The sequence below is a fragment of the Nocardia sp. NPDC059236 genome (assembly GCF_042754085.1).
GTDB lineage: Bacteria > Actinomycetota > Actinomycetes > Mycobacteriales > Mycobacteriaceae > Nocardia.
Window position 1 is genome coordinate 168,980 of record NZ_JBHZAF010000016.1, and the last position, 50,416, is coordinate 219,395.

The 50,416-nt window shown below is 68.1% G+C and carries 40 protein-coding genes, 2 tRNA genes and 2 pseudogenes (1 of these 44 only partly in view); 16 read left to right on the top strand and 28 right to left on the bottom strand.

The window, feature by feature from the left end:
* A protein-coding gene (gene dgoD, locus ACFXIV_RS34225; protein ID WP_379399853.1) for a galactonate dehydratase crosses the window boundary here: on the top strand, positions 1–380 show its end. Its footprint begins 766 nt before the window's first position; the window shows 380 of its 1,146 coding nt (coding positions 767–1,146); the start codon falls outside the window, past its left edge; its stop codon occupies positions 378–380.
* A 1-nt stretch (position 381) separates the two neighbouring features.
* Here dgoD and ACFXIV_RS34230 read toward each other — a convergent pair whose 3' ends face one another.
* Positions 382–1,299, bottom strand: coding sequence for a DUF4436 family protein (locus ACFXIV_RS34230; protein ID WP_379399852.1), 918 nt, complete (start codon positions 1,297–1,299; stop codon positions 382–384).
* 123 nt (positions 1,300–1,422) lie between these two features.
* Here ACFXIV_RS34230 and ACFXIV_RS34235 point away from each other — a divergent pair, with 123 nt between their 5' ends.
* Entirely contained in the window at positions 1,423–2,115 is a 693-nt protein-coding gene (locus tag ACFXIV_RS34235) for a TIGR00645 family protein (protein ID WP_379399851.1), read from the top strand.
* 15 nt (positions 2,116–2,130) lie between these two features.
* Here ACFXIV_RS34235 and ACFXIV_RS34240 read toward each other — a convergent pair whose 3' ends face one another.
* The 5 genes from ACFXIV_RS34240 to ACFXIV_RS34260 form a co-directional block, all read right to left on the bottom strand.
* Positions 2,131–3,027 carry a CHAD domain-containing protein gene (locus tag ACFXIV_RS34240; RefSeq protein WP_379399850.1) on the bottom strand — a complete coding sequence of 299 codons (897 nt, stop codon included), beginning with the start codon at positions 3,025–3,027 and terminating at the stop codon, positions 2,131–2,133.
* A complete protein-coding gene (pip, locus tag ACFXIV_RS34245) occupies positions 3,028–3,984 on the bottom strand; it encodes a prolyl aminopeptidase (protein WP_379399849.1) in 957 nt (318 codons plus the stop codon).
* Complete coding sequence (locus ACFXIV_RS34250) at positions 3,984–4,457, bottom strand: hypothetical protein (RefSeq protein ID WP_379399848.1); 474 nt, start codon at positions 4,455–4,457, stop codon at positions 3,984–3,986. Before ACFXIV_RS34250 ends, pip begins: the two co-directional genes overlap by 1 nt.
* A 168-nt stretch (positions 4,458–4,625) precedes the next feature.
* Complete coding sequence (gene panB, locus ACFXIV_RS34255) at positions 4,626–5,498, bottom strand: 3-methyl-2-oxobutanoate hydroxymethyltransferase (RefSeq protein ID WP_379399847.1); 873 nt, start codon at positions 5,496–5,498, stop codon at positions 4,626–4,628.
* A 183-nt stretch (positions 5,499–5,681) separates the two neighbouring features.
* Positions 5,682–6,821 (bottom strand): S1C family serine protease, encoded by a 1,140-nt coding sequence (locus tag ACFXIV_RS34260; protein ID WP_379399846.1) that lies wholly within the window; start codon positions 6,819–6,821, stop codon positions 5,682–5,684.
* A gap of 294 nt (positions 6,822–7,115) precedes the next feature.
* On the opposite strand from ACFXIV_RS34260, the gene ACFXIV_RS34265 reads away from it, so the two are divergent.
* From ACFXIV_RS34265 to ACFXIV_RS34275, 3 genes are all read left to right on the top strand, one after another.
* Positions 7,116–8,642, top strand: coding sequence for an alpha/beta hydrolase (locus tag ACFXIV_RS34265; RefSeq protein ID WP_379399845.1), 1,527 nt, complete (start codon positions 7,116–7,118; stop codon positions 8,640–8,642).
* Positions 8,643–8,715: 73 nt separating this feature from the next.
* A complete protein-coding gene (gene glnA, locus ACFXIV_RS34270; RefSeq protein ID WP_379399844.1) occupies positions 8,716–10,056 on the top strand; it encodes a type I glutamate--ammonia ligase in 1,341 nt (446 codons plus the stop codon).
* Between the two features lie 255 nt (positions 10,057–10,311).
* A complete protein-coding gene (locus ACFXIV_RS34275) occupies positions 10,312–13,326 on the top strand; it encodes a bifunctional [glutamine synthetase] adenylyltransferase/[glutamine synthetase]-adenylyl-L-tyrosine phosphorylase (RefSeq protein ID WP_379399843.1) in 3,015 nt (1,004 codons plus the stop codon).
* A gap of 132 nt (positions 13,327–13,458) precedes the next feature.
* Here the strand turns inward: ACFXIV_RS34275 and ACFXIV_RS34280 are convergent, their stop codons facing one another.
* The 5 genes from ACFXIV_RS34280 to ACFXIV_RS34300 all read right to left on the bottom strand — a co-directional run bounded on the left by ACFXIV_RS34280 (position 13,459) and on the right by ACFXIV_RS34300 (position 18,330).
* Positions 13,459–14,697, bottom strand: coding sequence for a hypothetical protein (locus tag ACFXIV_RS34280; RefSeq protein WP_379399842.1), 1,239 nt, complete (start codon positions 14,695–14,697; stop codon positions 13,459–13,461).
* A gap of 139 nt (positions 14,698–14,836) precedes the next feature.
* The gene (locus ACFXIV_RS34285) at positions 14,837–17,278 is read right to left on the bottom strand and encodes a hypothetical protein (protein ID WP_379399841.1); all 2,442 of its coding nucleotides are present in this window, start codon (positions 17,276–17,278) and stop codon (positions 14,837–14,839) included.
* Between the two features lie 27 nt (positions 17,279–17,305).
* Positions 17,306–17,377 (bottom strand) — tRNA-Arg (locus ACFXIV_RS34290).
* A gap of 1 nt (position 17,378) precedes the next feature.
* Positions 17,379–17,453, bottom strand: a tRNA-Lys gene (locus ACFXIV_RS34295).
* Positions 17,454–17,508: 55 nt separating this feature from the next.
* The gene (locus tag ACFXIV_RS34300) at positions 17,509–18,330 is read right to left on the bottom strand and encodes a class I SAM-dependent methyltransferase (protein ID WP_379399840.1); all 822 of its coding nucleotides are present in this window, start codon (positions 18,328–18,330) and stop codon (positions 17,509–17,511) included.
* A gap of 177 nt (positions 18,331–18,507) precedes the next feature.
* Between ACFXIV_RS34300 and ACFXIV_RS34305 the strand changes: the two genes are divergently transcribed.
* Positions 18,508–19,953, top strand: coding sequence for a metallopeptidase (locus tag ACFXIV_RS34305; RefSeq protein ID WP_379399839.1), 1,446 nt, complete (start codon positions 18,508–18,510; stop codon positions 19,951–19,953).
* Between the two features lie 60 nt (positions 19,954–20,013).
* Here the strand turns inward: ACFXIV_RS34305 and ACFXIV_RS34310 are convergent, their stop codons facing one another.
* The 3 genes from ACFXIV_RS34310 to ACFXIV_RS34320 form a co-directional block, all read right to left on the bottom strand.
* Positions 20,014–20,853: an alpha/beta hydrolase gene (locus ACFXIV_RS34310; protein WP_379399838.1), complete on the bottom strand. Its 840-nt coding sequence runs from the start codon at positions 20,851–20,853 to the stop codon at positions 20,014–20,016.
* Between the two features lie 156 nt (positions 20,854–21,009).
* Positions 21,010–22,374, bottom strand: coding sequence for a M20/M25/M40 family metallo-hydrolase (locus tag ACFXIV_RS34315; RefSeq protein ID WP_379399837.1), 1,365 nt, complete (start codon positions 22,372–22,374; stop codon positions 21,010–21,012).
* Between the two features lie 4 nt (positions 22,375–22,378).
* Entirely contained in the window at positions 22,379–24,031 is a 1,653-nt protein-coding gene (locus ACFXIV_RS34320; RefSeq protein ID WP_379399836.1) for a CocE/NonD family hydrolase, read from the bottom strand.
* 154 nt (positions 24,032–24,185) lie between these two features.
* Between ACFXIV_RS34320 and ACFXIV_RS34325 the strand changes: the two genes are divergently transcribed.
* Complete coding sequence (locus ACFXIV_RS34325) at positions 24,186–24,743, top strand: GyrI-like domain-containing protein (RefSeq protein ID WP_379399835.1); 558 nt, start codon at positions 24,186–24,188, stop codon at positions 24,741–24,743.
* Between the two features lie 65 nt (positions 24,744–24,808).
* Here the strand turns inward: ACFXIV_RS34325 and ACFXIV_RS34330 are convergent, their stop codons facing one another.
* Both ACFXIV_RS34330 and ACFXIV_RS34335 read right to left on the bottom strand, forming a co-directional pair.
* Positions 24,809–25,720 (bottom strand): oxygenase MpaB family protein, encoded by a 912-nt coding sequence (locus tag ACFXIV_RS34330; RefSeq protein WP_379399834.1) that lies wholly within the window; start codon positions 25,718–25,720, stop codon positions 24,809–24,811.
* 101 nt (positions 25,721–25,821) lie between these two features.
* On the bottom strand, positions 25,822–25,965 hold the full coding sequence (locus tag ACFXIV_RS34335; RefSeq protein WP_379399833.1) for a hypothetical protein: 144 nt from the start codon (positions 25,963–25,965) through the stop codon (positions 25,822–25,824).
* Between the two features lie 283 nt (positions 25,966–26,248).
* Between ACFXIV_RS34335 and ACFXIV_RS34340 the strand changes: the two genes are divergently transcribed.
* Together ACFXIV_RS34340 and ACFXIV_RS34345 are read left to right on the top strand one after the other, a co-directional pair.
* The gene (locus tag ACFXIV_RS34340; protein WP_379421380.1) at positions 26,249–26,545 is read left to right on the top strand and encodes a hypothetical protein; all 297 of its coding nucleotides are present in this window, start codon (positions 26,249–26,251) and stop codon (positions 26,543–26,545) included.
* Positions 26,533–27,840 carry a YhgE/Pip domain-containing protein gene (locus ACFXIV_RS34345; protein WP_379399832.1) on the top strand — a complete coding sequence of 436 codons (1,308 nt, stop codon included), beginning with the start codon at positions 26,533–26,535 and terminating at the stop codon, positions 27,838–27,840. The genes ACFXIV_RS34340 and ACFXIV_RS34345 overlap by 13 nt, the downstream gene beginning before the upstream one ends.
* 9 nt (positions 27,841–27,849) lie before the next feature.
* Here ACFXIV_RS34345 and ACFXIV_RS34350 read toward each other — a convergent pair.
* A pseudogene (locus ACFXIV_RS34350) lies at positions 27,850–28,533 on the bottom strand (alkaline phosphatase family protein); the annotation flags it as partial.
* Between the two features lie 348 nt (positions 28,534–28,881).
* Here ACFXIV_RS34350 and ACFXIV_RS34355 point away from each other — a divergent pair.
* The 3 genes from ACFXIV_RS34355 to ACFXIV_RS34365 all read left to right on the top strand — a co-directional run bounded on the left by ACFXIV_RS34355 (position 28,882) and on the right by ACFXIV_RS34365 (position 32,644).
* Entirely contained in the window at positions 28,882–30,432 is a 1,551-nt protein-coding gene (locus tag ACFXIV_RS34355) for a cytochrome P450 (RefSeq protein WP_379399831.1), read from the top strand.
* A 146-nt stretch (positions 30,433–30,578) separates the two neighbouring features.
* On the top strand, positions 30,579–32,411 hold the full coding sequence (locus tag ACFXIV_RS34360) for an acyl-CoA dehydrogenase (RefSeq protein ID WP_379399830.1): 1,833 nt from the start codon (positions 30,579–30,581) through the stop codon (positions 32,409–32,411).
* A 5-nt stretch (positions 32,412–32,416) separates the two neighbouring features.
* Positions 32,417–32,644, top strand: coding sequence for a hypothetical protein (locus ACFXIV_RS34365; protein WP_379399828.1), 228 nt, complete (start codon positions 32,417–32,419; stop codon positions 32,642–32,644).
* Between the two features lie 62 nt (positions 32,645–32,706).
* On the opposite strand, the gene ACFXIV_RS34370 is transcribed toward ACFXIV_RS34365, so the two are convergent.
* From ACFXIV_RS34370 to tsaA, 7 genes are all read right to left on the bottom strand, one after another.
* Positions 32,707–33,279: a TetR/AcrR family transcriptional regulator gene (locus tag ACFXIV_RS34370; RefSeq protein ID WP_379399827.1), complete on the bottom strand. Its 573-nt coding sequence runs from the start codon at positions 33,277–33,279 to the stop codon at positions 32,707–32,709.
* Positions 33,280–33,653: 374 nt separating this feature from the next.
* Entirely contained in the window at positions 33,654–34,922 is a 1,269-nt protein-coding gene (locus tag ACFXIV_RS34375) for a dihydrolipoamide acetyltransferase family protein (RefSeq protein ID WP_379399826.1), read from the bottom strand.
* A gap of 15 nt (positions 34,923–34,937) precedes the next feature.
* Entirely contained in the window at positions 34,938–35,921 is a 984-nt protein-coding gene (locus ACFXIV_RS34380) for an alpha-ketoacid dehydrogenase subunit beta (RefSeq protein WP_379399825.1), read from the bottom strand.
* Between the two features lie 19 nt (positions 35,922–35,940).
* Positions 35,941–37,065 carry a pyruvate dehydrogenase (acetyl-transferring) E1 component subunit alpha gene (gene pdhA / locus ACFXIV_RS34385; RefSeq protein WP_379399824.1) on the bottom strand — a complete coding sequence of 375 codons (1,125 nt, stop codon included), beginning with the start codon at positions 37,063–37,065 and terminating at the stop codon, positions 35,941–35,943.
* Between the two features lie 11 nt (positions 37,066–37,076).
* Positions 37,077–38,534, bottom strand: coding sequence for a dihydrolipoyl dehydrogenase (lpdA, locus tag ACFXIV_RS34390; protein WP_379399823.1), 1,458 nt, complete (start codon positions 38,532–38,534; stop codon positions 37,077–37,079).
* A gap of 179 nt (positions 38,535–38,713) precedes the next feature.
* Positions 38,714–39,916 (bottom strand): PucR family transcriptional regulator, encoded by a 1,203-nt coding sequence (locus ACFXIV_RS34395; RefSeq protein ID WP_379399822.1) that lies wholly within the window; start codon positions 39,914–39,916, stop codon positions 38,714–38,716.
* A 49-nt stretch (positions 39,917–39,965) separates the two neighbouring features.
* Positions 39,966–40,499: a tRNA (N6-threonylcarbamoyladenosine(37)-N6)-methyltransferase TrmO gene (tsaA, locus tag ACFXIV_RS34400; RefSeq protein ID WP_379399821.1), complete on the bottom strand. Its 534-nt coding sequence runs from the start codon at positions 40,497–40,499 to the stop codon at positions 39,966–39,968.
* A gap of 173 nt (positions 40,500–40,672) precedes the next feature.
* Here tsaA and ACFXIV_RS34405 point away from each other — a divergent pair, with 173 nt between their 5' ends.
* Positions 40,673–41,539, top strand: coding sequence for a sigma-70 family RNA polymerase sigma factor (locus ACFXIV_RS34405; RefSeq protein ID WP_379399820.1), 867 nt, complete (start codon positions 40,673–40,675; stop codon positions 41,537–41,539).
* A 260-nt stretch (positions 41,540–41,799) separates the two neighbouring features.
* Positions 41,800–42,255 (top strand): hypothetical protein, encoded by a 456-nt coding sequence (locus ACFXIV_RS34410; RefSeq protein ID WP_379399819.1) that lies wholly within the window; start codon positions 41,800–41,802, stop codon positions 42,253–42,255.
* A gap of 36 nt (positions 42,256–42,291) precedes the next feature.
* Here the strand turns inward: ACFXIV_RS34410 and ACFXIV_RS34415 are convergent, their stop codons facing one another.
* The 4 genes and pseudogenes from ACFXIV_RS34415 to ACFXIV_RS34430 form a co-directional block, all read right to left on the bottom strand.
* On the bottom strand, positions 42,292–43,263 hold the full coding sequence (locus tag ACFXIV_RS34415; RefSeq protein WP_379399818.1) for a hypothetical protein: 972 nt from the start codon (positions 43,261–43,263) through the stop codon (positions 42,292–42,294).
* A gap of 208 nt (positions 43,264–43,471) precedes the next feature.
* Entirely contained in the window at positions 43,472–44,311 is an 840-nt protein-coding gene (locus ACFXIV_RS34420) for a tyrosine-protein phosphatase (RefSeq protein WP_379399817.1), read from the bottom strand.
* A gap of 246 nt (positions 44,312–44,557) precedes the next feature.
* Positions 44,558–44,935 (bottom strand): SRPBCC family protein, encoded by a 378-nt coding sequence (locus ACFXIV_RS34425; protein WP_379399816.1) that lies wholly within the window; start codon positions 44,933–44,935, stop codon positions 44,558–44,560.
* Between the two features lie 310 nt (positions 44,936–45,245).
* A pseudogene (locus ACFXIV_RS34430) lies at positions 45,246–45,401 on the bottom strand (IS701 family transposase); the annotation flags it as partial.
* Between the two features lie 112 nt (positions 45,402–45,513).
* On the opposite strand from ACFXIV_RS34430, the gene ACFXIV_RS34435 reads away from it, so the two are divergent.
* Entirely contained in the window at positions 45,514–46,140 is a 627-nt protein-coding gene (locus ACFXIV_RS34435) for a TetR/AcrR family transcriptional regulator (RefSeq protein ID WP_379399815.1), read from the top strand.
* A 188-nt stretch (positions 46,141–46,328) separates the two neighbouring features.
* Positions 46,329–49,847 (top strand): carboxylic acid reductase, encoded by a 3,519-nt coding sequence (car, locus tag ACFXIV_RS34440; RefSeq protein WP_379399814.1) that lies wholly within the window; start codon positions 46,329–46,331, stop codon positions 49,845–49,847.
* The last annotated feature ends 569 nt before the right edge of the window (positions 49,848–50,416 follow it).

Here is a 50,416-nt window from a genome sequence, read left to right on the forward strand (position 1 = left end):
CGGACCTGTCCCACGCGGGCGGCATCTCCGAGGTCCGGCGCATCGCCGCAGTGGCGGAGGCCCGCGATGTCGCCCTGGCCCCGCACTGCCCGCTCGGTCCGATCGCCCTGGCCGCCTGCCTGCAGGTCGGCTTCGCCACCCCGAATCTACTCATCCAGGAGCAGAGCCTGGGCATCCACTACAACACGGGCTCAGACCTGCTCGACTATCTCATCGACCCAACGGTTTTCGACTACCGCGACGGCTACGTCGGCCTGCCGCGCGAACCCGGCCTCGGCCTCCGCATCGATGAGCGTGCCGTCGCCCGCGCCGCCGAGACCGGGCATCGCTGGCGCAATCCGATCTGGCACCGCAGGGACGGTTCGCTCGCCGAATGGTGAATCACCGCTGCGGCGTGAGCATTCGGAATTGATCGGTCGGATGCTGCGTGGCCGCTTTGTCCTCGCGTTCCTTCGCCATTTCGACGCGGTAGCCGACGATCACGGTGCCCACCAGGGCCGCCGAGATAATGCCCTCCGCGATGAAGAACGATGTGAAATCGATGATCGACCCGATCGGTGCGCCGCCCGGCACCGCATTGCGCAATGGCACCAGCGCGAAAAGCAGTGCGCCCATCATGGATACGGCCGGGAACATCAGACCGCGCTTACCGGCCAGGACGTAATAGCAGGCGATGGCCGCGGCCAGGGCCAGACCCAGCATGAGGATCATGATGAACAGGGCGAAGGTCAGCGACGGGACGGACCGGCTGGCGTGCAAGCCGAGATCGATGCCGTCGTCGGCGCCCGATTCCGGTTGCTCGCTCACCGCGAACAGCGTGTCCCCGCTGGCCACGGTAGCGGCGGTGGGCAGGCGCCGGTCGCCGCTGAACACATCGAAGGCCAGCACCGCGTCGTAGGTGTCGAACGGGTAGTCGGTGAGTGTGCCCTCCACCACGACCTTCACCTCGGCCGCGGAGATCGGTTCGCCCGCCTTGATTTTGATCGGCTCGGCCTTGAGCGCCGAGGTGTAGATGAGGGTGTCGGCGGCGAAATTGCCGTTCTTGTCCGCCAGTGCGCCACGCGGGGTCGCCAGTACCTCGACGGTCGTGGTCTGGGTGACCGGGTCGATCTTGGCGACCCAGATGCCCAGGTCCACCCGATCCCTGACCGCCGTATTGCCGAAGGGATGCGAGGCCTCCGCCCGCGTCCGGCCCACCTCGTAGGTGGACAGCGCGAGCACCAGGCCCACGATGAGCGCCGCCGCGATCGCGACCAGCCACAGCGGGCCGCGGCGTTTCTGCTGAATTCCGTGTTGCACGCGGCGAACCTATCGGCGCGCACATCAACGATCGATCAGGAAGACATCAATTCCCGAGCGGCGCCCGCGGCCGTGATCGATTACTGATCGGTGCTTGATTTCGCACGTGCTGTATTGAGTCCCATGGCTTTTCCATACCCGAACGCGAATTCCCCCGAGGCCGCCCAGCAGCGCAGTCTGGGCTATTTCATCTTCCTCAGCCGCTGGCTGCAGCTACCCCTGTACCTGGGTCTGATCGTGGCGCAGGCCGCGTACGTGTGGCAGTTCCTGCGCGAGCTGTGGGATCTGGTGCATGGGCTGTTCGCCGACGGCAATGTCGAGACCAGCATCATGCTGTCGGTGCTCGGGCTGATCGACGTGGTCATGATCTCCAACCTGCTGATCATGGTGATCGTCGGCGGCTACGAGACCTTCGTGTCGCGCCTGCGCATCGACGGGCATCCGGATCAGCCGGAGTGGCTGGCACAGGTGAACGCCAATGTGCTGAAAGTGAAGCTGGCCATGTCCATTGTCGGCATCTCCTCGATCCACCTGCTGAAGACGTTCATCTCCATCACCACCGACACCGACCCGGGCGCGCACAGTGCGCGCTACCTGTGGCCGGTGCTCATCCACCTGGCGTTCGTGGTTTCGGCGGTGCTGCTGGCCTGGATCGACCGCATCATGCCCCACGGCGCGCACCGGGACCACCACGACTCGAACGGGCACCAGCACGACTCGAACGGGCATCACCACGGTGAAACGGTGTCCGCGGTCGAGGAGGCGCATCCCGGCGGCTGGGGCCACGGTGACCCGGCGAGCATGCGCATCAACTAGCCCGCCGGGCGCTGGTCAACCGAGCGGCTGTTCGCGCAGGAACTCGATCGCGTCCGGGTACTCCTCGAGCGCCTTGGCGGCCGCCGCCTCCTCGGCATCGCAGAGCCGCTGGTAGCCGGACTCGCCGGCCTCGGAGGCGTGGGTGCGCAGAGTCTCCAGGGCCTCCACGGCGTCCCGGTGATCGCCGAGCACACCCTGCAGGCGTTTGGCCTTCCTGCCGAGCTCCTCGGCGGGCTTGCCGAGCACCTCGGTGGCGGCCTCGGCCGAGTAGCGCAATCGCTTGGCGGCCTTGCGGATATCGTGCAGACGCTCGACACGTTCCTCCCCGGACAGGCCGGCCTCCGTGCGCACCAGGCGGCGCAGTTCCCGGAAGTCGTGGCGCAGCACGCCGGTGAAGACCGGTTGGGCCGGCTCGTCGGCGTGCGAGGCGCGCAGCGGCGGGTCGGCGATCAGCCGGTGCAGGCGCTTCACCAGGCTGCGGTAGCGGCGGCTGTCGAAGGCGTCGACCGCCGCCCGGTGCGCCGCGGCGTAGAACCGGCGCTCCTCGTCGACCAGCCGCTGGCCGAAATCCTTTCGGGGAGAGGATTTCTCACCCAGCGGCACGGTCTGCTCGTCGAACGGCACCCCCGTGTCGCTGAGCAGCGCGGCGAAGCGTTCGGCCCGCACCTCGGCGTCGCGCGCCACCCCGAGCAGTCCGGCCAGCCAGCGCAATTCGTCGGTGATCTCACCGACCGGCTTGCGCCGCAGCACCCGGCGGTAGGACTTGAGGACACTGCGCAGTCGCCGGGTGGCCACCCGCATCTTGTGCACCGAATCCGGAAGGTCCTGGCGCACATCGGGTTCGGCGGTACACAGCCGGTCCACATCGGCGGCTACGGCGTCGACCAACGCGGGACCGGCTGTGGTACTCATCTACATCCTGTATTTGTCCGTGGCCTCCACCAGATGGTGGGTGATGCCAGGTTCGAGAGCGGCGTGGCCGGCGTCGGGCACCAGGTGCAATTCCGAACCGGGCCAGGCCCGATGGAGATCCCAGGCGCTGGTGGCCGGGCACACCACGTCGTGGCGGCCCTGCACGATGACGCCGGGAATGTGGGCGATGCGCCCGATGTCGCGCAGCAGCTGCCCCTCGTCGAGGAAGCCGTGATTGACGAAATAGTGGTTCTCGATGCGCGCGAAGGCCAGCGCGAAGCGCGGGTCGGCGGTTTCGGCGACCCGTTCCGGTTGGGGCAGCAGGGAACTCGTGGCACCCTCCCAGGTGGACCACGCGACGGCCGCGTCGGTGGCAAGAGCGGCATCGGGGGAGTGCAGCAGGCGGTGGTAGACCTCGATCAGGTCCTGCCCGCGTTCGGCTTCCGGCACCGGCGCCAGGAACTTCTCCCACTCATCGGGGTACACGTACCCCGCGGAGCCATTGTAGTACCAATCGATTTCCTTGCGCCGCAACAGGAATATCCCGCGCAGCACCAGTTCGGTGACCCGGTCCGGATGGGCCTGCGCATAGCTCAGCGCCAGCGTCGAACCCCAGGAGCCGCCGAACACCAGCCACTGCTCGACGCCGAGATGCGTTCGCAGCCTTTCGATATCGGCGACCAGATGCCCGGTGGTGTTGTGCTCGAGGCTCGCCCCGTCCGCGATGTGCGGCGTGGACCGGCCGCAACCCCGCTGATCGAACAGGACGATGCGGTACGCCTCGGGATCGAAGAACTGCCGGTGATACGGCGACGTGCCGCCGCCGGGGCCGCCGTGCAGGAAGACCGCCGGCTTGCCGTCCGGGTTCCCGCTCACCTCGTAGTAGAGCCGCTGGCCGTCGCCGACGTCCAGCATGCCCTGCTCATAGGGCTCGATCGGCGGGTAGAGCGTGCGCATCAGCCGGCCGCCAGGCCCGAGGCCAGATCCGGGATCTCGATCGCGGAGAGGGCCTGATCGCGCACATCCGGACAGGCCTTGGTGGTGACCTGGTCGACCAGGCCCCGATTGCTCGGCAACTGCAGCAGGAAGCCGTTCTGGGTCGCCCACTGGATCACCGTCGCGTTCAGCGAGATCTTGTCCATGGTCGGGGTCTGCACCCGCCAGTCCGACAGCTGCGGCCGAATCAGGTCGCACAGCTGCTTGGCCGCCTCATCGGAGACGGTCAGCCCCGAGCCACTGCCCGCCGACGTGGTCGGTCCGCCCGTGGTGGTCGGCTTGCCCGGCGTCGAGGAGAGCGGCGAGGAGGAGCCCTGCGGCTGCGTCGAGCCCGTCGAGGAGTTGCCCCCGCAGGCCGCGGTCAATGCGACGGTGGCCACCGCCGCGACCAGTAGCGGCGCCCGCCGAATCCAGCGACTCGTTCCACGATCCATGAACTTCCCTTTGGTCGATCCAGCTCGTTGGCTTCCGAGTCTGCCACCAAAAGTTCGCAGTGGACCGAGATGATCGGCGGCGAATAGATTCCAATAGCCGACTGCTATGAAAGAAGCGCCCCCGCGATCCTCGCGGGGGCGTTCTCGATCACTGCGCGGCCGGGCGGCTCAGTAGCTGTGCTCCGGACCCGGGAACACGCCGCGCCGCACCTCGTCGGCGTAAGTGGCTGCGGCGGTACGCAATTGACCGCCCACATCCGCGAACTGCTTGACGAACTTGGCGGTCTTGCCGCCGGTGTAGCCGACCATGTCCTGCCAGACCAGCACCTGCGCATCGCATTCCGCACCGGCGCCGATGCCGACGGTCGGAATGGTCAGCTTGCGGGTGACCTGTCCGGCCAGTTCGGCGGGCACCATCTCCATGACCACCGAGAAGGCCCCGGCCTCCTGCACGGCGATGGCGTCGGCGACCAGCTGCTCGGCCCCGTCGCCGCGGCCCTGTACCCGGAACCCGCCGAGGGTGTTGACGCTCTGCGGGGTGAACCCGATGTGGGCCATCACCGGAATACCGGCGGCGGTCAGCTTGTGGATGGTGTCGGCCACCCGCTCACCGCCCTCCAGCTTCACCGCGTGCGCGCCGCCCTCCTTCATGAAGCGGACGGCCGTGGCCAGGGCCTGCTCGGGGGAGGACTCGTAGCTGCCGAACGGCAGATCCGCCACCACCAGCGCGTGCGGCGCACCGCGCACCACGCCGCGGACCAGCGGGATGAGCTCGTCGACGGTGATCGCGACCGTGGTGTCGTAGCCGTACACCACATTGGCGGCCGAATCGCCGACCAGCAGGACCGGAATCTCGGCCTCTTCGAAGAGCCGGGCGGTGGAGTAGTCGTATGCGGTGAGCATGGACCAGCGCTCACCGGCCTGCTTCATCTGCTGCAGGTGCTGCACTCGCGTCTTCCGCCGGCGCTCCGCCTCCCCGCGCTTGGGAGTCTTCGGCGCCGCAGACCCGTACACAGGGGTTTCCGCATCGGATACGGACATCATCGTCCCTTTCGTCGTTCCTCGAGGCCCATGATCGGGTCCCCGGGTTGTTCTGACGAATGTCAGTCTGCCATTCCGGCCGCTCCCGGCATGGATGCAATTCCTCACACCACGCGCAGATAAAGAGACAGCGCGCAGAAAAAGAGGCGAGGGGGCGCCCCTCGCCTCTTCTCCCGCTACTCGCTAGCCGATCGGGCCCTTACCCAATTGGACCTGGGCCGACCGCGACTGGCCGGTCTGGTCGGTCCACTTCAGGGCGACGGTGTCGCCCGGGTGGTGCTGATCCATGGTCGAGGTGAGGTCGTTGGCCGAGGTGACCGCGTGGTCGTCGACGCCGGTGATGACGTCGCGGGCCTCGAGACCGAGCTGGTCCGCCGGGCCGCCCTGGACCACGCCCCGGATCTCCGCGCCGCCGGAGACCGAGCTGACCGAGACGCCGATGAACGCGGTGTCGCCGATGTGCACCCGGTCCGAGGCCTGGCCGGCCTCGATCTGCTTGGCCACCGACAGCGCCTTGTTGATCGGGATCGCGAAGCCCTCACCACCGCCGATGCTGAAACGGAAGCCCTTGGAGGCGGCGGTGTCCATGCCGATGACCTGTCCGGCCGCGTCGACCAGCGGGCCGCCCGAATCCCCGGGTTCGATATTGGCGGCGACCTGGATGAGCCCGGTCAGCTGCTCGGAGCTGCCGGTGGAGTCGTCGCTGGCGGTGATGGCCCGGTCCAGCGCGGTCACCTTGCCCGCGGCCGCGGTGGGCGTGCCGCGTCCACCCGCATTGCCGACGCCGGCCACCGTGTCGCCGACCGCCACCTTGTCCGAGTCGCCGAGCGGCGCGGTCTGCAGACCGGACGCACCGGTCAGTTTGATGACCGCCATGTCCTCACTGCGGTCGAAGCCGACCACGGTGGCGTCGTAGGTCCGGTCATTGCCCAGATCGGTGACCGAGATCTTGGTCGCGCCCTCGACCACGTGGTTGTTGGTGAGCACGTAGCCGTCCGAGCTGAGCACGATGCCGGTGCCAGCGCCCTCACCGTTCTGCAGCCCGAGCTCGGTGTTCACGTCCACGATGCCCGGCACCACGCCCTGCACGGCGGAGTCGAGATCGGCCGGGGGCGTGGTGAAGTCGATCGGCTGGCTCTGGGGGACGCCACCCGGCGTATGTGCGATCGGATTCCCCGGCAGCGTCGACGGCCCGCAGGCCACCAGGCCCAGGGCGGCGGCCAGCGCCACTGTCGCGGCGGCCGCGGCCCGGATGGTGCGTGAACGCGATGAACCGGATCCGGCCGCGGCGGACCGATTCGGCGAATGTGGTTGCACGGTCATGGCATCCCTCATCAGTAGAGCCCCCAGGTCACCTCCCATTAAGCATGCCGTTTCTGAGAGCGGACTGGGGACTTACCGTGTGAACGCCCACGTACTCGGTGGTTTCGGCTCCGAACCTCTACCGTTGCCGAATCCGTGCCATGCGTGACGTTTCGCACAGCGGTGGCGAACGCGATGTACACAGCGGCGACGGCCGCAATGTGAACAACGGTGGCGGTCGGAATGTAAACGGAGAGATATATGGACCGGACGAGGGGTGCGAGGGTGATTTCGGCGGGATGGCACGATCGTGGGATGGCGTTGATGCGAACCGGCCGGGTCGTGCTCCTGGTGACGGCGTTGGCGATGACCGCGGCTGCGTGCACCAGCGTGGTGGACGGCAAGCCCACCTCGAGCACACCGGTGGGGATGGATTCCTTCTACAACCAGACCCTGACCTGGGGTAGCTGTGCCGATTACAGCGAAGACGAGATGCCCAAGAACTCCGAGTGCACGCGGGTCACGGTGCCGGTCGACTACGCCAATCCCAACGGTGCGACCGCCAAGATCGCGATCTCGCGGGTCCGGGCCACCGGCAACAAGATCGGCTCGCTGCTGCTCAACCCCGGCGGTCCCGGCGTGACCGGACTGAACATGGTCACCCTCGGTGACAGCACCCAGCTGGCCGAACGGTTCGACCGGATCGGCTTCGATCCGCGTGGCATCGGCGCGTCGCAGCCCTCCATCAAGTGCATGACCGCGGCCGAGGACGACGCCCAGCGCGCCGAGCCCAACAAGGACAACTCACCCGCGGGCATCGCGGCCGCGGAGACCGAGAACAAGGACTTCGCCGGCAAGTGCGTCGAGCGCACCGGCAAGGACTTCCTGGCCCACGTCGGCACCCGGGAGGTCGTGCAGGACATGGACGTGATCCGGGCGGCGCTGGGTGATCAGAAGCTGACCTACCTGGGCTACTCCTACGGCACCCGCCTCGGTTACGCCTACGCCGAGAAGTTCCCCGACCACGTGCGCGCGCTGGTGCTCGACGGCGCGCTGGACCCCGAGCAGGATCCGGTCAAGGAGTCGGTGGCGCAGGCCGCCAGCTTCCAGAAGGCCTTCGACGCCTACGCCGTGGACTGCGCGGCCAAGGAGAAGACCAACTGCCCGCTCGGCGATGACCCGGGGCAGGCCACCAAGAAGTTCCGCTCGCTGGTGGATCCGCTGTGGGACAAGCCGGTTCCCACCCAGGACCCGCGCGGTCTGCACTACGGCGACGCCATCACCGGTGTGCAGCAGACCCTCTACTCCAACCGCCTGTGGCCCGCCCTCACCAAGGGCCTGCGTGAACTGGCCCAGGGCAGCGGCGACACGCTGCTCGCCCTCGCCGACATGTACGACGGCCGCCACGACGACGGCACCTACGACAACAGTTCCGACGCGTTCAATGCCATTCGCTGCGTCGACGACCCGGCCATTACCGACCGATCCGTCGCAGCCAAGCAGGACGCCGACTACCGCCGCGTCGCCCCCTTCCTCGACGACGGCCACGGCAGCAATGCCGCGCCGCTGGAACTGTGCGCCATCTGGCCCGTCCCGAATACCAGCGCGCCGCACAAGCTTTCGATCCAGGGACTGCCGAAGACCGTGGTGATCTCCACGACCGAGGACCCGGCCACCCCGTACCAGGCCGGCGTCAACCTGGCGCAGCAGCTCGGCGCGTCGCTGATCACCTACAAGGGCACCCGACACACCGTGTCGCTCTCCGGAGTTCAGTGCGTCGACGACCCGGTGATTTCGTATCTCGTTGATCTGAAAGAGCCTGCGGCGGGCCTCACGTGTTGAGTGGGCACGACTCGCCGCGCCTCCTGACGTTCATGTAACACGGATTTAACTCCAGGACCCTACGCTCGCGGTCATGGACCGTCAGAAGGAATTCGTGCTCCGGACGCTCGAAGAACGGGATATCCGATTCGTGCGACTGTGGTTCACCGATGTCCTGGGATATCTCAAGTCTGTCGCGATCGCGCCCGCCGAACTGGAGGGCGCTTTCGAGGAGGGCATCGGCTTCGACGGTTCGGCCATCGAGGGGTTTGCCCGGGTCTCCGAGGCCGACATGGTGGCCAAGCCGGATCCGTCCACCTTCCAGGTGCTGCCGTGGTCCACGTCGAAGGGGCACCAGCACTCGGCGCGCATGTTCTGCGATATCGCCATGCCGGACGGTTCGCCGTCCTGGGCCGATCCCCGGCACGTGCTGCGCCGCCAGCTGAACAAGGCCGCCGACCTGGGCTTCAGCTGCTACGTGCACCCCGAGATCGAGTTCTTCCTGTTGAAGCCGAACCCGCACGACGGCACCCCGCCCGTTCCGGCCGACAATGGCGGCTTCTTCGACCAGGCCGTGCACGACGAGGCCCCGAACTTCCGCCGCCACGCCATCGACTCGCTGGAATCCATGGGCATCTCCGTGGAATTCAGCCACCACGAGGGCGCGCCGGGCCAGCAGGAGATCGACCTGCGCTACGCGGACGCGCTGTCCATGGCCGACAACGTCATGACCTTCCGCTACCTGATCAAGGAAGTGGCCATCGACGAGGGCGTGCGGGCGAGCTTCATGCCCAAGCCGTTCGCCGACCACCCGGGTTCGGCCATGCACACCCACATGTCGCTGTTCGAGGGTGAGCAGAACGCCTTCGCCGACCCGGACGACCCGGACAACCTGTCGGAGACCGCGCGCGCGTTCATCGCGGGCATTCTCGAGCACGCGCACGAGATCTCCGCGGTCACCAACCAGTGGGTGAACTCCTACAAGCGCCTGATCCACGGCGGCGAGGCGCCGACGGCCGCCTCCTGGGGCCGGTCGAATCGCTCTGCGCTGGTGCGGGTTCCGATGTACACGCCGAACAAGTCGGCCTCGCGCCGCGTCGAGATCCGCAGCCCTGACAGCGCCTGCAACCCGTACCTGGCCTTCGCGGTGCTGCTGGCCGCGGGGCTGCGCGGCATCGAGAAGGGCTACACGCTGCCGCCGGAGGCCGAGGACGACGTGTGGTCGCTGACCAGCGCCGAGCGTCGGGCGATGGGCTTCCGCGAACTGCCGGCGTCGCTGGACGAGGCGCTCAAGGCCATGGAGAAGTCCGAGCTGGTCGCCGAGACGCTGGGCGAGCACGTCTTCGACTTCTTCCTGCGCAACAAGCGCCGCGAGTGGGCGGGCTACCGCGCCCAGGTGACGCCGTACGAGCTGAAGGAATACCTGGGGCTGTGACATTTTGCCCTCCGCTTCGCTGCGGGCGGTTCGCGGCCGAGGCGTAGGTCTATGGAGCCGGAACCTCGGCCTTCCCTCCTCCGCTCCGTCAGTCCAGGCCGAGGCGGGCCGCGAACTGTGGGTGGAGTGCTCTCGGGATTTTCGGGACCGGGGCGGGTGCATTCAGGAGTCGAACCGGCTGCGAGCGGGCAACGATGTCCCGTTTGAGAGGGATGGGCGGCACGTCCGATCAACGTGACATGTAATTTGAAGGGCATGGTTCGGCCACCGACTGCTCGCTCCGCTGTACCCGGTGTCGGACGGCTCGGTCTGCTCGAGCCGTCGGCCGCCAACTCTCTGCGAGAGTTGGCGTGGGACAACGTGGACAGCGTGCCACTGCTGTGGGCGCTGTCGCGGTCCCCCGACGCCGATCTGGCGCTGCTGACGCTCATCCGGCTGCGCGAGCAACTCGGGAGCGACTGGGCCGCTTTGGATTACGAGCTGCGCCGGGACCCCGCGCTGCGCGGGCGGCTGCTGGCCCTGATCGGCTCGTCGAGCGCCTTCGCCGATCATCTGGTGGCGGATCCGGGCTCCTGGCAGCTGCTGAAGCGGAAGACGCTGCCCGATCGTGCGGAGCTGCTCGCGGATCTGCTGGACGCCGTGCGCGCCACCCCGGAGACCGGGGAGAACGCCGGGCCCATGATGCACCGGGCGGGCGTGGCCGGGCCGGAGGCGATCGCCTTGCTGCGCAAGCGGTATCGCGATCAGCTCATGCTGCTGGCCGCCATCGACCTGGCCGCCACCGTGGAGAACGAACCGGTGCTGCCGTACCAGCAGGTCGGCCGGCACCTCACCGATCTGGCCGATGCGGCGCTCACCGCGGCGCTGTCGGTGGCGATCGCCCGGGTGTGCCCCGACCGGGAGACGCCGGTCCGGCTGGCCGTGATCGCCATGGGCAAATGCGGTGCGCGGGAACTGAATTACGTCTCCGATGTGGACGTCATCTTCGTCGCCGAACCGGCCGACACCTCCGCCACCCGGCTCGCCGCCGAGATGATGAGCGTGGGCAGCGCGGCCTTCTTCGAGATCGACGCGGCGCTGCGGCCGGAGGGCAAGGCCGGCGCGCTGGTGCGGACCCTGGACTCGCATATCGCCTACTACAAGCGGTGGGCGCGCACCTGGGAATTCCAGGCGCTGCTCAAGATGCGGCCCGCCACCGGCGATCTCGCACTCGGCGCCGCCTACCGCGACGCGCTGATGCCCATGGTGTGGGCGGCCTCCGAGCGACCGGACTTCGTGGCGGACGTGCAGGCCATGCGGCGGCGCGTCGAGGACCTGGTGCCCGCGGACCTGCGCGAACGCGAACTGAAACTGGGGCACGGCAGTCTGCGCGACGTCGAATTCGCTGTCCAGCTACTGCAATTGGTGCACGGCAAGGCCGACGAATCGCTGCACGTGCAGGGCACGGTGGAGGCGCTGACCGCACTGGCCGCGGGCGGCTACGTGGGCCGCGACGACGCCGCCAACCTCGCCGCCTCCTACGAATTCCTGCGGCTGCTCGAACACCGCCTGCAGCTGCAGCGACTCAAGCGCACCCACACCCTGCCCGCCCCCGAGGACGAGGAGGGCATCCGCTGGCTGGCCCGCGCCGCGCACATGCGGCCCGACGGGCGGCAGGACGCGGTCGGGGTGCTCACCAGCGAGATCAAGCGCAATGCGGTGCGGGTGCGGCGGCTGCACGCCAAACTGTTCTACCGGCCGCTGCTGGAATCGGTTGCGCGCCTGGACGCCGACAGTCTGCGACTCAGCCCCGAGGCGGCGGTGCGGCAGCTCGCCGCGCTGGGCTATGTGGCGCCGGAGAACGCGCTCGGGCATCTGAAGGCGCTGACCGGGGAGATCGGGCGCAAGGGGCGGATCCAGGCGCTGCTGCTGCCGACCCTGCTCGAATGGCTCGGTGAGACACCGAATCCCGACGCGGGCCTGCTGGCCTACCGGCGGGTGTCGGAGGGGCTCGACAACGAGATCTGGTTCCTGCGCGAACTGCGCGACGAGGGCGCCATCGCGCAGCGGCTGATGATCGTGCTCGGGTCCTCGGCGTACCTGCCGGATCTGCTGATCAATGCGCCCGAGACCATTCGCATGTACGCCGACGGGCCGGACGGGCCGCTGCTGCTGGCCACCAAGCCCTCGGATGTGGCGCGCGGAATCCTTTCCGGCGCACGGCGTTACGACGACCCGAGGCGGGCGGTCGCGACCGCGCGCTCGCTGCGCCGGCACGAGCTGGCCCGCGTGGCCTCGGCGGACGTGTTGGGCATGCTCGACGTCCCGCAGGTGTGCGAGGCGCTGTCCTCGGTGTGGATCGCCACCCTGGAGGCGGCGCTGCAGGCCGTGATCCGGGCCAGTGAGGCCGAGCTCGGCAGGCCTGCGCCCGCCGACTTCGCCGTCATCGGCATGGGCCGGCTGGGCGGGATGGAACTCGGCTACGGCTCCGACGCCGACGTGCTGTTCGTCTGCGATCCGCGGCCCGGTGAGGACGAGACCGTCGCCGTGAAATGGGCGATCAGTGTCGCCGAACAGGTGCAGCGACTGCTCGGCGCGCCGAGCACCGACCCGCCGCTCCAGGTCGATGCCGGGCTGCGGCCCGAAGGCCGCAACGGTGCGCTGGTCCGCACGCTCGCCGCCTACTCCGCCTACTACACGCAGTGGGCGCAGCCGTGGGAAGTGCAGGCCCTGCTGCGCGCCCACCAGGTCGCCGGCGACCGCGCACTCGGAATCCGCTTCCTGCGCACCATGGATCCCATTCGCTACCCCGAGGGCGGCATGTCCCCCGAGGGCGTCCGCGAGATCCGCCGCATCAAGGCCCGCGTCGACGCCGAACGCTTGCCGCGCGGCGCCAACCCCGCCACCCACACCAAACTGGGCCGTGGCGGCCTCGCCGACATCGAATGGACCGTTCAGCTCCTGCAGCTCCTGCACGCCCACGAGGTCCCCGAACTCCACAACACCTCCACCCTCGAATCCCTCGACGCCATCGAGCGCGCCGAGCTGATCGACTCCGCCGACGCCGCCCTCCTCCGGGACGCCTGGCTCACCGCCACCAAGGCCCGCAACGCCCTCGTCCTGGTCCGCGGCAAACCCGCCGACCAACTCCCCGGCCCCGGCACCCTCCTCTCCGCCGTAGCCCGGGTCGCCGGCTGGCCCAACGACGACGGCAGCGAATTCCTCGACCACTACATGCGCGTCACCCGCCGCGCCAAAACGGTCGTGGAACGCGTCTTCGGCGGCGAGTAGGAGCCCCGCCGGCAGCACGAATCCTCCTCACGCTCTGCCTGTTTCGACGTTGCAGCCAGTCGCCGCCAGTAGGCGCACATCGACAGTGGCAACGCTCCATCGCTGGCTCGCGGCGATCGTTCGGCCGAGGGATCAGCCTGGGCCGTCGATGTCGGGTTGCATGAGATCGTTTCGGGCTGCAGGGAATTCGGCGCCGATCGTGGGTGGGACGTGGGGGAGGGGGGTGCCGAGGAGTTCGTCCTGGCGGTCGCGGATGAGCCAGGGCGGGGTGCGGTGGGATGAATCCGGGTCGGTGGTGGGGCGGCCGGCGGGGGCGAACATGCCGGAAGGTGCTGAGCCGGGCGGGGTGGTGAGGTTGGGGGAGTTGGGCTGTCTCGGCTGGGTGAGGGGTTCGGGGCTGGGCGGGCCGGGGAAGCTGCGACCCGGATCGGGGGTAGTAGGGGTGGGGCCGGGGGAGAGCGGGATGGCCGGGTGGCCGGGGGTCGGGGTGAACGGGGAAGTGGGTGGGGTGGTGGTGGCGGGCTCGGTTTCGGGATCGGTCTGATGTGGGGCGGTCGAGGGCTGATCGCCGGCGGTTCGGCGGTCGGGACTCCGGTATGCCGGATCTTGCGCATCGGCTTCTGTCCCGGAGCCCGGAAGGTGTTGGGTATCGCCCGGATTGGTTGCGACGGCTGTGGTGCCGGGAGGCTGAGGTCCGGGATCGTGACTGCCACCCGGGCCGCTCCAGGCATCCGAGAGCGAGGTGGTGGGCTGGGCTGTGTCCGGGGCGGAATCGGGTGTGCTGCCGAGGTTTTCGGATGCCGTGTCGCCGGGTGATCTGAGTGCGAAGAAGGCGGGGATGGCTGTGCCGGCGGGTGGGTAGATCGGCACGTAGTTGGCATCCAGGGCGGCCAGGGCGAGGTGGTACTGCTCGTCTTTGGTGTCGGCGGGGGCGTCGGGTACGGGTGGTGGCACGGTTTTCCGGACGGCTTCGGCGCCGTAGGCGGCGGCGATCACGCGGTGGCCGGTGCTGTGGGCGATTTCGGCGACATCCGTGGCGTCGCGGACGAATTGGCGGGCGGCGGTCTCGGCGGCGTCGGCGAGGTGGCCGGACATGGCGGCGGCGAGGGTGGTCTGGACGGTGGCGTGCAGGGTGCTCAGGGCGCCGAACATGCTGTCGGCGATGCTCACCCAGATCTGGGCGGCGGCGTGCATGTCGCCGGGGTTCATGGCCTGGACGCGGGCGTGGATCTGCGCGTGCGAGAACTGGGGGAAATGCTCCAGCTGCCGGATGTAATCCGGGTCGAGTCCGCGCCCCGCGATCCGGGACTGCTCGTGTTCGGCGCCCGATTGACTCAATCGGGCCCTGCGCCGCAAGGCTTCCGGTTCCATCGGCGTCCTCCCATCGTCCGGCATCTCCCCACTTGGACGCCAGGGGCGGGGCACGGGTTCCGCACCCCACCGTGTCAGGGAGTGATTCGGTCGCGGGCAGCGCTCGGACTTCCGGCGTCGTCAACCGAAACGGTTGCGGTCAGCCGAAATACCAGTGGCGTCCCACCGCCCAGCCGAGCAGGCGGCGGCCGGTGCCGTTCGGCTCGACCCCGTTCCGCACGAACCGGCCGCCCGTAACGATGTGGGCCAATCCCGCGAGGGCCGGCTCCAGGCGCGGGGCAGCGCGCTGGTCGATCAGCCGGTCGATCTGGCCGGTCTGGGTGGCGAGATCGCAATAGCTGAGCAGGAATACGGCCTGCCGCCACGCGTAGGAGGCGTTCTTGACCTGGATGAGGGCGGCATGACCGTGGGCGGGCTGACTCAGGCGCTGGATGATCCAGTCGAAGGTGCGGTTCGCCAGATCGGGCGCGGACTCACGCAGCTGTTCGCCCAGATCCAGCGCGTCGACGAGGACCGCCAGATTGTGGGTGGTCAGGATCTGGCTCTGCTCCAGCAGCGCGCCATTGCGGGCGACATAGTCGTGCCGGGTGCCCGCCTCGACGGCGCGCCGCGCACACAGCTCCGTGAAATCGGTGGCAGTGGCCTTGCCCCAGCGGATTTCGCTCCGCGCACCCGCGTGCCAGTCGTCCGCCGACGGCAGGTCGTAATACCGCTGGTACAGCGTGCCCGCCAGCGTCCGGCTCGCGATGATCGCCGCCGCCCGCCACTTCTCGGTGAACGTGCCCATGAAGATGTCCGCCGCCACCTCCTCGACCAGCGGCACCCGCAGCCCGGCCTGCTGTGCGAGGGTATGGAATTCCCGCACCAGCGGGTTCGGCAGCACCGCCTCCGGAAACGACTCGATCGCCAGCAATGTCGTCTGCCGCAGTAGCCGCCGCGCCGCCGCCGATCCACCACCGGATTTCCCGTCGCAGGATTCCCGGGACTTCCTGGAGCGGACGCCATCGGACACCCCGGCGTGGGTTGCGCCGTCCGGCTTCCCGGTGCCGATTGTCGTGCGCAGCGCGTGCAGGGCTGTGACCCAGGGCAATTCGTCGAACCGCACCTGATGCTGGAGGTTGAGCAGTAGCAGGCTGTGTCGCTGCCGGAAGGCCGTGTACATCTGCTCGTACAGGCTCGCCGCCACCGGATCCGCGATGTCGGCGGCCAGTAGCCGGGAGGTGAGCTGCGGCAGCACCGCCGCCAGCACCTCGCCGGAGCCGATGACGCCTCGCCGGACCAGCTCGTCGGCGGGCGCTTCGAGCGCCCGAATCGCCTTGTCCTGCAAATGCTGCGGGATGGCCGTGCCGTCGGCGATCGCCACTCCGTCGTCCGCCTCGACGGCAGTGGTCACGGGATCCAGCGAGGGCAGGCCACCATCCGTGGGGAAGCGTTCGAAGCGTGTCACGAGAACGCCGGCGAAGTCCGTATACAGCGGCGCGGCGATAGCGGCCGCCTGTTCCGCCCGCGCGGATTCCCGCGCGGCGCTACCGGGTTCCCCGTGCCTGGTGAGCGTGTTGGCCAGCGCCCGGCGAACTCGATCAACCTGGTGCGGGTTCAGCAGACTCGTACGTGCCGACCGAGTGTCCGCGTCCGTCGACTGTGCGGCGCCCTCGTCGCGGATGCTCAGCAGCGCCTCGTGCAGGTGGGTGAAGTTGCTCTTGCGGTGGGCGTGGCGGCCGCGGAACTCCCGGGTGGCGCGGGCGGTCTCGAAATCGGCCAGCCATCGGGCACGTTCGTGCATCCAGTGGGGCGGGAGGGTGCTGCCTGGAAGGCCGCCGGTGACGGTGCCGGTGGGGTCGAGGCACGGGAGGTCGCCGTCGACGGTGGCGCACCAGAGTGCGACCAGACGGTCGTAGAGCGGGGTCCAGACCTCGATGGTGGCGTGCATGAGGGTCAGCTGTTCCGGGGTGCGCACGGCGCGCAGGGCGTCGGCGGCCTCGCCGACGGTCGCCACGCGCACCGCCGCGCCGGAGGGGCGGGCCACGGGGTCGAAGACGGGGGTGAAGCGCAGGCGCGACATGTACGGGCGGAGTTCGGCGACCAGGTCGAGCGCCTGCTCGGGAAAACCCTTGTCCAGCAACAGGGCTACGACGAGCAGCGCCGCCTGCTCGGGGAGCTGGATGCGATAGTGGCCGGTGCGCAGGGCTGCCAGGAGTTCGGCCTGGCCGGCGTCGCCGAGGTACCAGAGGTTGAGACGTTCGCGGGGGTTGTCGCCGGGCACCTCGGCGGGCAGGTCGGCGACTCGTTCCGCCTCGTTCCGGGTGAGCGGGGCCTCGGCGAGGCCGCGGCCGGTGGTGAATCCGCCGTGTGTGACCTCCAGGGTCGCCCAGGCGGGCAGATCGGCGACGGGGGTGCGACTGCCGACCGTGACGCGGCCGCTCGTCAGCCCGTCCAGTACCTCGCGCCAGCGTTGCGCCTTGGCTTCTGCCCGTGTCCGTTCGGCCTTGTTCGCCCCGGCGCGCGCGATAGCGGTCAGCGCGCGGGACAGCTGCCCCGTCGCATACCGCTGCGGACGGTAGCGAAAGACCTGATCGGACAAGGGAACTCCTGAATCGGTGACAAGCAGACCTGGCCGCGAGATTCGAACTCGCGCCCTCCCGGTCCGAAGCCGGGTGCTCTGCCGCTGAGCTAGGCCAGGGTGGGCATGGAGGCAGGATTCGAACCTGCGCCCTCCCGGTTAAGAGCCGGGTGATCTACCGCTGATCTACTCCATGTGGCGTCCGGATCGTATCCGGGGTGGAACCGGATGCGCACGAACATTTTTCGATGTCAGAGTTTGCGTGCCTGCAGGGTGAAGCTGAGGGGCAGCCGTTCGGGGTGTTCGGCGAGCCGCCATTCGGAGTCCTCGCCGCACACCATGCGACCGGGCAGCGCCTCCCACGGCACGCTGTGGTGCTCGACGAGCTGGGTGAGGGTCAGGTCGGCCTGCAGGACGGCCTCCACGATCTCGCCGAGACCGTGATTCCACTCGTGGGTGGTGCTGTGCGCGACCGCCAGATCGGTGTCCACATAGGTGGTTCCGTCGTCGAACACCATCGGCTCCGGTGTCTCGAAGTACGGGTAGCCGAGGGTGAGCGCGTCGGTGCGGGCCTCGTCCACGGCCATCCGGACCGGATGGTCGTCGCGGATGAACAGCCGCCCGCCCGGCCGCAGCAGCCCGGCCACCGTCTCGGCCCACCGGCGGATGTCGGGCAGCCAGCACAGCGCCCCGATGCCGGTGTACACCAGATCGAATCGCGCAGCGCCGAGCACGGTTACGGCGTCGTAGACATCGGCCTCGACGAAATCGATTGGCGTGGAGCTGGCTTCGGCGAGCTTGCGGGCCTCGGCCAGGGAGGCGGGGGAGAAGTCGAGGCCGGTCATGGTGGCGCCCAGCCGGGCGAGGGAGAGCGTGTCGGTGCCGATGTGGCATTGCAGGTGTACCGCGTCCAGACCGCGGATGTCGCCGAGGCGCGGCAGGTCGAAGCGGACCACGTGGCTCAGGAACGACGGATCGGTCCGGAATTTGTCGAGGGCGTACTCGCCGGAACCGGCGTGCAGGGGAGCACGATCGTCCCAGTTGGCCCGGTTCAGGCGGCGGTAGTCGCTCATGATGCTCGACTGTGCCATGGATGCGGCGGCCGTCTCAGCTGATTTTCCGGATGCGTGTCGCGAGCGGCGCGCCGTGACCGGGCCGGTGATTCCCACCGGCCGTTGCGAGACCGCGGACTTCGTGCGATATGTCGGTGGATACTCGGAGCAGGTCCCGAGTGGTAAGCGGGAGGCGAGATGGGGACGTCGCGGGTGCGGCTGGGGCTGGCCGTCGTGCTCTTGGTGGCGGGGGTGGTCCTCACCGGTTGTTCGGCCGTCAAAGGACCAGCCGCACAGAGTGTTTCGGCTCCGGCGACGACCAATCCGTGGGAACTGACCGGGCAGACCTCGGCGAGTGGGCCCAGCGGTCCCCGGGCCGGGGTGCCGGACGCGGATCTGCGGGCCGAGAACGGGGACGGCGGGGCCATCGACAAGCTGGCCCTGAACGCCATCTCCGATATCGCCGACTACTGGAAAGGGCAGTACGCCAAGACCTTTCCGGGCACCTTCACAGCGGTGACCCGATTCATCTCCTGGGATTCCACCGCGCCCCGTGCCCGGGCCGTCGATTTCTGCCGCAGCAGCACCTATCAGGAGGTCAATGCCGCCTACTGCAGCGTCGACCAGACCATCGGCTGGGACCGCGGCACCCTGCTGCCCGAACTCGTGAAGAAGTTCGGGCAGCTGGCGGTGGTCATGGTGCTGGCCCACGAATACGGGCACTCCGTCCAGGCGCAGGCCAAACTGAACGGCTTCTTCACCTCGAGCGTGGTGCGCGAACAGCAGGCCGACTGCTTCGCCGGGGTGTTCCTGCGCTCGGTGGCGGAAGGGAATTCGCGGCACTTCACCCTCAACACCACCGACGGGCTGAACGGCGTGCTGGCCGCGGTCATCTCCTTCCGGGACCGGGAACCCGGCGCGTCGCAGGACGAGCACGGGACCGCGTTCGAACGGGTCACCGCCGTGCAGATGGGCTACACCGACGGCGCGACCGCGTGTAAGGGCATCACCCGCAGCGAGCTTCAGAAACGCCGCGGCACCCTGCCCACCAGTTTCCAGCCGGGGGACAAGGCCGAGCAGCTGCCGGTGGACCAGCCCGACCTGACGCTGGTGGCGCAGTCGCTGGCCCGCACCTACCCGATCCAGCCGGAACCCGCCTACGACTACACGGGAGTCACCCGCACCTGCCCGAACGTGACCGCGACCCAACCGGTTTCGTACTGTCCGAGCACCAATGTCATCGGCACCGACGTGCCTGCCCTGGCGAAACGGGCGGTCGCCGGTGACAACGGTGATCTGTTCTCCGCCATGGTGGGCGGGGACTACAACGCCTTCGTCGTCTTCGTCTCCCGCTACATGCTCGCCGTGCAGCAGGCCCGGAAGCTGAGCATCACCGGGGCCGGCACCGCGGGCCTGCGCGCCGCCTGCTTCTCGGGCGTGTACAGCACCCAGCTCAGCCGGCCCGGCAGCGACTTGCAGCTCTCCGCAACCGATCTCGACGCGGCGATCTCCGGACTACTGCTCGACGGACTGGCCGCCGCCGACGTCAACGGCGCTGTGGTCCCCAGCGGCTTCGTGCGGCTCGAGGCCTTCCGGACCGGGGTGCTGGACGGCGAGGACGCCTGCCTGAAGGCTTACCGGTAGCGGACCAACGGCCGGAATCCGGAGTGGCGCAGTGGATTCCGGCCGATCACGGCCGCCGGCTCAGTTCTGCGGCAGGTGCGCTTCGAGCCAGTTCACCAGGTCGGTGAGCACCTTGTCCTGTTCGGGCTCGTTGTAGATCTCGTGGTAGAGCCCGTCGTAGCGAATGACCGTCTTGTCCTTCGACGCCGCGCTCCGCTCCAGCAGGTCGCTGCCGGTGGGCGAGGCGAGGCCGTCGGAGGTGCCGTGCTGGACCAGCAGCGGGGCGGTCAGGCGGTCCAGGTGGGACTTGACGTACTCGCCCGCACGCAGCATCTCACCGGCGGTGCGGGCCGGGACGCCGCCGTGGTGCACCAGCGGATCCTCGTCGTAGGCGCGCACCACCTCGGGGTCGCGGCTCACCAGCGTCGAATCCAGCTTCACCACCGGCAGATTCGGCAGGTACTTCGACACCAGCGGCGCGGCCAGGCGCTGCACCGCATTGCCCGCCTCGATATCGATGGCCGGGGCCGACAGCACGACGCCGGTCACCTCCGGCTGGTCGCGGGTGGCCAGGTAGGCGGTGGTGAGGCCGCCCATGCTGTGGCCGATGAGGAAGGTCGGCAGTCCGGGATGGCGTCCGGTGGCGGTGGTGAGCATGGTGCGCACATTGTCGGCCGCGGTATCCAGCGAGACGACATTCGCCCGCGGGCCCTCCGATCTGCCGTGCCCGGTGTGGTCGAGCGCGTAGACCGCGAACCCGGACTCGGTGAGCCGCTGCGCGACATGCGCGTACCGGCCGGAGTGCTCGGCGTACCCGTGCACGATCTCGGCGACGGCGCGGGGTTCGCCGTCGGGCAGCCACGCCTGCCAGAACACGCGGCCCTCCGCTCCTTGGAATTCACCGGTTTCCGTGCGGGTCATTCGCCGCTCCCTTCAGGTCGTCACGCTGCCGGAGGGTGCGCCCGCCCAACACGGTGCGCCCGAAATGTCGAGTACCGGCGGAGTCATTCTCGCGCATCCGGCGCGTCGTGGGGCCGGACGGGCGAATCCGCGCGGTGGGAGCGGCGGTTGCCGGGGTCAGCCGACCAGGTGGTCGAGCAGAAGCCGGTTGAATCGGATCAATCGGGCGTAATCGGCGCGGGAGATGCGTTCGTCCGTGCCGTGGATACGCTCCAGATCGGTGGCGGTCAGGATGATCGGCGCGAAATTACAGCGGGTGGCCGCGAGATCGTCGTAGTAGCGGGAGTCGGTGGCGCCCGGGACGACACCGACGGTGACGGCGATGCCCGGCGCCACCTCGCGCGCGACGGCGGCGACGAGATCGAAGTCCGGGCCCGCCGACGGGTCGACCGAGGGCTCGGAGGTGGTGCCGTCGAGTTCGATGGATACGCCCTTGTCCCGCACCACCTTCCGGCAGTGGGCCAGCACATCGGCCACCGAATCGCCCGGCAGGATGCGGAAGTTCACGAACGCCTCGGCCCGCTGCGGCAGTACATTGGGCTTCACCCCGCCGCTGATCATGGTCGGCGCGGTGGTGGTCCGCACCAGCGCCTCGGTCTGCGGCCGGGCCGCCAGCACCCGCGCCGCGATGGCCCCGGCCACGTGCACCAGCCCGAGCAGTGTCCGGCGCGGTTCGGACATGAATTCCCGTACCCGCGTGAGCATGTCGACCGCGACCGGCGTCAACCGCAGGGGGAACGGATGATCCTGAATCCGCGCCACCGCCCGCGCCAGCCGCCCCACCGCGGTCTGGCGTCCCGGCATGGACGAATGCCCGCCCACATCGGTCACCGACAGTCGCACCGTCGCGAACCCCTTCTCGCCCACCATGATCGTGGCCACCGGCACGTCGATCCCGTCGGCCACGCCCGTGGTGATCACGCCGCCCTCGTCCACCAGCAACCGGGCCCGGACACCGGCGTCACGCAACCGCTGCGCCATCCGTCCCGCGCCCTCGGCGCCGAAGATCTCCTCGTCGTGCCCGAACGCGAGATACACGGTCTCCCTGGGCCGGACACCCGCACCCAGCGCACGCTCGACCGCCTCCAGAATCGCCAGCACCCGGCTCTTGTCATCGATAGCCCCACGGCCCCAGATGAATTCGTTATCCACCACCCCGTCGAAGGGCGGATGCGTCCACGCCTCCAGATCGTCCACCGGCACGACATCCATATGCGCCAGCAGAATCGCCGCCACAGCCTCATCCGGCCCGTCGGCGGCCGCCCAGTGGTACAGGCGGCTGTGGCCGAAGGTTTCCCAGGTGAGGTGGGTGTGGACCAGTGGAAAGGACTGTTCGAGGTGAGCGATGAGGCGGTCGAACTCGGCGGGGTCGATGCGGTCACGGTTCTCGTAGGAGACGGTTCGGCAGCGTAGCGCCGCGGCCAGCCGCTCGGCGGTGGCATCGTCGACGGTGTGGGCGTCGGTCGGCGCGGTGCTGGTCATCGGCCTATCCGCCGGCCCTGGGCGGGAAGTTCACGGTCACACTGGCATTGTTCACCACATCGGGGGTCAGCGAGACCGACTTCTCGTTCCGCCACTTCGGAATGGCCTCGCTGGTGTCGCCGGGCAGGTCGGGGGTGCGGATCGTGGCGAGCAGCGGCAGGTGGATCTGGGCCGTGGTGACGGTGACCGGTGCGAAGGCCGGCGGGTGCGCCCACACGTCGTCGACCACATCCGTGATGCGGATGCCGATCCGGTGGCCGGCGGCGATGGGCCAGTCCTGGGCGAGCAGCCGGACCTGGGCGGTCGGGGTGACCGGGGCGATGCCGCGGGTGATGACGGTCGCCCGGTTGTTCGGGTCGATGTCGTAGACCTCGACCGTCACGGCCGCCGCGGCGGGCCCGTCCAGGCCGAGGGTGGCCGTCGCCTGCCCGGACAGGTGCTGGTCCTGGTCCAGCGGCTGGGTCACGGTCCAGATCTCGCGGTCCGCGCCCGGGACCAGGCCGCGGTCGTTGTAGCGTCCGGTGCGCAGATCGATGTCGACGGCGTGGCTGTCGGCGGGCGGCCACGCGGTCTCCGATCGCCACCGGCCGTCGAACTGGCCGACGGTGATCCGAGGCCCGGGCACCGTCACGTCCTTGCCCGCCACGTGCCGGTCGAAGAATGCCAGCAGCTCGGTGGCGAAGTCGGATGAACCGCATTTCTCGGTGCAGTCGCGGTGACCCCACTGCCCGAACCAGGCCCTGTGCTCGCCCGGGCCGAGCGCGTTCCACAGCGGGAAGACCCGGTCGGGGCGGGTGTTGTAGTCGACGAAGCCCTGGCTGAGGAACAGCGGAATGGTGTTGCCCCGCACCTTCTCCACCAGATTCCGGTCCCGCCAGAATGCGGAATTCGCGTCGTGGTTGGTGGTTTCGGCGAGGTAGTGCTGATAGCAGGCCGGATCGATGCTCGAAGCATTCGCTTTGTACTCGGCCGAATCGGTCGGATACGCGGGCGTGGAGGCGATCATCAGATGCTCGAAGCCCGCGAGATCGCCGGGCCGGAAACCATTCTCACTGATCGGCTTGAGCGAGAACTTCCAGGCGATGCCCTGCATGTAGAGGTAGGTGTTGGGATCCACGACCGGTTCGAAGGAGGCCACCGCCGCCAGGCCCGCGGGCTGCTCGGCCAGTCCCATGAGCCCGGTCCAGCCTTCGTAGGAGGTGCCGGCCAGCCCGACCCGGCCGGTCGACCACGGTTGTGCCGCAGCCCATTCCACCGCGGTCTTCACATCCGACCGCTCGCCCGGCCCGCCGAAGTCGGGGCAGCCGTTGGAGCCGCCGAACCCGCGCAGATCCACGATCACGTAGGTGTATCCGGCCTGCAGGAACATCGACGCCGGCAGATCGTCGGTGGACGGCCCGCCCTTGATCCGCGGTTCGCTCAACCGCATGAGGTGCGCCCGGTACGGGCTGACGGTCATGATCACCGGTGTGCGCACATCGTCGGCGATTCCGACGGGTCGCAGCACGTCCGCGTGCAATCGCGTCCCGTCCGGTGCGGTGATGAACTCCTCGTGCCATTGATACTGCGCCTCGGCCCCCGCCCGCCCCGGCACCGCCACAACCCCCACCACCAGTAGCAGCACGCCGATCAACGCGCGCCACAACACCATCCGCATGCTCACCATAGTGACCTTGGTGCTTGCGGCGGCCGCGATCCAGCCCCAGGAACCGGGGTGCGCGGTCCGGTTCCCGGTCGCCACGCCGCGCCGGGTTTGACCCTCCCGTCACGGGAGACCGCATTCTCGAATCGACCCCGAGGGAGGAGCACCCATGAAACTGGACCTGGCCAAGACCGACAGGCACTACTACGACGCCCCCACCGACCCCGTCCTGCGCACCTTCCGGACCTGCAACTACGCCACGGTCAGCGGTGTCGGCGCGCCCCTCGGCGATGCCTACACCGAGGCCGTCTCGACCCTGTACCGAGCCGCCTACGGCGCCAAGAAGATCGCCAAGGCCGAGGGCAACGACTTCGTGGTCCCCAAGCTGGAGGGCCTGTGGTGGGTCGAGTCGGACCGCCCTGCCCTGGAGGTGCCGCGTGACGAATGGCACTGGACCATGATGATCCGCATGCCCGACCCGGTGACCCCGGACATGGTCTCCGGAGCCACTTTCGAACAGCTCACCGAGGGCGACGCCATCCAGGTCATGCATCGCGGCCCGTACGCCACCGAACCCGAGACCCTCGCCCGCATGGAAGCCTTCATGGCCGAACACCGCCTGACCATGAACGGCCGCCACCACGAGATCTACCTCTCGGACCCGCGCCGGACCCAGGACGCCGCCATGCGCACCCTGCTCCGCCATCCGGTTCGGCCGCTGTCCTGACGAGGGAGCTCTCACCGCGGCATTTCGCCCGATTCCCCACGCTGAGAGCTCCCCGATCCCGGTGATTACACGGGACGCAGGCTGATCATCTTGCGGAGGCGGGCGCGGTCGCGTTCGAGGCGGCGGGCCTCGTAGGCGATGGGGAAGTAGCGGACGCGCTCGGGGAGCAGGGGGACGGTGCGGCCGATGGTCCAGCCCAGGATGCGCAGGGCACGTTCGTCTTTCGCGGTCCATTCCAGTCCGAGCTTGTCGCGGATGGCGTCGGGGGTGGTGCCTACGGTGAAGAAGTACTGAAGGCGGCCGACGGGTTTGGTCGCGACGCGCCACACCGGGTGCAGTGGCGCGGGAATCTGCGTGGGCGGGGCGATGTTCCGGATGACCTTCAGGTAGTCGTAGGCCACGTTCGTGGGCACCAGGTGGTTTTCGATCTGGTCCTCGAACCAGGGCAGCCAGTCGGCATAGGTGGGCGGAATCTCCTTGGGGGCCACCGAGAAGTTGCGCATGAGCTGCACGACCTCCTGGTAATAGGACTCCTTCTGCGCCTCGGTCAACTGATCGCTGGAGAAGTACTTGTTGCCCTCGGTGAAGGCGAAGATGGCGGTGTGGAGCACCCAGGCCCAGGGGCCGGAGGACAGGGCGCGGTGTTTGACGCCCTGTGTGTCCGTGGAGTTCAAGGTGGCGTGCATCTTTCGCAGCCGGTCGGCTTCCGCGAGCCCCTCTTCGCCGCCGTAGATCCACATCATCACCGAGGCGATGCTGCGGGCCGCGCGGCCGAGTGCGTCGGTGCGGAACGTCGAGTGCTCGTCCACCACCGCGGCGATCGAGGGTTCCATGGTCTGCAGCAGGAATGCCGAGCCGGCCGTCAGCGAGAAGGTGACGAGTCCGGTGTCCTCCCACATCCGGCTGCCGGGTCCGAACGGGCGGCGTTCGGGGCGTGCACCTCGGGACTCGTGGTCGAGCGCGACGGCGGCGGTCATGGTGGATCTCCTTTGATCAACCGATCCTGTCGGCTGCACAGGGCGACAGGATGAGAGAGTTACTAACAAATCTTCTCATCATGTCGCGAGCGTGGCAACCGTCACTCGAGGGTCGGCTGGACCGGCGTGAGGTCGTCCAGGTCACATCCGACCGCACCTACGCCCTGGCGTGCGCTGGTGCCGGGCCGGTCCAGGCGTGTTCGCATGGGCAGGTATTCGCCACTGCGCTCGCGATCGGTGAACACCTCGTACACCAGCGGGAGCGGCGCCTGGATGACGCTGGGCGGGAGCTGGGTATGCGGGGATGTCCTGTGCTGCCATGGCCATGTTTCCGGCCGGAGATCATCGAAAGGCGTGGATCGAGATTCGGAGGGAGATCGCGTTGTTGACGGGCCTTCGCTTTCTGACCACGATGTAAGTCGTGGCGAACGGCGGGCAAACTGTTGTTCGAGCATCCGGCCATGCATCACCAACCCACCCCGTTCGGAGGGGTAGCCGTCGTAACTGCTTGACCCGGAGGAGTTTTCGATGAAGCGTGAATCCGAATCCGCCACCCTCCACCGCGATCAAACCGCGTGGCGGGAACTCCAGGCGTTTCTGCCGCCCCGGTTGCGGATCACGGCCGAAGACGACCTGCCGGCCGAGGAGTTCTGGGAGTGGAAGGGCAACAACATCCACCTCGATCAGTACCTGAACCCGCGCGCCCCGGCCGCTCGAGGAACCCGGCCACACCCAGATGCAGGAGTCCATCGACGCATTCGTCCGAGAGGTCACCGGGACCAACCCCTGAACCGAAAGAGCTGGGTGTGCACATGGCGAACGTAGAGGAGACGGTTCCGGCGAGCGTCCCGCGCAAGAGCGTGCGGGTGTGGCTGGCCCCGGCTGTGGTGGTGTCGCTGCTGATGGCGCTGCTGGCCACCATGTATCTGGCGTATGTGGTGGATCCGGCGAAGCATCTGCACGGATTTCCGATCGCGCTGGTCGATCAGGACTCCGGTGATGTGATCGGCGGGCAGCCCACCAACGTCGGCAAGCAGATCAGTGATGCTCTCGTGCAGCAGATTCCGGGCGACAAGGTCGATCTGCGGGTGCTCGGCATCAACGAGGCAGAGCACCAACTGGGCTCGGGGAAGGTGTACGGGGCGATCGTCATCCCGAGTGACTTCACCAAGCGGCTCGGCATTTTCGCCTCCGCGAGCGTGGTGTCCGGGGACGTGACGCAACCGCAGATCACGGTGTACACCAATCCGCGCGCTGGCACCTTCAGCGCCCAGGTGGTGCAGAATATCGCCGGCACGGCGTTGAAACAGGCCAACGACACTGTCGGCCAACGTCTCACCGCAACGGTGAACACCCAGCTGCAGGCGCCCGCCGGCGCTCCCGCGCCGCAGCTGCCGGGGCTCAGCAAGCTCATGCTGGCCGCGCCGATCGACGTGACCGTCACACCGTTTCATCCGCTGCCCAGCGGCACGGGTAACGGCCTCACCGCCTTCTTCTACACGGTGATGGTCCTGCTGGCCGGGTTCACCGGCGCGATGGTGATCAATGGAATGGTCGATTCCGCACTGGGTTTCGCGCCCACCGAATTCGGTCCCTGGTACGTCCACTATCCGCCGGTGCCGATCTCCCGGCTGCGGACGCTGTTCCTCAAATGGGGCATCATCACCGGTGTCGCACCCGTGGTGGCGGCGATCTTCATGGGGATCGGGCACTGGCTGGGCATGCCGATCGACCGCCCGCCACTGCTGTTCCTCTACAGCACGTTCGGCATCATCGCGGTCGGAGTCACCGCACTGTCGATCGTGTCCGCGCTCGGGACCCTGGGCATGCTGGTGAACCTGGTGCTGTTCATCGTGCTGGGCCTGCCGTCGTCCGGCGGTACCGTCCCGGTCGAGGCGATCCCGAAACCCGTTGCGTGGCTGTCCGATTTCGAGCCGATGCATCAGGTGTATCTCGGGGTGCGCGCCATCCTCTATTTCAACGGCGACGGCTCGGCGGGGCTGAGTCACGCGTTCTGGATGACCCTGCTGGGTTTGCTGATCGGTCTGCTGGTGGGCCTGGTGGTGACGGGCTACTACGACCGCAAGGAACTGCATCGCGCTCCTGCCACCACCCGATAGCGGCGCGGATCAGGCGGTGCCGCTGGGGCGGCGGCGGGTGCCGGGTAGCTGCGCGGGCATCGAGTTCGGCGGGACCGGGTAGGGGACGCCGACCGTGGCCGTGCCGCGGGCGAGGTTCGGCCCGCACTGGGCTACCGCGGCGTCGGTGCGGGTGCGCGGGTCGGTGATGGCCGGCCGCGTGCTGTCCGGCAAGGACGCGAAGTCGAATGCCGAGGTCATATCGCCGGTGACGGAGCGCCGCCAGGAGGTCAGGTTCGGTACGTCGACGCCGAATCGCGTTTCCAGCAAACGCAACTGGGAGGTGTGGTCGAAGGTTTGGGAGGCGACCAGCCCGCCGCGGGAGTAGGGCGAGATGACCAGGCAGGGCACCCGGTAGCCGAGGCCGATGGGCCCGGCGATGCCCTTCGCGTCCCAGACCCGGTTCAAGTCCACGGTGAGGTATTCCCCGGGGGTGCCCGGCGGCGGGGTCGGCGGCGTGACGTGGTCGAAGAAGCCGCCGTTCTCGTCATAGGACACGATGAGCGCGGTCTTCTCCCACACGGCCGGGTTGGAGGTCAGGATGTCGAGCACCTGCATGATGCCGACCGCACCGAAAGCCGGTGGCAGTGCGGGATGTTCGCAGTTGAACAGCGGCGGGATCACCCAGGAGACCGACGGCAGCGTGCCGGCGGCGACGTCGGCGGCGAAGTTGTTTTACCGAGAGTTCCGGCGCAGCAGCAGGTTGCCGCGCCGTGGTCGCCCAGCAGAGGGCGATCGCTCAATCGTTGTAGTTGCTCCACCCGGAGGGTGTGACCGAGCGGGGAGGTTTTCGGTGAACAACGATTGAACACCTGCACAATGAGGCATTGGGGCGAATTATGTTGCTGCACAACAAAATAAAGGCAGGGTCACTCGGTGGCCGGCGATGTGATGCGGGTCGCTCCGGGGTGAGGTGCCTTCCCTGTCTGGGACGCACTGTTGGCGAACGCCGCCTGGCGAGACACACTGGGGTACCGTCGGTATCGGTACCGACGGTACCAAGAGGGAGTCTTCCCATCATGAATGTCACTCCCTCGCTATGGTGGCGGCAAGCCCGACTTCACCTCCCGGCTGCCCTACGGCGGTGGTTACCGGCGGTGCATCGGGGCGGAGTTCGCGAACATGGAGATAAAGGTCGTCCTGAGGTGCCTGCTACGCGATTTCGAACTGGTGCCCACCACCGAACTGGACGAGAAATGGCACGACCGCGGAGTGGCGTTGGCACCGGCCAAGGGCCGTCGGGTGGTGCTGCGGCGACGCACGCCGACCCGATCGGATCGGATCGGTCGGCGGCGGCATCGGCTGCCGTCGGTGAGCCAGCGAGCTGACCGGATGTCGGCACCGGCGCCCCGGCGGACGAGAACCGCTGCGACCAGGAAACGACCCTCGACCCGGCGTTCCATGATCTTGAATGCCGCACTGGACGCCTTCGCGCACGATGGCTATCACGGCACCTCCATGTCCGATATCGCGGCGGCCGTGGGCATTTCGGCCCCGGCGCTATATCGGCACTTCCGCGGTAAGCAGGAACTGCTCGGGCAGTGCCTGCTGGTCGGCCTCGACGAGACCCTGGCGCGCGTCGACGCCGCCCACCGGGCCGACCCGTCCGGGGCGGCGACACCGGCCGCCCTGATCCGCGTCGCTCTCGAACTGCGTGAGCTGCCCAGGTTGTGGCAGTTGGAGTTCCGCAATCTCGCGCCCGGTGACCGGACTGCCGTGCTTCTGCGCGCCGCCCGACTCACCGGATATCTCAGACACTGGATTCGCAGCTGCCGTCCGGAACTGAATGTCGCCGATGTCGAGTTGCTGAGCTGGTGCGTGCTGTCGGTCGCGGTCAGCCCGTCCTATCACCGGACCGAGCTGCCACTGCCGATCGCGGCTCAGGTGCTCGATTCCGTTGTCGCCGAGGTGATCCGGACGGAACTACCGGACCGTCCGGCGGGACGTTCGCCGGCGCGATCGGCGCGGCTCGACGGTGCGAATGCGGCACTGGATCGAGCGCTCCGGTCCGAGCGGATACTCGCCGAGGCGGCCAAATTGTTCAGCAGCCGCGGTTTCGCCGCCGTCGGCATCGAGGATATCGGCGCGGCGGTGGGGGTCTCGGGGCCCGCGCTGTACTACCACTTCTCGAACAAGGCCGAGCTGCTCGATCGGATCGTGCGACGTCAGGACGAGTGGCTGCAGTTGACGCTGGTACGTGCGGTTGCGGGGACCCGCAGCGTCGAGGCGTCGATGCGCTCGCTGATGCGCAGCTTCGCACGATTCGGCGTCGACGAACCGGACCTGCTGGCCATTACGGTCAGCGAGACCCGCCACCTGCCCACCGACGCGGTGCAGCGCTACCGGCGCGTCCGCCTGGACGGCATTGCCCAGTGGGGGCGCATGTTGGAAGCTGTCCGGCCCGAGATCCCGGCGGCGGTGGCGCGGCTGCTGATCCGCGCGTCCACCACGGTCGTCATCGAGGCCGTCCGCAATCCGCGGTTGCGGTGGCGCGACGATCTCGTCGACGTCCTGGTGGCGGTCGACGAGCGGATCGCGGCGGCCCCGGTCGGCGTCCGTGCGACGGCCCGGTGAATTACACCACTTAGCGGCCATTCACTTATTCGATTCGAGTTGCCTGCTACCAGTGCATGAATGGCGGGAATTGATGGCTGTTCCTTACTTATCGGTCATTAACAAGCCATTGTCAGCCTGTGCCTTTTCTCGAAAAGTGGTGACTCGTGAGCCATTACAAGAGCAACGTCCGCGACCTCGAATTCAACCTGTTCGAGGTGTTCGGGCTCGGGACCGTCCTGGACGCGGGCGCCTTCGGTGACCTCGACGCCGACACCGTGCGCACCATGCTGGCCGAAGCGGCCCGCCTCGCCGAGGGACCCGTGGCGGCGCCCTACGCCGAAACCGATCGCACGCCACCGGTTTTCGACGCGGCGGCACACGCGGTGCGGCTGCCGGAAGACTTCAAGCAGGCCGTCCGGGCCTGGTACGACGCGGACTGGTGGCGGGTGGGCAAGGCCGAGGAGATCGGTGGGATGCCGGCGCCCGCGATGGTGTCCTGGGCCATCTCGGAATTCGTGCTCGGTGCGCAACCGGCCGCCTACATGTACCTGATCGGCCCGATGATGGCCAATGTCCTCCACGGCGTCGGCACCGAGCAGCAGCGCCACCGGGCGAAGTTGATGACGGAGCGGAACTGGGGCGGCACCATGGTGCTCACCGAGCCCGACGCCGGCTCCGACGTCGGTGCGGGCCGGACGAAAGCCGTTCGGCAGGAGGACGGTTCCTGGCGGCTCGAGGGCGTCAAACGCTTCATCACCGGCGCGGATTCGGACGATCTGTTCGAGAACATCGCGCACCTGGTGCTGGCGCGGCCGGAGGGCGCCGGTCCGGGCACCAAGGGCCTGTCCCTGTTCTTCGTGCCGAAGTTCCACTTCGATCCGGAGACCGGTGGGCTCGGTGAGCGCAACGGCGTGTTCGTCACCAATGTCGAGCACAAGATGGGTCTCAAGGCCTCGGCCACCTGTGAGCTGACCCTCGGCGGGCACGGCGTTCCCGCGGTCGGCTGGCTCGTGGGCGAGGTGCACGACGGTATCGCGCAGATGTTCAAGGTGATCGAGGAAGCCCGGATGATGGTGGGCACCAAGGCGATCTCGACGCTGTCCACCGGCTACCTGAACGCGCTGGACTACGCGAAGCAGCGTGTGCAGGGCGCGGATCTGACCCGGCAGGCCGACAAGACGGCCCCGAAGGTGACGATCATCAACCACCCTGACGTGCGCCGATCCCTGCTGCTGCAGAAGGCCTACGCCGAAGGGCTGCGATCGATCTACCTCTACACGGCCGGGCATCAGAACGCTGTGGTGGCGCAGCACATTTCGGGTGCGGACCCGGAGCTGGCCGCAGCCGTCAACGACCTGCTGCTGCCGATCGTGAAGGGGGTGGGCTCCGAACGCGCCTACCAGTATCTGGCGGAATCGCTGCAGACCCTGGGCGGCTCGGGCTTCCTGCAGGACTATCCGATCGAACAGTACATTCGCGACGCGAAGATCGACTCGCTGTACGAGGGCACCACGGCGATCCAGGCGCAGGACTTCTTCTTCCGCAAGATCGCCCGCAATCACGGCGTCGCCCTGGGGCACGTGCTCACCCAGGTGCGCCGGACCGCGGAAGCCGACGGTCCGGAGCAGCTGAAGCTCGCCAAGGATCAGCTGTCGGTCGCGCTGGAACGGGTCCAGGGTATGGCGGGGATCCTGACCGGCTATCTGCTGGCCGCCGGCGAACAGCCGGACGAGCTGTACAAGGTGGGCCTCGGCTCGGTCCGCTTCCTGCTGGCCGTCGGCGACCTCCTCATCGGGTGGCGCCTGCTCGCCGGCGCCGAAACCGCCCTCACCGCACTCGATTCGGACCCGGCCGAGACCGATCGCCGCTACTACGAGGGCAAGGTCGCCACCGCGACATTCTTCGCCCAGCAGGTGCTGCCCGGACTGGACGCCGACCTCGAGGTCCTCGCCGCGCTCGACAGCGAGATCATGACCCTCGAAGAATCGGCTTTCTGACCCCGGTGCGGAGTCACGAGTGGGCCATCGTCGAGTTCGCCCTGATCTGGCAGCCGTACGGTGGCCCCACTCCCGAGGACATCCTGGTCGAGTTCGGCATGACCGAGCCCGTCTTCCGCGCGAGGATCCGTGCCGTCCTCTCGACTCGGGGAACGACGGCCGAGGAACCATTCCTCCGGCATGCGCGCTCGGCACTCTGGCCGTACCTGCGGGCGACAGGTGTCGCGCGCTAGGCGGGGTGCAGCCGCCGGAGCAGGTCAGGAGGCGGCGATGAGCGGCCTGTCGAAATCGATCGTCACGCCGGCGGCGGTCGCGGCCCGCTCGATGATCGCCCGCACCACGGGTTCCGCCACCGCCACGAATTCCTCGGCCGAGCCGGCATTTCGGCGGGCGCGGACCACCAGTTCGCCGCGCCCTCCACCGCCCCGACGATCATCGAGGCGTAGAGGGATGCGTCGACCGTCGTTGTGGCGCCGGATGATTCGATGATCAGGATGACCAGATCGGCGACCTCGGAGCGGATCGCCTGCCAATTCTCGAGCGACTTGGCCCCCGGGCTCTCCGCGTCGAGGAACAGGAACCGCGCGATCTGCGGATGGTCCACGATCAGCGCGGCGTATCCGGTGAGCGCGGCGTGCAGCATCGCCCCGGCGCTGCCCGCCGGCTGCCGGCGGACCTCGGCCAGGCCGCGCACGATGTCCTGCTTGGCCTGATCCGCGATGGCGAGCGCCAGATCCGCCTTGTCGGCGAAGAACCGGTAGAGGGTGGGCTTGGAGACCTTCGCCTCGGCGGCAATGGCGCGCATGCTGGCCTGCGGCCCCTCGGTCTCGATCACGCGGATGGCCGCGTCGATCAGAGTGCGCCGCATCTCGACCCGATGTTCGACCCATCGTTCGGTCCGGGCGTCGCCCACAATCCACCTCTCCGACCGTCTGGGATACACCATGTTCAGCGCGAATTCACGTCTCGACCAGCGATGTTAGCAGGGCTCGAACGTCCGCCCGCGGCTCGGCATGCCCGGCTACAGCCCACTTCTCCATCCAACGCGGGCGTTAGAACGCGAAAAGCCGGATGGCGGGGACCGGCCGGGTAAACCCGGTCCACGCCATCCGGCGTTCACTACCCGCCGCCGCGTGAGTACGGCTGCCGGTCGCGCGGCGTGGCATGGGTGACCGCGCGCGCCGGGTGGCGGGCGACGTCGTCCGATCCTGGATCGAAAACCGGACGGCGATCGGGGCGTGACTAGGTCACGATGCGCAGCGGATGCTCGATGAGCTCCTTCAACTGCTGCAGGAAGCGGGCCGCGACGGCGCCGTCGATGGAACGGTGATCGGCCGACAGCGTGACGCGAAGGATCTTGCGCGCCACCACCTTCTCGCCGTCCAGCTTCAGCTCGTCCTGGGCCGCGCCGACCGCGAGGATCGCGGACTCCGGTGGGTTGATGACCGCGGTGAACTGCTCGATGCCGAACATGCCCAGGTTGGAGATGGTGAAGGTGCCACCGGACATGTCCTCGCCGCGCAGCTTGCGGTCGCGGGCCCGGGCGGCCTTGTCGCGGCCCTCGGCGGCGATGGCGGACACGCTCTTGCGGTCGGCGTCGTGGATGACCGGGACCAGCAGGCCCGCCTCGGTGGCGACCGCGATACCGATATTGATCGCGTTGTGCCGCAACAGCTTGTCGCCCGCGAAGGAGACGTTCACCGCCGGATCCAGGCGCAGCGCGGTGGCGACCGCCTTCACCAGCAGGTCGTTCACGCTGACCTTGCCGGAGCCGGTCTCCTCCAGGGTCTTGTTGATCTGCGCGCGGAACGCGAGCAGCTCGGTCACATCGATCGCACTGGTCAGATAGATGTGCGGGGCCTGCTGCTTGGACTCGGTGAGGCGCTGGGCCGAGACGCGCTGGATGGTGGTCAGCGGGATCTCTTCGTAGTCGCCGGTGGCCGGAGCGATCGCGGGAGCCGGGGCGACAGGTGCCGGGTCGGCAGCGGCGGGCCCGGCCGGAGCGGCTGTGGTGCCCGCGTTTTCGACATCCTGCCTGGTGACGCGGCCGCCGGGGCCGGTGCCGGTCACGGCGGCGATGTCGACGCCGAGTTCCTTGGCGACCTTGCGGGCCAGCGGCGACGACTTCTTGCGCTCACCGGACTCGGCCGGAACCGCAGGGGCACTGCCGTTTCCGGCGGCCGGAGCCGAATTCGCCTGCGCGCTGTCGGTCGTGGCGGCGGGGGCCGGAGCCGCAGGGGCGGGAGCCGCGGCCGGAGCCGGAGCAGACGCCCCGCTGCCGTCACCGAGAATCGCGATCGGCTCGCCGATGGCGACGGTGGTGCCGGGCTCGGCGATGATCTGCTCGAGCACGCCGTCCTCGTAGGCCTCGAGCTCCATCAGCGCCTTGTCGGTCTCGATCTCGGCGAGGATCTCGCCGGCCTTGACCTGGTCGCCGACCTGCTTGAGCCAGGCCGAGACGATGCCCTCCTCCATGGTGTCGGAGAGCCGGGGCATGGTTACTTCAGGCATGATTCCTTCCGGTTCTCAGCGTCGCTTGCCCACGGCGGCAAGGGTTTCGAGGGCGGCCCGGTAGAGGGAGTCCGGCGACGGGAGCGCCAGCTTCTCCAGGGGCTTGGCGTAGGGCAGCGGCACCTCGGCCATGGCCACCCGGCGCACCGGGGCGTCGAGGTAGTCGAACGCGCCGTCGGAGATGGAGGCCGCGACCTCCGCGCCGATGCCGTAGGTCAGCCAGTCGTCCTCACCGACGACGGCGCAACCGGTCTTCTTGACCGAGGCGACAATGGTGTCGCGGTCCAGCGGCCGCAGGCTGCGCAGGTCGACGACCTCCGCCGAGATGCCCTCCGCAGCAAGCTTTTCCGCGACCTGGGTGCACACGGTGGCCATGCGCGAGTAGCCGATGAGCGTGATGTCGGTGCCCTCGCGGGTGACCGCGGCCTTGCCGATCTCGGCGGGCGGCAGGTCGTCCGGCACCTCACCCTTGGTGTTGTAGAGCGAGAGGTTCTCCAGGAACAGCACCGGATCGTCGTCGTCGATGGCGGCCTTGAGCAGCGCCTTCGCGTCGGCGGGCGTGCTGGGCGCGACCACCTTCAGGCCCGGCACGAACGCGTAGTACAGCTCGATGTTCTGCGAGTGCGTCGCGCCGAGCTGCTGGCCGCCGCCACCGGGGGTGCGGATGACCATCGGCACCGACGTCTGCCCGCCGAACATGCCGTAGATCTTGGCGGCGTGATTGACGATCTGGTCCAGCGCCAGCAGCGAGAAGTTGATCGTCATGATCTCGACGACCGGGCGCAGGCCCAGCATGGCGGCGCCGATGGCCGCGCCGACGAAACCCTCTTCGGCGATCGGGGTGTCGCGCACCCGCTTCTCGCCGAACTCGGCCAGCAGGCCGGCGGTGATCTTGTAGGAGCCCTCGAAGACGCCGATCTCCTCCCCGATGAGGAGGACGTCGTCGTCGCGCCGCATCTCCTCGCGGAGGGTCTCGCGCAGCGCTTCACGGTAGGTCATGACAGCCACGGTGATGTCCTTAGGCGGTGAAGAGCGGATCGCCGGGCAGGCGACGGGAATCGCCCGCGACCGGGGTCGCGTAGTTGTAATCGAACAGGGTGGCCGGGTCCGGGTGCGGGGACCGATCGGCGAAATCGACCGCGGCGCGGACGCGTTCCTTGACATCGGCCTCGATGGCGGCGGCGGAGTCCTCGCTCAGCACGCCCGCTTCGAGAAGACGGTTGTGCCACAGCACGATCGGGTCGTGCTCGACGGCGGTGGAGGCGGCGTCCTCGGTGCGGTACTTGGCCGGGTCGACGACCGAGTGGCCCTTGAGGCGGTAGGAGACGGCCTCGAGCAGCGCGGGCTTGCCCTCGCGACGCGCGGCCTCGATGAGATCGCTCGCGACCTCGCGCACGGCCAGCACATCGGTGCCGTCCACACGCTCACCCCGCATGCGATAGGACGACGCCCGCTTCCACAGATCCGGTTCGGCGGAGGACTTCTCGACGGTGGTGCCCATGCCGGTCTGGTTGTTGATGACCAGGAACACGACGGGCAGGTTCCACAGCGCCGCGATGTTCAGCGACTCGTGGAAGGCGCCGATATTGGTGGTGCCCTCACCCATCTGGCACACCACGACGTCGTCGCCGCCGCGGTAGTCGATGGCCAGCGCCGCACCGATGGCGAGCGGAACCTGGCCGCCGACAATGGCGTAGCCGCCGAGCAGGCGGGTCTCGGTGTCGTACATGTGCATCGAACCGCCCCAGCCCTTGGAGGTGCCGGTGGAGCGGCCGTACAGCTCGGCCATGACGCGGCCGGGCTCGATGCCCTTGGCCAGCGCGTAGCCGTGCTCGCGGTAGTTGGTGAACAGATAGTCGGTGGGGCGCATGGCCTTTCCGACGCCGACGACGGTGGCTTCCTCACCCAGGTTGAGGTGGCAGTAGCCGCCGATCTTGGCCTGCTGGTACGCCTGCGCGGTGCGCTCCTCGAAGCGGCGGATGAACAGCATGTCGGTGTACAGCTCGCGCAGCGTGTCCGCATCCGCGCCGCCGAAATCGGCTCCGCCGAGCAGGTTTTCCGATACGGCTCCGTCGGCGGCCTTATCGGCCGGTCGGGTCGCCTTGCGCGCCGTCTTGCGCGGCGCGGCGGTGGTCGTGGTCATGACGGAACTCCTCAACGCTTCCGGGGCGGCGCGACGTGAACCGGCAGGCCCAGCCCGACCAGGGCGGCCTCCATGCCGATCTCGCCGAGGGTGGGGTGGGCGTGAATGGTGTCGGCGAGCTCGTCGAGGGTCGCCTCCAGCGAGATCGCCAGGGCCCCTTCGGTAATGAGATCGCTGGCCGACGGGCCGATGATGTGCACGCCCAGCACCTCCTGGTGCTGCCTGCCCGCGACGATCTTCATGAAGCCTTCTTGATCGCCGAAGGACTTGGCCCGGCCCAGCGCCGCGAACGGGAACTTGGCGGTGATGACGTCGTGGCCCGCGGCCTTCGCGGCGTCCTCGGTGAGGCCGACGCTGGCGATCTCCGGGTGGGTGAAGGTCGCGGCGGGGATGACGTTGTAGTCGATGTGGGCGGCGTGGCCGGCGATGGTGTCGGACGCGACCAGGCCCTGATGCGAGGCGACGTGCGCGAGCAGTGCCTTACCGGTGACATCGCCGATGGCGTACACGTGCTCGACGGCGGTGCGCAGCTGCGCGTCGACGGGGATGAAACCCCGTGCGTCGGTGTCGATTCCGGCGACGTCCAGGCCCAGCCCGGCGGTATTGGGGCGGCGGCCGACGCCGACCAGCACCACGTCCGCGGCGAGCTCCTGCGCCTGCGGGCCGCCGACGGTGACGGTGAGGCCAGTGCTGCCCTGGGCGATGGCGGTGACCGTCGCACCGGTCAGCACCTTGATGCCGCGCTTGGTGAACGAGCGCACCAGGGCGGTGCCGATCTCCTTGTCCTCCAACGGAACCAGGCGATCCTGCATCTCGACCACGGTGACATCGCTGCCGAACTCGTGGAACAGGTTGGCCCACTCCGCGCCCACCGCGCTGCCGCCGATGACGACCAGGCGCTTCGGCACCTCGGTGAGACCGAACGCGCCGTCGGAGGTGATCACGCCCGGCAGATTCGCGCCCGGGATCGGGAGCACGGCCGGGATCGAACCGGTGGCGACGATGACATCCTTCGCGCTCACGGTCCGGACGGCGTTCGCGGTCGGGGCGGCGGCGTAGCGCGGGCCGCCCTCGAAGATCGGCGACGGACCGGCCTCGACGACCTCGACCGTGGTAGCCGAGGTGAAGCGAGCGTGGCCCTCGATGACGGTCACGCCATTGGCCTTCAGCAGACCCGCGACACCGTCGGTCAGCTCCTTGACGATGCCGTCCTTGCGCTGCCGCACCGCGGCGTAGTCGAAGCGCAGGTTATCGGCGTAGATGCCGAAATCGGCGGCGTGCGCGATGGTGTGGAAGACCTCGGCGGAGCGCAGCATGGCCTTGGTCGGGATGCAGCCCCAGTTCAGGCAGACGCCGCCCGGGCGTTCCTTCTCGGCCAGGGCCACTTTCAGGCCCCGCTGGGCGGCGCGGATGGCGGCGACGTAACCGCCCGGACCGCCGCCGATCACCAGAAGATCGAATTCCGGCACTCGTGGTGCTCCTCGTTCTCGATTGCTCTCGTAACCCGCCATCGGTTGTGATGCGGGTTATTCCGATCGAGTCTGTCGGTCACCAAATGCACAATCAATGCACTGGAAGCCCATATATGACAGGGCGAGGCTGGGCGCAGAGCACAATTCGTACCCGTGAGTAGCGGGTTTTCGGCGGCTCAGTCGCGGTCGGCGCCGGCCAGTCCCAGGGCGGCCAGGGCGAGGGAAAGCTCCAGGTAGGCCCGCTGCCCCTCGAGCGGGCGGCCGAGCAGCAGGGTGATGCGCTGCAGCCGGTTGATGACAGTGTTGCGATGGCAGTGCAACTTCGGCGCGGCATTGGCCGCCGAGCAGTTCTCGGCCAGCCAGACGGTCAGTGTGCGCAGCAGAATGTCGCGCTCCTTGGGCGGCAGTTCCAGCACCGGGCCGAGGGTGCGCGCGACGAGCAGATCGGTGAGATCGGGGGAGCGCAGCAGCAGCGCCTCCGGGTAACGCTCGTCCAGCGAAACCAGCAGCCCCTGCTCATCGCCGGGCACGGTGTCCAGCGCGAGCACCGCCAGCCCGTGCGCGGTATCGATGCCCGCCAGGCCCGGCACCGCCGGCGAGACCCCCGCCCGCCCCCGGATCAGCGGGCGAAGCTGGTGCAGCACAGCCGAACTCCCGCGATGCTCGAGCGACACCAGACCCACCGTGGAATCCACCCGCTCGTGCCACACCGAGCGGATCCCCGACACCCCCAGCGCCGCCTCCGCCCCCATGTGCAGCCGCGGCCCGCCCTCGCCGCGCGCCACCACCACCAGATACGCCCCGTTCGCGGGCAGATTCAGCTCGCGTCCCGCCCGCGCGGCGAAGGTGGCGTCGTGCGCCCGCCCCGCCAGCAGATCCTCGATCAGCGAATGCCTGCGCCGCTCATCGCTGCGCACCCGGTCGAGTTCGGTGTTCCGGTACGAGGTGACCAGCGCCGACGACATGCCGTCGACCACCGCCCACATCGCCGAACCGACCTGCCGGGTCTCCGCCGAACCGATGTCATCGGCCTTGTCCAGCAACGCTTCCCAGACGATCTGGCCGCCCAGCCGGAAGGTCCGCAGCATGGCCTCCAACGGCACGCCCTGCTCGGCCCGCCGCCGCCCGATGGCCGCGGCAACATCGTCCCCGTCCGGATCCGGCGGCTGCCCACCCAGCAGATCCAGGATCCGCGTCAGATACCGCCGGCACCCGTCCCGCAGGTCCGCCCGCGGCACCGCCGTGTAGTCCGTCCACCCCGGATTGTCGGTGAAGATGGCCGCGATCAGCTGCTTGGTCAATGCGGGCACCTCGGCCTGACACGCCGCGGCCAGCCGCTGCGTGCCGACCGCCGGGATCGGATGCCTGGGTGCCGCCATGATCCTCAACCTACGCCGGGCCCGCGGCCGCCCGCCCGAGCCGGGCCGGTCAGCGGGTTTCGACGCCGCCCAGAACCGGCTTGATGTCGAGGACGGGGGTGCCGTCGATGGCTTCCAGGCCCGCTACACCGAGCACCTCGGGGGACACCGTGGTGATGGTGACCTCGTGCAGGCCGATCGGGTTGGGGCGGTCGGGGGAGCGGGTGGCGAAGACGCCGGTGGGCGGCCGCGTGCGGTCGCCGCGGGGATGGACCGCGAGCACATCGCGGCTCCCGGCGTGCAGCCAGGTGAGCAGGACGACGCGCATACCCGGGCGCAGATCGGCTGCGGCCGCGGCGAATTCGGGCGCGAGAACGATATCGGCGGGTGGGGCGTCCTCGTCGGCTTGGCGCGGTGCGCCGGTGCGGTCGATGAGCGGGGAGCGGACCCGGCCCACCGGTCGCACCTCGAAATGATCGGGGCTGTCGGAGAGTTCCGAGGACAAGATCGTCTGCTCCTTCCACCGTGGCGATGCTGCGGCCGTGCCGTCGAGACCGACGTTCTGGCCATTGCCGTTATAGCCGACGTGGTGGACGGCGTCCATGATCGGATCTTCGCCGCGGGCGATGGTGAACCGGAGACCCCTCTGAGCTGGTGTTTCATCGACGCTGTCACATTCGGCCGGGTTGCTCGGTCGTGGAGGCGTGGGCCCCGATTCCCGGACACGCCCGCACGGTTCGGATGGACCGACCGGTCGTGATCGAGGAGACTTCGGCAATGGGCAACGAGCGTGACGAACTGGACCTGGTGGCACGGGAATTCGAGCTGCAGCGCGGCCGGCTGCAAGCGCTGGCACAGCGCATGCTCGGCTCCTCCGCCGAAGCCGAGGATGCCGTCCAGGAAGCCTGGCTGCGGCTGAGCCGCTCCGAGACCGACGGGATCGACAATCTGGCCGGCTGGCTCACCACCGTCGTCTCCCGCGTCTGCCTGAACATGCTCCAGTCGCGCGGCACCCGGCGCGAGGACGCGCTCGAGGACTACGACGCGCCGGAAGCCACCTTCGGCCCGGAACAGGAAGCGCTGCTGGGCGATTCGATCGGCGCCGCCCTGCTGGTGGTGCTCGACACCCTGACCCCCACCGAGCGGCTGGCCTTCGTCCTGCACGACATGTTCGCCGTCCCGTTCGAGGAAATCGCCCCCATTCTCGGCAAAACCCCCGCCGCCGCCCGGCAACTCGCCAGCCGCGGCCGGCGCCGGGTGCGCGGCGTCGACGAGATCGCCGTCGACCGCGAACGCCAGCAGGAAGTGGTCAATGCCTTCCTGACCGCCTCCCGCGGCGGCGACTTCGCCGCCCTGCTGGAACTGCTCGACCCCGACGTCGTGGTGCGCGCCGACGCCATCGGCGTCACCATGGGCGCGGACCCCGAAGTCCGTGGCGCACAGGCGGTCGCGACCACCTTCGCGGGCCGCGCCAAGGCCGCCCGCCCGGCCCTCATCGACGGCCTCGCCGGTCTGGTGTGGTCGACCGGCGGCACCCCGCGCGTCGTCTTCGATTTCACCGTCGTCGACGGCCGCATCACCGCCATCGAAATGCTGGCCGACCCCGATCTGCTGGGCGACCTGAATCTCGAAATGCTCGGCTGAGAGCGGCCGTCGAGCAATCGTAAATCCGCGCACCGGCAAGCAAATCTTCACGAGAGATTAACGGCCACACCGATGTTCGATGGGCAGAATGAATTGTCGAACATCCTGACCGGCCCCGCCCCGATGCCCCAACAGCGGTAAGCCGATCACCCGGAAACCGCGACGGTCCTCCAGTCGACGCCGCCGCGGTTTCCGCTGATCGGACTGGGCGCCACGGTTTTTCGCCGACGCCATGTTTTGACGGCGTATGATCGGCCGCGATGGGCACCCGGAGCCAGCCCCTGCAAGTTGTCACAACCGACTGGGACGTGTTTGTGCACGGCCTGGCCGGCTGCCTTGCGAAACTACCCTCCCGCGCCACCGTCATCCTCGCCGCGACCGGCAATCGCTACGTGCAATTCCAGCAGTTCGACATCAAACTCTCCGCCGAACTCACCGGCAATTACTATCTCGCCGAACCGATTTCCGAGACCGCCGACCGCCTCCTGCGCGAGCTGGGCTGGACCGCGCCGACCCTCCAGCACGAAATCGAGAACTGGCGCCGCACCATGCACTGGCCGATCACCCGCACCGGCTTCGAGGACCTGGCCCGCTCGGCCGCCCGCGGCCTGCACGAGGCCCTCGGCGTCCCCACCCCCGACGACCTGCGCGCCACCGGCTGGACCGAGACCACCGCCCTGGACCTCTCCGCGTTCGCCGCGCCGCCCCGCCGTTGATCTGCCTGCGGGCGGGGCATGCTCGGCTCTTCCGGTTCACGCGGGCCAGGTGGAGCGACCCCAATTGATCAGGGACACCATGTCGTCGCCGCTCGTGAGGGCATGGTCGAGTTCGCCGTCGAAGCTCTCCCCATCCGATACAACACCGCACAGTCGGACATGGCCGTCATCGAACCAGGAGAAGAAGAGCCCAGCCGCATTGCCGTGATCGAGACCGGCCTCGGTCTCGATGTACCGGCCGTTGTCGTCCTCGCGATCGTGTTCCATGCTCTGGTTGATCCGAACCGCCGGACGCGTTCCGCCATCCATGTCGGCCGGGTAGCCGATGCTGTGCCAGACCTGGAGCCCGCGCCAGTTGTCCGCGAACGAGGTGGCGCCCAGGAACCCGAGCTGATGGCCCATGGGCTCGAACAACCGGCACAGCATGAAGTCGTGCCCGGCACCATATTCGGTGTCGCGCTCGGCGTTGTAGTGCGCCAGATCGCTGACATCGCTCGAACCGAACGGCGCGTTCGGATAGGCGCCGCTGTCGAAGTGCGGCGAGAAGGTCATCCACCAGCTGCCCTGGGCGATGCTCCGGCTCGGCCGCAGATTGTGCGCGGTCAGCATGAGCCGGCCGCCGACCAGCACGCCGGACCCCGCCATGCCGTCACTGTTGGTGACCCGCCCGGTCAGAATCCACGGCCAGGTGTGGTCGGTCAGCAGGTGCCGCCCGTCGCCGCAAGACGCGAACGGCGGCCGGCAGTCACCCGTGATTCCGCGCGAATGCACATGCAGTGCAACGGTTTCCGTGTGCGGGCGGGTGTGAACCGGCATATCCTTCGGCAGGAATCCGGCCAGTTGCCCCGGTGCGTGCGCGCCGCGTCCCCGGCGCGGCAGCGCGACAACGCCGCGACCGGTCCGCTGTGGCGTCGTCGCGGCTCTGGACCGACCGCTCCGCTCGAACTCGCCCGTGCAGGTCTCGAACTCCGCGGCGGTGAGCCGTCGGCGTTCCGAGAGACGCTTCATGGTGCATACCCCCCGAAATGAGTGACGTACAGGGTTGTGACGACTACGATCCTGCGCCGATCGGGTCACACCGACACGGGTAGCGCGATACCTGAATCGGACGGCTGTTGCTACTCGCGCGGATCGGGCCGCAACCCGGCCGCGAGCCGCTTTCCGGATGACCAGAGCCCCGCCGCAGCTGCTGCGACGGGGCCCGGTTGTGGTGGGCTCAGCCCACCAGGTTGTGGTGGAGGCGGAGGATGGTGCCGGCGTCCAGGCCCAGGCCCTTGGTGAGGAAGTGGTCGAAATCGCCGTACTGCTGGTTCATCTGGTCGACGGCGGTGTCCAGGTACTCGTCACTCACTACCTGCAGCGGGATCAGCAGGTCGGGGTTCTGCATGATCCCGGCCGCCTTCAGCTGGGCTCGCTGGGCGGCGTCGGCCGCGGCGCGGTACTGGTTCGACAGCAGGTAGTCCTGGCGCGCGACGGTCTCCGGTACACCTACCGCGCGCAGCAGCACATACGTCATCCAGCCGGTCCGGTCCTTGCCCGCCGTGCAGTGGTAGAGCGTCGCCCCGTTGGCGGCCGCGATGTCCTTGATGGTCTGACCGAACTTGGCCACCGAATCCGCGCTCAGGAAGCTGACATAGGCGTCCTTCATCATCTGCTCGGCCTTGCCGTCCCCGAGCGCGGCCTGCTGCTGCACCGGATCCTTGGACCCGATGGCCTGCGCCATCTTCAGGTACATGCCACCGTCGTCGATGGGCCGCGCCACCGCGGTCAGCCCGGCCGGCAGCCGGTCCGCACCCTGCGCCTGCACCTCGGCCTGCGTGCGGAAATCGATCACCTTCTGAATGCCCAGCGTGCCCAGTTTCTGGACATCGGCATCGGTCAGCTTGTTCAGCGCATCGGCCCGAATCACCTTGCCGGACCTGGTCGGATCCCCGGTGTAGGTGACATACCCGCCCACATCCCGGACATTCACCGCCCCCTGCAGCGTGATCTGGGTGGCATCCGCCCGCATGATCGGAGCGGCCACAGCCGTCGGCAGCCCTCCCACACCGAGCACCGCAGTGACAATAGCAGTCAAAGCGAACAATGAAACACGAAGTCGTGCAAAACGTTTGGTTTTCACAGCCCGGGACGCTAGGGGTGCTTACGCGTCCCCCGTAGTCCTACCCACGGTTCCTCCCACCCACCGAACCTCCCACGCCACCCACCGGGACCACACCTGGACCGCCCTCAATGCCATTGCGCCCCAGTAATTTTCACGCAACTATGCGCGAGTTACCGGGCTCGATACCCCTCGGAGGCGTCACGGCGTGGCTTCGAGGATTTCCTTGAGCTTCTTCAGATCCTGACGATTGGCATGCCGCATGGCCGGCACCATGAGCGGGCTGACGAAACGGGAGAATCCGGCAGGCTCACCGCGATTGCGCAGGGTCACCATGGTGGCGCCGCTCGCGGTGTCCTCGAACACGTACATGGTCTCCATCGGAAACGGTCCGTCAGCAGTCCGCATGACCAATAGGCGGCCCGGCTCGAACTCGGTGACCGCATAGGTGTAGGCGAGTGAACGGCCCAGGAACCGAGCCTCGAACGCCATCTCGGACCCGATCGCCAGCGGTCCCGGCGTCCGCACCGCCACCGACCCGATGTTCTTGTACCAGACCGGGGCGTTCGCCGGATCCATCGTGTACTCCGCGACCCCCCCCGAGGCCGCACGATCTCGATCGTGGTCACCACGTCCACAGGCATGCGCCGATCATAGGCCCGCACCCGGTCGTTTCGGGGTAGCGCATTACCCGCGAAACAGCCCATTCACCGGACGCGGACACGCCCCGGGTCGGTCGATCCCGGCTGTGGCAACGTCCGGAAAGGGCGGAGCCCCAACCGCGATGCGGCTCGCCAGCATGACCAGGCCCAGATGTGGTCGGCGGGATCGAATCGGGTGAGCACGAACGTGATGAGCAGGCGGCGGATCTCCGGTAGTGTGAACGCGATCATGTCTTGGTCAGTGTCGGTGAGTCCTCCTTTATCGCAACGGTTTTCGTTGCCGCGAGCCAGGCCAGGGCGAGCATGGACAGGGTGATGTGGGCGTACCAGGCCCGCCAGCTGCGGACCTGGTAGTGATCGAGCCCGGCCTCGCCCTTGGCTTGGCCGGCTAGGGTGGGCCGCGCAGCGAGCACCGAATGTGCACCAGAGTCCGAAATTCAGGCAGGCCCCGTCTACGATGGGACGGCTTGTCCGAGAACAGACCCAGAGGTGATCGTGGCTGGACTGACCGACCGGACCCCGGCAGCGGGGCGCCCGCGGACGCAGGGCGTCGAGGAAGCGGTTGTCAAGGCGACGATCCGCCGGCTCGTCGAGCACGGCTACCGCGGCATGTCGCTGGCGAAGATCGCCGCGGACGCGGGTACCACCCGGCCGACGGTGTACCTGCGCTGGGAAACCAAACAGGCACTGGTCGTGGACGCCGTGCGCCGCACACTGGAGCGGAAGCTGCCGGAGATGCCGAGTACGTGGAACGATCTTCCGGCCAAGGAGCGGCTGATCCGCCTGCTGGAGCTGCTGCATCCAAGCGACGAGCCCGAGCGGCGCCTGCTGCACGCAACCGTCCTCGCCGAGAGTCACCGCCTCCCCGAACTGGGCGAACTGCTAAGGGAGTGTCTTCTCGAACCCACGGTTCGAGAGATCACCAACCTGCTCGAGACGATGCGAGAACGCGGGGAGATCCGGGCCGACGTCGACTGCGCTCAGGCTGCGAAGATGCTGTACGGGATGCAACTCGTCGACCACTTCGAGACGGGTGGGACGTCCGCCGAATCCGAGAGGGACAGTGTCGAACTGCTCTGGCCACTGATCGGCCGCTCCGCAAGCGACGACACCGGCGCCTAGCCTTCGCCTGTCTCGGTGAGTCGAGTGTCACATTTCGTTAGCCGTGCTAATTACATTACTTGTCAGTACAGTCAAGTAATGGGGGCTGGGGTGGCCCGGCGGACGACCGGGCAGGGGCAGGACGATTCCCCCTCCCCTGGAACCACATTGGACCGATACAAAAGCTCGTGGCAGAAGCTGGTGATGGAGTGAATACGAAGGAACCGGAAGACACCCAACAGAGGGCTGCTCGGCTGGAGGCCGAGCTCAGAGCGTCTGACCGTGAGTTCCAAGGCGCGCTGCCGATAGACACGGTCAGTGCGGCTGCGCGCGAACCCGGTCTGGGGCTGGCGCGGACCGTGGAACGGATCATGACCGGGTACCGGGATCGCCCAGCGGTCGCGCAGCGCCGAACAGAACTGGTGCGCGACCCCGAAACCGGGCGGAACACAGTGCATTTGCTGCAGGACTTCACAACCCGGACCTACGGCGAAGTATGGGAACGGGCGCGCGCTGTCGCGACCGGCTGGTCGGCGCAGGGCATCCGCCCCGCGGACTTCATCGCCACCATCGGTTTCACCAGCGCCGAATACCTGACGCTGGACCTGGCCACAACCTGCCTCGGCGCCGTCTCGGTTCCGCTGCAGCACAGTGCCAGCGTGTCCCAGCTTCAGGCGATCGTCGACGAGACCGGGCCGAACGTGATCGCGACGAGCCCCGCCTACCTCGGCAAGGCGATCGAACTGGCCCTCGCGGCGAAATCGAAACCACGGATCCTCGTCTTCGACAGCGATCCCGACTTCGACGAGGACCGCGAAGCGCTGGCGACGGCTGCCCGGCGCCTGGCCGGCACCGGCCAGGGCATCGATACCGTGGAAGAGATCGCGACCACCGGGGCGGGCCTGCCGACCGCGCCGCTGTTCACCCCCGAGCCCGGCGAGAGCCCGCTCACCCTGCTGATCTACACCTCAGGCAGCACCGGGACCCCCAAGGGGGTGATGTACCGCGACCACATGGTGCGCAGGATCTGGACCGGCGAGGCGATGGCCAACCGGAACAGCTCGGCGATCACGATCAACTACATGCCGATGAGCCACATGATGGGCCGGGCATCGCTCCTGGGCACGCTCAGCCGTGGCGGGCTCAACTACTTCACCGCACGCGCCGATCTCTCGACGCTGTTCGAGGACATCGCACTCGCGCGGCCGACCGAACTGGCCGCAGTGCCTCGCGTCTTCGACATGCTCTTCCAGATGTACCAGAGCGAACTGCACACGCGCGGTGCGGAATTCGACGACCACGAGCAACTCGACGCGGCTGTGAAAGCGGATCTCAGGGAACGCGTGCTCGGCGGACGGGTTCTGCACGGACGGGTAGGGAGTGCACCGATCTCCGCGGAGATGAAGACGTTCGCCCAATCGTGTCTCGGTGTGCCACTGCAGGAGGGCTACGGCTCGACGGAGTCCGGCAGCGTGCTAGTGGACGACAAACTAGACCGCCCCCCGGTGCTCGACTACAAGCTCGTCGATGTCCCCGAACTCGGGTACTTCGCCACCGACCGGCCACACCCGCGCGGCGAGTTGCTGATCAAGACCGAGAACATCTTCCCCGGCTACTACAACCGTCCCGACGTGACGGCCTCGATGTTCGACGACGACGGGTTCTACAAAACGGGCGACATCATGGCCGAAACCGGCCCGGAAGAGCTGCGCTACGTCGACCGGCGCAACAATGTGCAGAAGCTATCGCAGGGCGAGTTCGTCGCACTGTCCAAAGTGGAGTCGGTGTTCACCGCCAACCCGTCCATTCGCCAGATCTACCCCTACGGCAACAGCGAACGGCCGTATCTGCTCGCGGTGATCGTGCCGACCGAGCACGCGCTGGAACAGGCGGGCAGCGTGGACGCGCTCAAGCCGCGGCTGATAGAGGCGTTGCAGCAGACGGCAAAGGATGCCGAGCTCGAGCCCTACGAGATCCCGCGTGACTTCCTGATCGAAACCGAACCGTTCAGCATGGCCAACGGTCTGCTCTCCGACATCAGAAAGCTCCTGCGTCCCCGGTTGCGCGAACGCTACGGCGACCGGCTCGAACAGCTGTACACCGAGCTCGCGCACAGTGAAGCCGAGGAGCTTCGGACGTTGCGTGCAGACGGCCGGAACCAGCCGATATTCGAGACCATCGCCCGCGCGGCCCGGGCGATGCTCGGCTGCTCGGATTCGGAGACCGGTCCTGATGCGCACTTCATCGACTTGGGAGGGGACTCGCTGTCGGCGCTGTCGTTCTCGAACCTGCTCAAGGATATCTTCGAGGTCGAGGTACCTGTCAGTGTCGTGATCAGCCCGGCCAACGACCTGCGCGCGATCGTAGATCACGTCGCGGCCCAACTGACCTACGCGGACACCCTGCCGACCTTCGCCTCGGTGCACGGTGCCGACGCAATCGAGATCAGGGCGAGCGATCTGCGCTTGGACAGGTTCATCGAGCACGACACCCTGACAGCCGCCGAGCAGTTGCCGCCCCCGGCACACGCCGAACCCCGGACCGTGTTCCTGACCGGCGCGACCGGATACCTCGGCCGGTTCATGTGCCTCGACTGGCTCGAACGCCTCGCCGAACACGGGGGAAAACTGGTGTGCGTCGTGCGCGGAACCGACGACGCAGCAGCGCGTCGGCGGCTCGACGACACCTTCGACACCGGTGACGCCGAACTTCTTGATCACTATCGGAAACTGGCCGACCGGCATCTGGAGGTGCTCGCGGGCGACCTCGCCGCGCCACGGCTGGGACTCGACGAGCGCACGTGGAACCGGCTCGCCGAGGAAGTCGACGTGGTCATGCACCCGGGCGCACTCGTCAACCACGTACTGCCCTACGACCAGCTGTTCGGGCCGAACGTGTTCGGCACCGCCGAACTCATCCGGCTGGCGATCACCACCAGGCTCAAGCCGTTCACCAATATCTCGACCATCGGTGTCGCCGACCAGATGGAACCGGGACGGTTCGACGAAACCCCGGACATCCGCGAGATGAGCGCTGTACGGCACATCCACGACGGCTACGCCAACGGGTACGCGATGAGCAAATGGGCTGGGGAGGTTCTGCTCCGGGAGGCACACGACGCGCTCGGGCTACCGGTGACGGTATTCCGGTCGGACATGATCCTCACCCACAGCACCTACACCGGCCAGCTCAACGTGCCCGACATCTTCACCCGGCTCATGCTCAGCCTCGTGGCCACCGGCCTCGCACCGAAGTCCTTCTACAGCCTGCAGGAGGACGGCTCCCGCCCCCGCGCGCACTACGACGGGCTGCCCGTCGACTTCAGCGCCCAGGCCGTGGACACGCTCGGAATCCAGCACCGGGACGGTTATCGCACGTACCACCTGATCAACCCGCACGACGACAGCATCTCGCTCGACACCTTCGTCGACTGGCTCATCGACGCGGGCTACGACATCAAACGGGTGGACGACTACGGCGACTGGCTGGCCCGTTTCGAAACAGCGATCAAGGCCCTGCCGGAGAAACAGCGCCGGCACTCCCTCCTACCGCTACTGCATTCCTATGAAAAGCCGCAAAACCCCGTGAACGGCGGAGTCGCACCGGCGGAGAAATTCCGGCTCGCCGTCAGCGAGACCGGAGTCGGCGACCGGCACGACATCCCGCAGATCAGCCCCGGACTGATTGTCAAATACATCAACGACCTCAACCAACTCGACCTGTTATGAGGCGTTCCGGGGTGGGGCACGTCACCAGGCCCCACCCCGGAACCTAGCCAACATCCCTGACATCGGTATCGACGGTCGGTATTGCGCGTTGCAACGGTTGCAGTTCAGTGCCAATGCCGTTAACCTACGCGCTGGTGTAGGCGGATCTCAGCGGGGCTGGTGTGGTTTATGTTCTTGTGCTGCAGGTCTTTTCGTGGGAACTTGTGACGACCGGCTCGTTTGATGACTCGGGGATAGCTGCGCTGTCGGCGTAGCGGGTTCGGTCGTTCGAGGATCTCGGTGATGGCGTTTGCGCCACGCGAAGAAGCCCGATGTCGAGACTCCCAGAAGCCGGGCCATCCGCACCACCTCGAACCGTTGCGGCGCGTCGATGGTGGTGTCAGTGAGGGTCACCGCCTCGGCCTTCGGGGCGGCGTACTTCGCCATCAGTTCGAACCGGGCCGGTTGTTCTGCATCGCGGCAAAGTACGCCGAAGGTCGAGTGGCCCGGGGGAATCGCACCCCCGGGCTCTCACAGAACCGTGCTTAACAGTCTCCCATTACACGGCTCCTACCATCCAGTCGCCATGA

Bases quoted from the DNA above. Each gene is read 5' to 3' on its own strand.
- ACFXIV_RS34250 (WP_379399848.1), bottom strand. From the start codon at position 4,457: ATGGATCGTGGAACGAGTCGCTGGATTCGGCGGGCGCCGCTACTGGTC.
- panB (WP_379399847.1), bottom strand. From the start codon at position 5,498: ATGTCCGTATCCGATGCGGAAACCCCTGTGTACGGGTCTGCGGCGCCG.
- pip (WP_379399849.1), bottom strand. From the start codon at position 3,984: ATGCGCACGCTCTACCCGCCGATCGAGCCCTATGAGCAGGGCATGCTG.
- ACFXIV_RS34240 (WP_379399850.1), bottom strand. From the start codon at position 3,027: ATGAGTACCACAGCCGGTCCCGCGTTGGTCGACGCCGTAGCCGCCGAT.
- ACFXIV_RS34410 (WP_379399819.1), top strand. From the start codon at position 41,800: ATGGGCACCCGGAGCCAGCCCCTGCAAGTTGTCACAACCGACTGGGAC.
- ACFXIV_RS34370 (WP_379399827.1), bottom strand. From the start codon at position 33,279: ATGCGGCGCACTCTGATCGACGCGGCCATCCGCGTGATCGAGACCGAG.
- pdhA (WP_379399824.1), bottom strand. From the start codon at position 37,065: ATGACCACGACCACCGCCGCGCCGCGCAAGACGGCGCGCAAGGCGACC.
- ACFXIV_RS34425 (WP_379399816.1), bottom strand. From the start codon at position 44,935: ATGGATCCGGCGAACGCCCCGGTCTGGTACAAGAACATCGGGTCGGTG.
- ACFXIV_RS34275 (WP_379399843.1), top strand. From the start codon at position 10,312: ATGGTTCGGCCACCGACTGCTCGCTCCGCTGTACCCGGTGTCGGACGG.
- ACFXIV_RS34355 (WP_379399831.1), top strand. From the start codon at position 28,882: ATGTCACTCCCTCGCTATGGTGGCGGCAAGCCCGACTTCACCTCCCGG.
- ACFXIV_RS34265 (WP_379399845.1), top strand. From the start codon at position 7,116: ATGGCGTTGATGCGAACCGGCCGGGTCGTGCTCCTGGTGACGGCGTTG.
- ACFXIV_RS34260 (WP_379399846.1), bottom strand. From the start codon at position 6,821: ATGACCGTGCAACCACATTCGCCGAATCGGTCCGCCGCGGCCGGATCC.
- ACFXIV_RS34280 (WP_379399842.1), bottom strand. From the start codon at position 14,697: ATGGAACCGGAAGCCTTGCGGCGCAGGGCCCGATTGAGTCAATCGGGC.
- ACFXIV_RS34325 (WP_379399835.1), top strand. From the start codon at position 24,186: ATGAAACTGGACCTGGCCAAGACCGACAGGCACTACTACGACGCCCCC.
- ACFXIV_RS34300 (WP_379399840.1), bottom strand. From the start codon at position 18,330: ATGAGCGACTACCGCCGCCTGAACCGGGCCAACTGGGACGATCGTGCT.
- ACFXIV_RS34305 (WP_379399839.1), top strand. From the start codon at position 18,508: ATGGGGACGTCGCGGGTGCGGCTGGGGCTGGCCGTCGTGCTCTTGGTG.
- ACFXIV_RS34375 (WP_379399826.1), bottom strand. From the start codon at position 34,922: ATGCCTGAAGTAACCATGCCCCGGCTCTCCGACACCATGGAGGAGGGC.
- ACFXIV_RS34310 (WP_379399838.1), bottom strand. From the start codon at position 20,853: ATGACCCGCACGGAAACCGGTGAATTCCAAGGAGCGGAGGGCCGCGTG.
- ACFXIV_RS34380 (WP_379399825.1), bottom strand. From the start codon at position 35,921: ATGACCTACCGTGAAGCGCTGCGCGAGACCCTCCGCGAGGAGATGCGG.
- ACFXIV_RS34345 (WP_379399832.1), top strand. From the start codon at position 26,533: ATGGCGAACGTAGAGGAGACGGTTCCGGCGAGCGTCCCGCGCAAGAGC.
- ACFXIV_RS34320 (WP_379399836.1), bottom strand. From the start codon at position 24,031: ATGCGGATGGTGTTGTGGCGCGCGTTGATCGGCGTGCTGCTACTGGTG.
- ACFXIV_RS34405 (WP_379399820.1), top strand. From the start codon at position 40,673: ATGGGCAACGAGCGTGACGAACTGGACCTGGTGGCACGGGAATTCGAG.
- glnA (WP_379399844.1), top strand. From the start codon at position 8,716: ATGGACCGTCAGAAGGAATTCGTGCTCCGGACGCTCGAAGAACGGGAT.
- ACFXIV_RS34340 (WP_379421380.1), top strand. From the start codon at position 26,249: ATGAAGCGTGAATCCGAATCCGCCACCCTCCACCGCGATCAAACCGCG.
- ACFXIV_RS34330 (WP_379399834.1), bottom strand. From the start codon at position 25,720: ATGACCGCCGCCGTCGCGCTCGACCACGAGTCCCGAGGTGCACGCCCC.
- tsaA (WP_379399821.1), bottom strand. From the start codon at position 40,499: ATGGACGCCGTCCACCACGTCGGCTATAACGGCAATGGCCAGAACGTC.
- ACFXIV_RS34395 (WP_379399822.1), bottom strand. From the start codon at position 39,916: ATGGCGGCACCCAGGCATCCGATCCCGGCGGTCGGCACGCAGCGGCTG.
- ACFXIV_RS34235 (WP_379399851.1), top strand. From the start codon at position 1,423: ATGGCTTTTCCATACCCGAACGCGAATTCCCCCGAGGCCGCCCAGCAG.
- ACFXIV_RS34415 (WP_379399818.1), bottom strand. From the start codon at position 43,263: ATGAAGCGTCTCTCGGAACGCCGACGGCTCACCGCCGCGGAGTTCGAG.
- ACFXIV_RS34315 (WP_379399837.1), bottom strand. From the start codon at position 22,374: ATGACCAGCACCGCGCCGACCGACGCCCACACCGTCGACGATGCCACC.